The 46,177-nt window shown below is 58.7% G+C and carries 46 protein-coding genes and 2 pseudogenes; 22 read left to right on the plus strand and 26 right to left on the minus strand.

Annotated features, from left to right (window positions below; translation table 11 throughout):
• Positions 1–306: LysE family translocator (locus tag AAFM15_RS11710; protein WP_371833092.1), on the minus strand; the 306-nt coding region annotated here is incomplete at its 3' end.
• On the opposite strand from AAFM15_RS11710, the gene AAFM15_RS06925 reads away from it, so the two are divergent.
• Positions 305–1,735, plus strand: coding sequence for a PLP-dependent aminotransferase family protein (locus AAFM15_RS06925; protein WP_341685975.1), 1,431 nt, complete (start codon positions 305–307; stop codon positions 1,733–1,735). The two genes, AAFM15_RS11710 and AAFM15_RS06925, sit on opposite strands and share 2 nt — an antisense overlap.
• Before the next feature lie 18 nt (positions 1,736–1,753).
• Here AAFM15_RS06925 and AAFM15_RS06930 read toward each other — a convergent pair whose 3' ends face one another.
• Genes AAFM15_RS06930 through AAFM15_RS06950 form a run of 5 tightly spaced genes read right to left on the minus strand, consistent with a single transcriptional unit; the run spans position 1,754 to position 6,155 of the window.
• Positions 1,754–2,554: an SDR family oxidoreductase gene (locus tag AAFM15_RS06930; RefSeq protein ID WP_341685976.1), complete on the minus strand. Its 801-nt coding sequence runs from the start codon at positions 2,552–2,554 to the stop codon at positions 1,754–1,756.
• A gap of 10 nt (positions 2,555–2,564) precedes the next feature.
• Positions 2,565–3,323, minus strand: a complete 759-nt coding sequence (locus AAFM15_RS06935) for a spermidine synthase (RefSeq protein WP_341685977.1) — start codon at positions 3,321–3,323, stop codon at positions 2,565–2,567.
• A gap of 12 nt (positions 3,324–3,335) precedes the next feature.
• A complete protein-coding gene (locus tag AAFM15_RS06940) occupies positions 3,336–4,202 on the minus strand; it encodes a TatD family hydrolase (protein WP_341685978.1) in 867 nt (288 codons plus the stop codon).
• A 29-nt stretch (positions 4,203–4,231) separates the two neighbouring features.
• Positions 4,232–4,906, minus strand: coding sequence for a lipoprotein-releasing ABC transporter ATP-binding protein LolD (gene lolD / locus AAFM15_RS06945; protein ID WP_341685979.1), 675 nt, complete (start codon positions 4,904–4,906; stop codon positions 4,232–4,234).
• The gene (locus AAFM15_RS06950) at positions 4,899–6,155 is read right to left on the minus strand and encodes a lipoprotein-releasing ABC transporter permease subunit (RefSeq protein WP_341685980.1); all 1,257 of its coding nucleotides are present in this window, start codon (positions 6,153–6,155) and stop codon (positions 4,899–4,901) included. The genes lolD and AAFM15_RS06950 overlap by 8 nt, the downstream gene beginning before the upstream one ends.
• Before the next feature lie 88 nt (positions 6,156–6,243).
• On the opposite strand from AAFM15_RS06950, the gene AAFM15_RS06955 reads away from it, so the two are divergent.
• Both AAFM15_RS06955 and recJ read left to right on the plus strand, forming a co-directional pair.
• Entirely contained in the window at positions 6,244–7,164 is a 921-nt protein-coding gene (locus tag AAFM15_RS06955) for a hypothetical protein (protein ID WP_341685981.1), read from the plus strand.
• Positions 7,161–8,873, plus strand: coding sequence for a single-stranded-DNA-specific exonuclease RecJ (gene recJ, locus AAFM15_RS06960; RefSeq protein WP_341685982.1), 1,713 nt, complete (start codon positions 7,161–7,163; stop codon positions 8,871–8,873). Before AAFM15_RS06955 ends, recJ begins: the two co-directional genes overlap by 4 nt.
• 23 nt (positions 8,874–8,896) lie before the next feature.
• On the opposite strand, the gene coaD is transcribed toward recJ, so the two are convergent.
• Together coaD and rsmD are read right to left on the minus strand one after the other, a co-directional pair.
• Positions 8,897–9,382 carry a pantetheine-phosphate adenylyltransferase gene (gene coaD, locus AAFM15_RS06965; RefSeq protein WP_341685983.1) on the minus strand — a complete coding sequence of 162 codons (486 nt, stop codon included), beginning with the start codon at positions 9,380–9,382 and terminating at the stop codon, positions 8,897–8,899.
• A 27-nt stretch (positions 9,383–9,409) separates the two neighbouring features.
• Positions 9,410–10,039 (minus strand): 16S rRNA (guanine(966)-N(2))-methyltransferase RsmD, encoded by a 630-nt coding sequence (rsmD, locus tag AAFM15_RS06970; RefSeq protein ID WP_341685984.1) that lies wholly within the window; start codon positions 10,037–10,039, stop codon positions 9,410–9,412.
• Positions 10,040–10,176: 137 nt separating this feature from the next.
• On the opposite strand from rsmD, the gene AAFM15_RS06975 reads away from it, so the two are divergent.
• From AAFM15_RS06975 to rpoH, 4 genes are all read left to right on the plus strand, one after another.
• Positions 10,177–10,707 (plus strand): hemerythrin domain-containing protein, encoded by a 531-nt coding sequence (locus AAFM15_RS06975; RefSeq protein ID WP_341685985.1) that lies wholly within the window; start codon positions 10,177–10,179, stop codon positions 10,705–10,707.
• Between the two features lie 71 nt (positions 10,708–10,778).
• Entirely contained in the window at positions 10,779–11,783 is a 1,005-nt protein-coding gene (ftsY, locus tag AAFM15_RS06980) for a signal recognition particle-docking protein FtsY (protein WP_341685986.1), read from the plus strand.
• On the plus strand, positions 11,780–12,841 hold the full coding sequence (gene selD / locus AAFM15_RS06985; RefSeq protein ID WP_341685987.1) for a selenide, water dikinase SelD: 1,062 nt from the start codon (positions 11,780–11,782) through the stop codon (positions 12,839–12,841). Before ftsY ends, selD begins: the two co-directional genes overlap by 4 nt.
• 106 nt (positions 12,842–12,947) lie before the next feature.
• Complete coding sequence (gene rpoH / locus AAFM15_RS06990) at positions 12,948–13,880, plus strand: RNA polymerase sigma factor RpoH (RefSeq protein ID WP_341685988.1); 933 nt, start codon at positions 12,948–12,950, stop codon at positions 13,878–13,880.
• Between the two features lie 58 nt (positions 13,881–13,938).
• Here rpoH and AAFM15_RS06995 read toward each other — a convergent pair whose 3' ends face one another.
• The 5 genes from AAFM15_RS06995 to AAFM15_RS07015 are packed head-to-tail and all read right to left on the minus strand — an operon-like array spanning position 13,939 to position 18,033.
• Positions 13,939–14,547, minus strand: coding sequence for an SCO family protein (locus tag AAFM15_RS06995; protein WP_341685989.1), 609 nt, complete (start codon positions 14,545–14,547; stop codon positions 13,939–13,941).
• A 9-nt stretch (positions 14,548–14,556) separates the two neighbouring features.
• Complete coding sequence (gene cyoE, locus AAFM15_RS07000) at positions 14,557–15,453, minus strand: heme o synthase (RefSeq protein ID WP_341685990.1); 897 nt, start codon at positions 15,451–15,453, stop codon at positions 14,557–14,559.
• Positions 15,450–16,604, minus strand: coding sequence for a COX15/CtaA family protein (locus AAFM15_RS07005; protein ID WP_341685991.1), 1,155 nt, complete (start codon positions 16,602–16,604; stop codon positions 15,450–15,452). The genes cyoE and AAFM15_RS07005 overlap by 4 nt, the downstream gene beginning before the upstream one ends.
• Positions 16,605–16,625: 21 nt before the next feature.
• Positions 16,626–17,339 carry a hypothetical protein gene (locus tag AAFM15_RS07010; protein WP_341685992.1) on the minus strand — a complete coding sequence of 238 codons (714 nt, stop codon included), beginning with the start codon at positions 17,337–17,339 and terminating at the stop codon, positions 16,626–16,628.
• On the minus strand, positions 17,290–18,033 hold the full coding sequence (locus tag AAFM15_RS07015; protein ID WP_341685993.1) for an SURF1 family protein: 744 nt from the start codon (positions 18,031–18,033) through the stop codon (positions 17,290–17,292). The genes AAFM15_RS07010 and AAFM15_RS07015 overlap by 50 nt, the downstream gene beginning before the upstream one ends.
• 14 nt (positions 18,034–18,047) lie before the next feature.
• On the opposite strand from AAFM15_RS07015, the gene AAFM15_RS07020 reads away from it, so the two are divergent.
• Positions 18,048–18,281 (plus strand): twin transmembrane helix small protein, encoded by a 234-nt coding sequence (locus tag AAFM15_RS07020; protein ID WP_341685994.1) that lies wholly within the window; start codon positions 18,048–18,050, stop codon positions 18,279–18,281.
• A 63-nt stretch (positions 18,282–18,344) separates the two neighbouring features.
• Here AAFM15_RS07020 and AAFM15_RS07025 read toward each other — a convergent pair whose 3' ends face one another.
• The 8 genes from AAFM15_RS07025 to AAFM15_RS07060 form a co-directional block, all read right to left on the minus strand.
• Positions 18,345–19,226 carry a cytochrome c oxidase subunit 3 gene (locus AAFM15_RS07025; RefSeq protein ID WP_341685995.1) on the minus strand — a complete coding sequence of 294 codons (882 nt, stop codon included), beginning with the start codon at positions 19,224–19,226 and terminating at the stop codon, positions 18,345–18,347.
• 41 nt (positions 19,227–19,267) lie between these two features.
• Entirely contained in the window at positions 19,268–19,480 is a 213-nt protein-coding gene (locus AAFM15_RS07030) for a DUF2970 domain-containing protein (RefSeq protein ID WP_341685996.1), read from the minus strand.
• The gene (locus AAFM15_RS07035) at positions 19,477–20,088 is read right to left on the minus strand and encodes a cytochrome c oxidase assembly protein (RefSeq protein WP_341685997.1); all 612 of its coding nucleotides are present in this window, start codon (positions 20,086–20,088) and stop codon (positions 19,477–19,479) included. Before AAFM15_RS07035 ends, AAFM15_RS07030 begins: the two co-directional genes overlap by 4 nt.
• Positions 20,089–20,097: 9 nt before the next feature.
• Entirely contained in the window at positions 20,098–20,208 is a 111-nt protein-coding gene (locus tag AAFM15_RS07040) for a cytochrome oxidase small assembly protein (RefSeq protein ID WP_341685998.1), read from the minus strand.
• Positions 20,209–20,221: 13 nt separating this feature from the next.
• Positions 20,222–21,838: a cytochrome c oxidase subunit I gene (ctaD, locus tag AAFM15_RS07045; protein ID WP_341685999.1), complete on the minus strand. Its 1,617-nt coding sequence runs from the start codon at positions 21,836–21,838 to the stop codon at positions 20,222–20,224.
• A gap of 34 nt (positions 21,839–21,872) precedes the next feature.
• On the minus strand, positions 21,873–23,045 hold the full coding sequence (gene coxB / locus AAFM15_RS07050; RefSeq protein ID WP_341686000.1) for a cytochrome c oxidase subunit II: 1,173 nt from the start codon (positions 23,043–23,045) through the stop codon (positions 21,873–21,875).
• A 51-nt stretch (positions 23,046–23,096) separates the two neighbouring features.
• Positions 23,097–23,573, minus strand: coding sequence for a DUF2244 domain-containing protein (locus AAFM15_RS07055; RefSeq protein ID WP_341686001.1), 477 nt, complete (start codon positions 23,571–23,573; stop codon positions 23,097–23,099).
• Between the two features lie 96 nt (positions 23,574–23,669).
• Positions 23,670–24,584 (minus strand): biotin synthase, encoded by a 915-nt coding sequence (locus tag AAFM15_RS07060; protein ID WP_341686002.1) that lies wholly within the window; start codon positions 24,582–24,584, stop codon positions 23,670–23,672.
• 84 nt (positions 24,585–24,668) lie between these two features.
• On the opposite strand from AAFM15_RS07060, the gene AAFM15_RS07065 reads away from it, so the two are divergent.
• The 3 genes from AAFM15_RS07065 to AAFM15_RS07075 are packed head-to-tail and all read left to right on the plus strand — an operon-like array spanning position 24,669 to position 27,937.
• Entirely contained in the window at positions 24,669–25,373 is a 705-nt protein-coding gene (locus AAFM15_RS07065; RefSeq protein WP_341686003.1) for a ComF family protein, read from the plus strand.
• Positions 25,374–25,391: 18 nt separating this feature from the next.
• Complete coding sequence (locus AAFM15_RS07070) at positions 25,392–25,862, plus strand: tRNA (cytidine(34)-2'-O)-methyltransferase (protein WP_341686004.1); 471 nt, start codon at positions 25,392–25,394, stop codon at positions 25,860–25,862.
• Between the two features lie 50 nt (positions 25,863–25,912).
• Positions 25,913–27,937 carry a recombinase gene (locus tag AAFM15_RS07075; RefSeq protein ID WP_341686005.1) on the plus strand — a complete coding sequence of 675 codons (2,025 nt, stop codon included), beginning with the start codon at positions 25,913–25,915 and terminating at the stop codon, positions 27,935–27,937.
• Here the strand turns inward: AAFM15_RS07075 and pcaF are convergent.
• Complete coding sequence (gene pcaF, locus AAFM15_RS07080) at positions 27,934–29,136, minus strand: 3-oxoadipyl-CoA thiolase (RefSeq protein ID WP_341686006.1); 1,203 nt, start codon at positions 29,134–29,136, stop codon at positions 27,934–27,936. The genes AAFM15_RS07075 and pcaF overlap by 4 nt on opposite strands.
• Before the next feature lie 113 nt (positions 29,137–29,249).
• Here pcaF and AAFM15_RS07085 point away from each other — a divergent pair, with 113 nt between their 5' ends.
• A complete protein-coding gene (locus AAFM15_RS07085) occupies positions 29,250–29,684 on the plus strand; it encodes a DUF1841 family protein (protein ID WP_341686018.1) in 435 nt (144 codons plus the stop codon).
• A gap of 49 nt (positions 29,685–29,733) precedes the next feature.
• On the opposite strand, the gene AAFM15_RS07090 is transcribed toward AAFM15_RS07085, so the two are convergent.
• Positions 29,734–30,393: a c-type cytochrome gene (locus tag AAFM15_RS07090; RefSeq protein ID WP_341686007.1), complete on the minus strand. Its 660-nt coding sequence runs from the start codon at positions 30,391–30,393 to the stop codon at positions 29,734–29,736.
• Between the two features lie 106 nt (positions 30,394–30,499).
• Here AAFM15_RS07090 and AAFM15_RS07095 point away from each other — a divergent pair, with 106 nt between their 5' ends.
• The 7 genes from AAFM15_RS07095 to AAFM15_RS07125 all read left to right on the plus strand — a co-directional run bounded on the left by AAFM15_RS07095 (position 30,500) and on the right by AAFM15_RS07125 (position 40,529).
• Positions 30,500–31,342, plus strand: a complete 843-nt coding sequence (locus tag AAFM15_RS07095) for a MoxR family ATPase (protein WP_341686008.1) — start codon at positions 30,500–30,502, stop codon at positions 31,340–31,342.
• Entirely contained in the window at positions 31,339–31,932 is a 594-nt protein-coding gene (locus tag AAFM15_RS07100) for a GNAT family protein (RefSeq protein WP_341686009.1), read from the plus strand. The genes AAFM15_RS07095 and AAFM15_RS07100 overlap by 4 nt, the downstream gene beginning before the upstream one ends.
• Before the next feature lie 13 nt (positions 31,933–31,945).
• On the plus strand, positions 31,946–33,130 hold the full coding sequence (locus AAFM15_RS07105) for a hypothetical protein (RefSeq protein ID WP_341686010.1): 1,185 nt from the start codon (positions 31,946–31,948) through the stop codon (positions 33,128–33,130).
• Between the two features lie 17 nt (positions 33,131–33,147).
• A complete protein-coding gene (locus tag AAFM15_RS07110; RefSeq protein ID WP_341686011.1) occupies positions 33,148–34,920 on the plus strand; it encodes a BamA/TamA family outer membrane protein in 1,773 nt (590 codons plus the stop codon).
• The gene (locus AAFM15_RS07115) at positions 34,920–38,222 is read left to right on the plus strand and encodes a translocation/assembly module TamB domain-containing protein (protein WP_341686012.1); all 3,303 of its coding nucleotides are present in this window, start codon (positions 34,920–34,922) and stop codon (positions 38,220–38,222) included. The genes AAFM15_RS07110 and AAFM15_RS07115 overlap by 1 nt, the downstream gene beginning before the upstream one ends.
• Positions 38,222–39,466, plus strand: a complete 1,245-nt coding sequence (locus tag AAFM15_RS07120) for an MFS transporter (protein WP_341686013.1) — start codon at positions 38,222–38,224, stop codon at positions 39,464–39,466. Before AAFM15_RS07115 ends, AAFM15_RS07120 begins: the two co-directional genes overlap by 1 nt.
• Positions 39,467–40,007: 541 nt before the next feature.
• Positions 40,008–40,529 (plus strand): hypothetical protein, encoded by a 522-nt coding sequence (locus AAFM15_RS07125; RefSeq protein ID WP_341686019.1) that lies wholly within the window; start codon positions 40,008–40,010, stop codon positions 40,527–40,529.
• 53 nt (positions 40,530–40,582) lie between these two features.
• On the opposite strand, the pseudogene AAFM15_RS07130 reads toward AAFM15_RS07125, so the two are convergent.
• Both AAFM15_RS07130 and AAFM15_RS07135 read right to left on the minus strand, forming a co-directional pair.
• Positions 40,583–41,015: pseudogene (locus AAFM15_RS07130) on the minus strand (IS3 family transposase); the annotation flags it as partial.
• A gap of 78 nt (positions 41,016–41,093) precedes the next feature.
• Positions 41,094–41,327, minus strand: a pseudogene (locus AAFM15_RS07135) (IS3 family transposase); the annotation flags it as partial.
• 128 nt (positions 41,328–41,455) lie between these two features.
• On the opposite strand from AAFM15_RS07135, the gene AAFM15_RS07140 reads away from it, so the two are divergent.
• From AAFM15_RS07140 to AAFM15_RS07150, 3 genes are all read left to right on the plus strand, one after another.
• Positions 41,456–42,220: a glycosyltransferase family 25 protein gene (locus tag AAFM15_RS07140; RefSeq protein WP_341686014.1), complete on the plus strand. Its 765-nt coding sequence runs from the start codon at positions 41,456–41,458 to the stop codon at positions 42,218–42,220.
• Between the two features lie 1,087 nt (positions 42,221–43,307).
• Positions 43,308–43,700: a plasmid mobilization relaxosome protein MobC gene (mobC, locus tag AAFM15_RS07145; protein WP_341686015.1), complete on the plus strand. Its 393-nt coding sequence runs from the start codon at positions 43,308–43,310 to the stop codon at positions 43,698–43,700.
• Positions 43,697–45,127, plus strand: a complete 1,431-nt coding sequence (locus AAFM15_RS07150; RefSeq protein ID WP_341686016.1) for a hypothetical protein — start codon at positions 43,697–43,699, stop codon at positions 45,125–45,127. The genes mobC and AAFM15_RS07150 overlap by 4 nt, the downstream gene beginning before the upstream one ends.
• A 10-nt stretch (positions 45,128–45,137) precedes the next feature.
• Here the strand turns inward: AAFM15_RS07150 and AAFM15_RS07155 are convergent.
• Positions 45,138–46,177: site-specific integrase (locus AAFM15_RS07155; protein ID WP_341686017.1), on the minus strand; the 1,040-nt coding region annotated here is incomplete at its 5' end.

Raw genomic sequence — 46,177 nt, forward strand, 5'->3', positions numbered from 1 at the left:
GATTCCCAAAGCATGCGGCAAGGTGGCTCGAAAGCCAAAATTCACACCGGATGCCAGGAGCATGGTGTTGTTGGGCCCCGGCGTGATGGAGGTTGCAATCGCAAATCCAGCCATCGATAACCAAAGAGATGTGTCTATGTTCATGTCCACAGTGTGCCCATGTCTGTCTGCAAAACATAGACACAGAACCGCATGAGAAGCGCCATCACACCATCGTTCTGTCCCCTTCTGTACCGACCGAAGACGATCCATCTGTACTGGTTTCGCTTGATCCAAAGCAGTTTTTATGCAGCACAATGCATCCATGCAAACGTCTGCTACATCACGCCAACCTTTGTATGCTCAAGTGGCGCAGCACCTGGCAAAACTGATTGACACCCGCGTCTTTCAGCCAGGACAAAAACTGCCCTCTTTGCGCGAAATTGCACAGACTCATCAGATCTCCATGGCTACAGCCATCGAGGCTATGCAATGGCTTGAAGAGCGGCATTTGGTCAGTGCCAAGCCACGCAGTGGTTACTTTGTGACCCAGCATCCGCAAACACCTGCATTGCCCAGCGTCAGCAATCCTCCCCGGCACAGCCTGGTGGTCCAGCACAGCAGCCGCGTAGACAGGCTCAACACGACATCCCCAGACCCCGTGATCAGCTTTGCAGGAGCTTGTCCGAAAGACCCCGACTTTTTTGATGAAACACGCATCCGAACAGCCATGAACCAGGCCGTTCGCAAGCACCGACTGAGCCTGGTGGAGTACAGCGACCAACCGGGCACTGACGATCTGCGCAAAGCGGCAACACAGAGGGCTTTACACCTGGGCTGCCAGCTGCACCCCCAAGACATCACCATCACGTCCAGTTGCATCCATGCTGTGAGCCTGTGTTTACGGGCCGTGACCTCGCCGGGGGATGTGGTGGCCCTGGAGTCACCCACGCATTTTGGTTTTCTGGACCTGCTGGAATCGCTGAATTTGCGCGCCCTAGAGATTCCCACGCATCCTCAGGACGGCATGTCACTGGAGGCACTGCGCCTGACCCTGGACACTCAACCGATCAAAGCTGTCTTGTCGGTGCCCACTCTGTCAAATCCATTAGGTGCGATCATGCCCAATGCGAACAAGCAGCGCATGGTCGAGATGCTGTCGACGCAAGGCGTTCCATTGATCGAGGATGTGGTTTTCAATGACCTGATGGCTGCGGACGAACGCCGTAGAGCCATCAAGTCTTATGACCTGCAAGGCATCGTCATGATTTGCGGTTCGTTTTCCAAGACACTGGCACCCGGCATTCGACTAGGGTGGACTGAAGCCGGGCGTTGGAAAGAGGCGGTACGCCGCATTAAACGCATAGAGGGTGTTCCAACCAACCAGGTTCTTGAACACGCGTTGGCCGACCTGATCACCCAAACGGGCTACGAAGCTCGTATGCGCAAGTTCAGTGAGTTCATGCAAATCCGTTTGAAAGAAGCTCGCACACTCATTGCACAAGCCTTCCCAACCGGGACTCGAGTCAGTTCCCCGCCCACGGGCTTCACCTTGTGGGTGGAGTTACCGGGCAACATCGACACACAACAGTTGTTTCAGCGCTGCCAGCAAGAAAGCATCGTCTTTGTCCCCGGCAGCCTGTTCACGGCCAGCGAGCGCTTCAAGCACTGCCTGCGCCTGAGCTTTGCGGGCACATGGGGTCCAGCAGAAAAGAAGGCACTGACGCGGATCGGCCAACTGGCCAGAACGTTGTGAATACAGCCTGCGGGGTGTTTAGAACGTCCCCGGATACAAGCCCCCATCGGGCAGGATGTTTTGTCCGTTGATGTAGCCCGCCTGCTGGCTACACAAGAATGCGCAGATAGCCCCAAACTCTTCAGGGTTGCCAAAGCGCTTGGCCGGGATTTGCGCGGTTTGGGCGCTGCGCACTTCGTCCAGGCTCTTGCCAGTTTTTTGCGCTGCGCCTTGCAGCGTGGCGGCCAGGCGGTCGGTGTCAAACTTGCCGGGCAGCAGGTTGTTGATGGTCACGCCTTTGGCAGCCACACCGCTGCGGGCCAAGCCGGCCACAAAACCCGTCAGGCCGCTGCGGGCACCGTTGGACAAACCCAGAATATCAATCGGTGCTTTGACCGCGCTGGAGGTGATGTTGATGATGCGTCCGAACCCGCGTGCGGCCATGCCGTCCACGGTGGCCTTGATCAACTCAATGGGTGTGAGCATGTTGGCGTCCACGGCTTTGATCCAGGCTTCGCGGTCAAAGTCACGAAAGTCACCAGTGGGTGGACCACCTGCGTTGGTGACCACAATGTCAAAGTCTTTGCCTGGCCCGCCTTGCACGCTCCAAATGGCTTCGCGGCCTTCGGCGGTGGTGATGTCACACGCCACGCCCAGCACCTGCACCCGGCCTGCGGTCTGGCTGCGCAAACGTTCAACACTGGCCTCCAAGGCTTCAGCACCACGGGCCACCATGACCACATTCACGCCTTCGTTGGCCAACGCGCTGGCGCAACCCCAGCCCAGCCCTTTGCTGGCGCCACCGACCAGCGCCCATTTGCCTGCAATGCCCAAGTCCATGCTTGTCTCCTTATTTCCTGACGGGTTTGAATACCCGCAACCACTTGGTGGCGGGCAGGCCATATTTGGCCTCGATGCGTTCGGCCGCTTCCATCAGCTGCTCGCGTTTGGGGCGGCTGGGGGTGCGCTGCGCCAGCACGATGGTGTTGCCTTCGCGCGTGGGCTTGAAGGCCCAGACCGCATCTTCGCCAAACGCAGCCATGATTTTTTGCAGGCTCTCGTCGTAACTGGAAGCACGGCCAAACAAATTCACGGTCATGCAGGCATTGGGGCTGAGCAAGGCATGGCAGTCTTTGTAAAAGTCCAGCGTGTCCAGCACCGGGCTGGCAGCCTCGTGGTCGTAAATATCCACCTGCAAGGCATCGACCACCCCGGTCCATTCCGGCGAACGAATTTCTTTCGCAGCATCGGCAATGACCACGCGCAAGCGTTCGTCTTCTTCAGGCAAACGAAACCAGCCCCGGCAGGCGTGCAACACCCCAGGATTGATCTCGATGGCGGTGCAGGTCATCTTGAGTTTCTTGTAGCAAAACTTGGTGATGGTGCCTGCCCCCAGACCCAGCTGCATGGCATGGGCTCCAGCAACCTCCTCGGGCGGCATGAACAGCAACCATGCCATCATGCGCTGCACATACTCGAGCTCGATGTCGTAGGGCTTTTTGATCCACATGGAGCCCTGAATCCAGGGGCTGGAGAGGTGCAGGTAACGGATGTCTCCGTCTTCGGAGAAATGCACCTCGGGCAGGCTTGTTTTTTTCTTGGTACTCATGAATTTTTTGCGTCAGTGCGACATTGTCTGCGAAGCCGTGCTGTTGGCCTGTGCGCAACGTGACAGCCCCAGCAAAACCCGCATGGCATTGCTGGTGCTCAAAGCTTGCAAGGCTTGCACATCGATGCCTCGCACCTGCGCCAGCACCTGTGCAATACGCGGCAACTCGGCGGGTGTGTTGCGCCCCTGTCGGAGGCCAGCAGCCCGCGCCTGAGCGGTTTGGTAGAGCCAATGCGGCGGGATGTCGGGCGCATCGGTCTCCAGAACCAGTACGTGCTCTGGCACGGTGCGGGCCAGCTCGCGAAGTGCGGTGGCGCGCTCGTAGGTCATGGCCCCACCAAAACCCAAGGCAAAGCCCATCGCCATAAAAGCTTGGGCTTGCTGCGCGCTGCCATTGAACGCGTGGGCAATGCCACCTGCCACCTTCACTTGTCGCAGCCCTTTGAGCAGCATGTCCGCCGAGCGGCGCACATGCAAGATAACGGGCAGTCCATATTTTTGTGCCAGCCGCAGCTGGGCCAGATAAAACTGCCATTGCCGCTCACGCATCTCGGACGTGCACAGCTCAGGCACGAAATAATCCAGGCCGATTTCGCCTACGGCGACCAGGCGCGGATCATGGTGTGCCTTGGACAGCGCCTCGTCCAGCGCATCCAGGTCATCGCTTTCCGCTTGCGGCACATACAGGGGATGAATGCCCAAGGCATACGCATCGCCATGCTCGGCGGCCAGGGCCTGTACGCCCGCCCAATCGCTGCGCTGCACAGCAGGCAGGACACACAAACCCACACCCGCATCGCGCGCGGACTGGCGCACCTGCGCACGGTCGGGGGCAAACTCCGGCGCGTCCAGATGGCAGTGGGTGTCGATCCAGAACATGTTCAAACACATGCCCAAGGCCCGGGGCCTCAGGCCAGTTGCCCGCGCACCAGGTGCAGTTGTCGGTCGCAGCGTGCGGCCAAGGCCTGGTCGTGCGTCACCAGCACAAAGGCTGTGCCTTGCTCGCGGGCCAGTTGGAGCATGAGATCGAACACGGCATCTGCAGTGCCCCGGTCCAGGTTGCCGGTGGGCTCATCGGCCAGCACACAGGCGGGCTGCGTGATCAGGGCTCGAGCAAGGGCCACACGTTGACGTTCACCCCCGGAGAGTTCGGCCGGACGGTGCTCACCACGCGCGCCCAAGCCCACGCGCTCCAGCCACTGCGCCGCCTGCGCACGTGCTTGCGTGCGGTCCATGCGACGAATCCACAAAGGCATGGCCACATTGTCCAAGGCCGTGAACTCGGGCAGCAGGTGATGAAACTGGTACACAAAGCCCAGGTACTGGTTGCGCCAGCGCCCTTGCTCAGCCGCAGACAGGGCAGACATGTCCTGCCCTTTGAGCAGCACTTGGCCTGCGCTGGGCGCGTCGAGTGCACCGAGCAAATGCAGCAAAGTGCTCTTACCCGAACCGGATGCGCCCACAATGGCCAGCGTTTCCCCCGCGTGGACCTGCAGGTCCACGCCTTGCAGCACCGTCACATCCAGCGAGCCTTCGGTAAAGCGACGGCTGAGACCGCGTGCACTCAAAATCACATCACTCATAGCGCAACGCCTCCGCCGGGTTGACTCGGCTGGCACGCCAGCTGGGGTAGAGCGTGGCCACAAAGGCCAAGACCAGCGAAATGACCACAATGGGCACGATGTCCGAGGCCTGCGGTTCGCTGGGCATACGGCTGATCAGGTACACATCACGTGGCAAGAACTGCGCGTTGAACAGATGCTCCAGCGCCGGCACGATCACATCGATATTGAAGGCCACCAGCAAGCCCAGCGCAAAACCGCTGAGCGTTCCGATCACGCCTACCGTGGCGCCCTGCACCACAAACACCCCCATGATGCTGCGCGGGCTGGCACCCAGCGTGCGCAAGATGGCAATGTCGGCGCGCTTGTCGGTCACCGTCATCACCAAGGTGCTGACCAGGTTGAAAGCGGCTACGGCCACGATCAGGGTCAGGATGATGAACATCATGCGTTTTTCGACCTGCACGGCGGCAAACCAGGTGCGGTTTTGTTGCGTCCAGTCGCGTACAAGGTAGTTAGTGCCCAAGCGTGCTTGCAGTTCGGCGGCCACCTCGCGGGCCTGGTGCAGGTCGCGCAATTTCACACGCACGCCCGTGGGACCTTCCAGTCGGAAGATGCGGGCAGCGTCTTGCCAATGCATCAACGCCAGCGCTGAGTCGTATTCGTAGTGACCAGAGAAGAACTGCCCAAGCACCTGCATCTGTTTCATGCGCGGCACCACACCCGCAGGCGTCATTTGCCCGGAGGGCGACACCAGGGTCACCGTGTCACTCGCTCGCACGCCCAGGTTCATGGCCAGGTCTGCGCCCAACACCAGGCCAAAACCAGCCGGCTGCAACTGTGCCAACGCAGCCGATTGTTGACCCGCCTGCACATCCGACACTTCGGGCTCCAGTGCCGGGTCGATGCCTCGCAGCATCACGCCCTTCATATCCTCGCCACGCGCCAGCAAAGCCTGCGTGGCAATAAAGGGCGCTGCACCCACCACCTCGGGCTGCTGCCGCACCTGCGCCATCAGTCCGGCCACATCGGGCAAGGCATTGCCGTCTGCAGCGTAAATCTCGATGTGCGAGACCACGCCCAGCATGCGGTCGCGCACCTCTTTCTGGAAGCCGTCCATCACCGACAGCACGATGATGAGCGCAGCCACCCCCAGGGCGATGCCCAGCATGGACACCCCCGAGATGAAGGAGATGAATCCGTTCTTTCGCGAGGCCCGGCCGGCGCGCGTATAGCGCCAGCCCAGCACCCATTCATATGGCCAAACCATAGAGACCCTGTTGTTGTTCTGAATCTGTGAAGCGGTAATTGTGGCATCCCTGACAATAGAGGGTGATTCACCTCTCGCGCCCGAGTCCATGCATTTGATCGTCGCCTACGCTGCCACGCACCGCCACCCCGATGCACTGGCACACCTGCATTTGCCCCAGCTGCAAAAAGCTTTGCACCTGTTGCAGGCGCAAACCACCACCGATTGCGAAGAACACAGCCCCTGGCTGGCCCATGAGGCGGCCTACGCCCGCGCCTTGGGTTGGGCCGAAGAAGGCCCCTGGCCTTGGGCGGCTTTCGCCACGGCCAGCACAGCGCAGACCCATCAAGCCTGGATCAGTCCCTGCCACTGGCAAATCGGCATGGACCAGGTGATGATGCACCCGGCCGAACAGCTCGCTCTGACTGCAGCACAGGCCCAGTCCATCATCGACAGCCTTCAGCCACTGCTGAGCGAAGACGGACTGCAGGTGCAGCAACACACGCCACTGCTGTGGCACGCCCAGGGCGACATGCTGCAAGGCGTCCACAGCGCAAGCCTGGAGCGCATGGCGGGCAGCCACGTCAAACCCTGGCTCACGCCCGAGAGCTTGCCCGCCCCCCTTCGTCGCCTGCAAAGCGAAGCGCAAATGCTGCTCTACCACCACCCCGTCAACGACGAGCGCGCGGCGCGGGGAATGCCGCCCGTCAATGCCCTGTGGTTCCATGGCACAGGCTTACCTCAAGCGGCCCCAGGACAAGCACAGACCCGGTTTGAGGATACGTTACACCTGGCCGCCCTGGACGTTCATCCGAAAACCTGGACGCAAGCATGGCAAGCCCTGGACCAGAGCGCTATAGGGGCATTTGTGACTCACCTGGAAAGCGGCGGCAACGGCCAGCTGAGCCTGTGCAGCGAAACCCGCTGCCAGACCTGGCAACGCGCCCAGCCCCGACCCTGGTGGCAGCGCCTGCGCCGCTCCGCTGTACCCACGCCTGCCCAGGCGTTGAAAGACTTGTTGACCGCATGAAGCTGATTGACCGAGACATTCCCCCCCGTGCCGTGTGGGCGCTGGAGCAAGCGGGCACCCACCCCTTGCTGGCTCGCCTGCTGGCCGCACGCGGCATCGACAACGCCCAGGACCTGCAAGACGACCTGGCTTTGCTGATCCCGCCCGACCAACTCAAGGGAACACGCGAAGCCGCCGAACTGCTGGCCCAAGCCATGCAGGATGGCAAACGCCTGTGCATCGTGGCCGACTACGACTGCGATGGCGCCACCGCCTGCGCCGTCGGCCTGCGGGGGCTGCGCATGCTGGGCGCACAACATGTGGACTACCTGGTGCCCGACCGCGTGGTCGATGGCTACGGCCTGACGCCGACCATTGCAGAACGCGTCAAGCAAAGCGGCGCTGATGTGCTGATCACCGTGGACAACGGCATTGCCAGCGTCGAAGGTGTGGACGCAGCCCACCAGCTGGGCATGCAGGTGCTGGTGACTGACCATCATTTGCCCGGCGAGCAACTGCCCACGGCGGATGTGACCGTCAACCCCAACCAGCCCGGCTGCAGCTTTCCCAGCAAATCCATGGCCGGGGTAGGCGTGATGTTTTATGTGCTGTTGGCCCTGCGCACCTTGCTGCGTGAGCGTGGCGTTTTTGATGCCCGCACCCAACCCCGCCTGGACAGCCTGCTGCCCCTGGTGGCTTTGGGCACGGTGGCCGACGTGGTGCGCCTGGATGCTAACAACCGCCGCTTGGTGGCACAAGGCCTCAAGCGCATTCGTGCGGGACACATGCCACCGGGCATGAGTGCCTTGTTTCAGGCTGCAGCCCGCAAAGTGCAACAAGCCAGCACCTTCGATTTGGGCTTTGCGCTGGGCCCGCGCATCAACGCAGCTGGCCGCTTGTCGGACATGCGCCTGGGCATTGAGTGCCTGCAAACCGACGATGCCGCCTTGGCCACCCAGCTGGCCACCCAGCTGGACCAGATCAACCGCGAGCGCCGTGTGATCGAAGGCGATATGCGCGACATGGCGCTGGAAATTGCGCAGTCCTTGTTTGAAGACGATGCGCCTGCGCCGCCCGCCGTGTGTGTGTTTGACCCGGAGTTCCACGAAGGCGTGGTGGGCATTGTGGCCTCTCGCCTGAAAGAACAATTCCATCGCCCCGTGTTTGTCTTCGCCCCCAGCACCGCACCGGGCAAGGAGCACGAAATCAAGGGTTCGGGTCGTTCGATTCCAGGGTTTCATTTGCGCGACGCACTGGATTTGCTGGCCAAGCGTGCGCCGGGAGTGCTGCTGCGTTTTGGTGGGCACGCGATGGCTGCGGGCTGCACCATCGCCGAAGAACACTTTGAGCTCTTCGAGCACCACCTGGCACAGATCGCGCAAGAGGGACTGGATGCCGCTACCCTGCAGCGCCGTCTGGACACCGATGGCCCCTTGCCCGCCGAGTTCCGGCGAGCCGATGTGGCGCAACTGCTGCAAGCTCAAGTCTGGGGCCAGGGCTTTGCCGCGCCGGTGTTCAGCGAAAAGCTGGAAGTGATCTCACAGCGCCTGGTGGGCGAAAAGCATTTGTCGATCAAGCTGCGCCATCAGGGACAGCTGGTCGATGGCATCTGGTTTGGACGCAACGAACCCCTGCCTGCACAAGCCCACTTGGCCTACCGGCTCGACACCGACGAATGGCAAGGCCAGCAACGTGTGCGATTTGTGATCGAGGCTGCGCAAGACCTTTAAGCAATGCAGGCCCTGCAGGTGCCTCAGGCCAATCGCGCCTTGAGCGCCTGCGCCACCGGCGCCGACACCAGAGCCGACACATCGCCACCGAGCTTTGAGATCTCGCGCACCAAGGTGCTGCTGATGTGCTGCACACTGGCGCTGGTGTGCAAAAACACCGTGTCCACCTGCGGGGCCAGGTGGCGGTTCATGCCCGCCATCTGGGTTTCATAGTCGTAATCGGTCAAGGAACGCAGGCCGCGCACAATGACTTGCCCACCCTGTTCGCGCACAAAGTCCACAATCAGCCCTTCAAACGGCAGCACCCGCACATTGGGGCAATCTACCAAGGCGGCACGCGCCTGTTCCAGGCGCTGGTCCAAGGTGAACAGGGTATTTTTGTGGTGTGCAGCGGCCACAGCAACCACCACCTGATCAAACATCAGCGCGGCACGGCGCACCACATCTTCGTGACCCAAGGTGAGGGGGTCAAAGGTTCCTGAGTAAACGGCGGTCACAGAGCGGGCCATGCGGTGTTCTCCTGCGGGATGAAACGATTATGCAATGCGCTGCAGCAGGTGCGCATGCACCGCGCCCGCCTTCAGGTGCTTGTGCACCGACAGGCCCAGGGTTCGCAGGCCTTCGTCCGTCCAGGCCTCTGGCGCCTCCAGGTACAGCCAGCCGCCTATCGGCACGCAGCGCACAGCTTGTTGCAAGGCGTGTTTGAACATCACCTCGCCCCCGGAAAACGGCGGGTCCAGAAACACCAAATCCGCGCTTTGGGCTGGCCAGCTGGCCAAAGCCGTCAACGCATCGGTGCGCTGCACCTTGACCTGTGTGGCCTTGAGTTGCTCCACATGGGCGTGCAGTTGTTGCACCAGTTGGGCGTCCTGCTCGATGAGCACCACTTGCTGCGCACCGCGCGAAGCCGCTTCCAGCCCCAGCGCGCCGGTGCCTGCAAACGCATCCAGACAAACCCAGCCCGTCAAATCCTGACCCAGCCAGTTGAACAGCGTCTCGCGCACGCGATCGGGCGTCGGACGCAGACCAGGTTTGTCGAGCACGCGCAAACGTGTGCGGCGCCACACGCCGCCCACAATGCGCACCTCATGGGTGCCGCCGCCCGTGCGTGGCGCTTTGGCAGTGGGGCGGGCTTGTGCAGCGGATGATGATCGGGATCGAACCATGGCCGCAAGTGTACGGGCTGCAGCGCAAGGCTGGCCACAAACATGACTTGCGTCAAACTTTGCCCAAATCCAGCTTGGCGTCTGCCGCCGTCACCGCTAGATTGGAGGCATCGCTTTTCGATAAGAACGGACAAACCATGAGCACCCCACAAGACGACGCCCCCATCCCCCACTTTGAACAATGCCATGTGGGGATACTGACCCAACTCGAACGCATGGGTCAGCTGCCCGCCCTGTTGGCGCCTGCCCAGCTGGCACGCCACATTGCCCAGCAGTCATTGGCGTTTTTTGACAGCGGCATGTACACCCACCACAGCGAGGAAGAGGAAGAGCTGTTCCCGGCTGTCCGCGCCAGCGCCCAGGCAGGCCCTGAACGCCTGCGCGTAGAGGAACTGATCAGCCAGCTCACCCACGAACACCGTGGTCTGGAAAAAACCTGGAAACAACTCGAGCCCGCCTTGCGCAAAGTGGCCAAAGGCCAGGACACCGAGCTGGACACCGCCTTGTTGCAAGACCTGGTGGCCCGCTACCAAGCCCATGCGCAATTGGAAGAACAGCAATTCCTGCCACTGGCCGAAACCATTTTGGGCCGCAGCGACCACCGCATGGCCGCACTTGGCATGTCGCTGCACATGCGTCATGTGCCCCGCTTTGTGATGCACATCTGAGCACCATGCCGGGGTGATCCCGCGGCCCTCACGGGCATTTCATAAAATGCCTGATCTGCGGATCACCCACCATGTTCAGTTTCTTCAAGAAAAAATCCCCCCCTTCTGTCGCGCCAGCCGCTGTGGATACCGTTGCGCCAGCGCCCGCTGAGGCTGCTGTGCCCACAGCCGAAGCGCCGCGCAGCAGCTGGCTGCAGCGCCTGAAAAGCGGTCTGCGCAAAACCGGTTCGTCCATCACCACCGTCTTCACTGGCACCCAGATCGACGACAACCTCTACGAGGAACTGGAAACCGCCCTCCTGATGGCGGACACCGGCGTCAAGGCCACCGAACACTTGCTGGCCGATCTCAAGCGCCGCGTCAAGGACGCCAAGGCCACTGATCCGGCCCAGGTCAAAGGCTTGCTGATGGACGCCATTGCCGACATGCTGGCACCGCTGCAAAAGCCTCTGGAAATCGGCGCTCAACAGCCCACCGTCATCATGGTGGCCGGGGTCAACGGCGCAGGCAAAACCACCTCGATTGGCAAATTGACCAAGCACCTGGCCGACAGCGGCGAAAGCGTGTTGCTGGCTGCAGCCGACACCTTCCGTGCCGCCGCCAAGGAACAGCTGGCCGTCTGGGCTGACCGCAACACCGTCGAAATCGTCAGCCAGCAAGGCGGCGACCCGGCTGCCGTGAGTTTTGACGCCGTCACCGCAGGCCGTGCCCGTGGCAAGGGCGTGGTGCTGGTCGACACTGCAGGCCGCCTGCCCACCCAGCTGCACCTGATGGAAGAGCTGAAAAAGATCAAGCGCGTGGTGCAAAAAGCCGACGAAACAGCACCACACGAAGTGCTGCTAGTCATTGATGGCAACACCGGGCAGAACGCGCTCGCTCAGGTGAAAGCCTTTGACGAGGCGTTGCAACTGACGGGCTTGATCGTCACCAAGCTCGATGGCACCGCCAAGGGCGGCGTGCTGTGCGCGATTGCCCGCGAAAAACCGATCCCGGTGTACTTCATCGGCGTCGGCGAAAAACTCGAAGACCTGGAAACCTTTGACGCACGCGAATTTGCGCAGGCACTTTTGTCATGACCAACACCACCCCAACAACCGAGCCACGCCTGACCTCCCTCTCCCACGGCGGCGGCTGCGGCTGCAAGATCGCACCGGGCGTGCTGGCCAACATCCTGCGTGGTACCTCGGGTCTGCCTGTCCCGCCCGAGCTGCTGGTCGGCATTGAAACTGCGGACGACGCCGCCGTCTACAAGCTCAACGACGAGCAGGCGTTGATCGCCACCACCGACTTTTTCATGCCCATCGTTGACGACGCGTTCGACTTTGGCCGCATTGCCGCCACCAACGCCATCAGCGACGTGTACGCCATGGGTGGCACGCCCATCATGGCGCTGGCCCTGGTGGGCATGCCCATCAATGTGCTCTCGCACGAGACCATTGGTCGCATTCTTGAGGGCGGCGCCAGCGTGTGCAAAGCGGCAGGCATTCCCATCGCTGGCGGCCACACCATCGACTCGGTCGAACCGATTTATGGCCTGGTGGCCATCGGTCTGGTGCATCCCAGCCGCGTCAAACGCAATGCTGACGCCCGTGCGGGCGATGTGCTGGTACTGGGCAAGCCGCTGGGCGTGGGCATCCAGTCTGCCGCGCTCAAAAAGAACACCCTGCCGCCCGAGGGCTACGGGCAAATGATTGCCACGACCACCCGCCTGAACACCCCCGGCCCGGATCTGGCCCGCATCGACGGCGTGCACGCCATCACCGATGTAACCGGCTTTGGCCTGGCCGGCCACGCGCTGGAAATGGCACGCGGCAGCAGCTGCACTGTGCGCATCGACTGGAACAAAGTGCCCCTGCTCAGTGGCGTGCGCGAACTGGCGGCCCAAGGCATGGTCACCGGCGCCTCTGGCCGCAACTGGGCGGGCTACGGCCAGGACGTGCAGCTGCCACCTGGCTTCATGCCGCAGGACCAGGCCTTGCTCAGCGACCCGCAAACCAGCGGCGGCCTGCTGGTGGCTTGCAGCCCGGACAGCGTGGAGCAGGTGCTGTCCACCTTTGTGGCCCACGGTTTTGACCGGGCCAGCGTGATTGGCAACATCGTTTCAGGCCCGGCGCAGCTCCACGTCGCAAGCTGAATAGGCCCGCCCGGTCAGCCGTAACCCCTTGTCACGACAAGGGTTTCCGAAATTAGCACTCTTCATTGATGAGTGCTAAAATAGAGGCATTGAAAGGAGTTCTGGAATGACACATCAATCTGGTTCCCTGTCCACCGCGATGACTCTGCGCAGCCCTTGGGCTGTGGTGCCCTCTTTGGGTCACCTTGACGCCTACATCACGGCCGTCAACCGCATGCCGATGCTCACCCTTGAGGAAGAGCAGGAGGCTGCCCGCCAACTCAAAAACAACGACGACCTTGAAGCCGCCCGCAAGCTGGTGCTCTCGCACCTGCGTCTGGTGGTGTCTGTGTCGCGCCAGTACTTGGGCTATGGCTTGCCCCACAGCGACCTCATCCAGGAAGGCAACGTTGGCCTGATGAAGGCCGTCAAGCGTTTCGACCCCGACCAGGGCGTGCGCTTGGTGAGCTATGCGCTGCACTGGATCAAGGCCGAGATTCACGAGTACATCCTCAAGAACTGGCGCATGGTCAAGGTCGCTACGACCAAGGCCCAGCGCAAACTGTTCTTCAACCTGCGTTCGATGAAGCAGGGCTTCAAGGCCGATCTGGAAGACGGAACCCACCGCGACACGCTGTCCTCTGCCGAGGTGGACAGCGTGGCCAGCCAGCTCAATGTGAAGCGCGAGGAAGTGCTGGAAATGGAAACCCGCATATCCGGTGGCGATGTGCTGCTGGACCCGGCGCCCAGCGACGATGGTGAGCAGGCTTTTGGCCCGATTGCCTATTTGTCCCGCGCCAGCGACGAACCCACTGCCATGCTTGAGGCGCGTCAACGTGACAGCCTGGCCAGCGAGGGCTTGGTCGCGGCCCTGGAAAGCCTGGACGAACGCAGCCGTCGCATCGTGCAAGAGCGCTGGCTCAGCGTCAACGACGATGGCTCGGGTGGCATGACCCTGCACGAACTGGCAGACGAGTACGGCGTCAGTGCCGAGCGCATTCGCCAGATCGAAGTGGCTGCGATGAAGAAGATGAAAAAGGCGCTGGCCGAATACGCCTGAGCCCACTCAAGCAATGGACCAAGCCCGCTGTGTGAGCGGGCTTGTTTTTTGTGTTGCTTTATTTGCCTTGCAGCAACAGACGCACATCGTCCGCCAAGGCTGAGGCACCGCTGGCATAGCGGTTGTACAAACGCACATGTCCGCTGGCGTCATACATATAACTGCCGGCAGAGTGGTCCATGGTGTAGCTGGTGGGCGTTTGCCCTGGAACCATCTTGTAGTAAATCTTGAAGGCTTTGGTCACCTCGGGCAGTTGCTCGGGTGTGGGGCGTAGCGCTACAAAGCTGGGGTCGAAGTTGGTCATGTAAGCGGCCAGCAGTTCGGCCGTGTCACGCTCGGGGTCCACCGTCACGAACACGCCTTGCAGCTTGTCTCCATCGGCGCCCAGCAAACGCTTGGTTTCAGCCAGCTCCTGCAAGGACGTAGGGCATACATCCGGGCACTGGGTGTAGCCAAAAAACACAATCACCACCTTGCCCGCAAAGTCCTTGATCGTGCGAACCTTGCCATGCGCATCGGTCAATGCAAAATCCTTGGCATAGTCGGCACCGGTAATGTCCACACCGCGAAACGCAGGTTTATCACTGCTGCAAGCTGTCAGCAGGCCGCCCGTCAGAGCCAAGGTCGCCGTGCCTGCCAGAGTCTTGAGCCAGAGTCGTTTATTCATGGTGCGCTCTCAAAACAAATAGTGGTCCACCAGCAGGGCCGCAAACAGCACACTCAGGTGAATCAGGGAAAAACGGAAGGTCTTGCGTGCCAGCGCGTCCGAATAGTTGCGCCACAGGGCCCAGCCATAACCCATGAAGCCCAAGCTGAGCACCACCGCAAAAAACAGGTACAGCCAAGAGCTCATGCCATAGACAAAGGGCATCAAGCAGGCAGCGAGCAAGACCACGGTGTACAGCAGAATCTGCAGGCGGGTGAACTCATTGCCGTGCGTCACAGGCAGCATGGGCAGACCGGACTTGCGGTAGTCCTCCACACGGTACAGCGCCAAGGCCCAGAAGTGCGGCGGCGTCCAAAGGAAAATGATGAGGAACAAGATCAGCGCTTCGGGGCCGACGTCGCCCGTCATGGTGGACCAGCCCAATACGGGCGGCATGGCGCCACTGGCACCGCCAATGACAATGTTCTGTGGCGTCAAAGGTTTGAGGATGACGGTGTAGATGATGGCGTAGCCCACGAAGGTGGCAAAGGTCAGCCACATGGTGATGGGGTTGACCAGCACATACAAAATGGCCGAGCCGAAGATGCACAGCACCGCAGAAAACACCAGCGCCTGGCGGTCGCTGAGCACACCACGCGCCGTGGGACGCCAAGCGGTTCGCTTCATTTTGGCGTCAATGCTTTTTTCGACCAGGCAGTTAAAAGCCGCAGCGGCCCCGGCCACCAGCCAGATCCCCACACAACCCCAGAACCCCAGCATCAGCTGGGAGCCATCGGGCAGACCTGGCACAGCCAGTACCATCCCGATCAGGGCACAAAAGACAATGAGCTGGACCACGCGAGGCTTGGTCAGGGCGTAGTACTGTTGCCAGAGGCTGCCCATGGGAAATGCAGTTGCGGAGGTCATTCGACGGACTTTGCAGAAGCCGCAGGCGTGGTGCCCGCAGCAGGAGATGAAGAAGCAGCCTGTGGGCGGGTGCGTGCCCACATCCAGACCAGCGTGAGTAAAAGCGCCGAGGCGCCACCGGTGTGCAACAGTGCTGCCAACAAGGGCCAATCCAGCACCACGTTGGACATGCCGGTGAGCAGTTGCAACAACGTCAGGCCGAGCAACAGGCGCGCCGCCTTGTTCAAAGGCTGCACGCGCAGCAATTGCCATCCCAGCAGCAACAAGGCCGCGAGAACCAGCCAGGCCATGGTGCGGTGAACCACATGGATGCTCACCAGCGCAGAAAACGCCAGCAGCTCACCACCAGCGGTATGGCCCAGTTCCCGCCAGAGCGCAAAGCCCCGCCAGTCCATCTGGGGCCACCAGCTGCCTTGGCAAAGCGGAAAGTCCTGGCAAGCCATCACCGCGTAGTTGGTGCTGACCCAACCACCCAATGCAATTTGCACCAGCAGCAAGGCGACCACAACTTTCAAGCCCAAGCGCAAACCACCACTCATGGCAATTTCGCGCCAGCCGCTGTAGCGAATGGCTTGTGCCATCAACAGCACCAGAAGGCCGAGTGCCAACAACAGGTGCAGGGTCACGATCGCCGGGAAGAGTTTCATGGTGACCGTGAGGGCACCAAACGCGCCTTGCAGACACACCCATACAAGGGTGATCGTTGGCCAGACGGGATGCACCGCCAGCTGGCGCTCACGTCGCCACACGCGCCACGTCCAGACGGTGAGCACAATGATCAAAACACCGACACTGGTCGCCAGATAGCGGTGAATCATTTCGATCCAGGCCTTGCTGTGGGTCACAGGGCCGGTGGGCATGGCCTGCTGAGCGGCAGAAATTTCGGAATGTGCCCCCAAGGGGCTGGCCTGGCCATAACAGCCAGGCCAGTCAGGGCAGCCAAGACCGGAGTCGGTCAGGCGGGTAAATGCGCCTACCAGGACCAACTCAAAGGTCAGGGTCAGAATCAGCAGCGTGAGCGCCTTCAAGCGCTGTGGCGACGATGCATGCCGCTGGCGCCGCCAAAACAGCACCAAGGGCAGCCCGGCTAGCAACAGGCCCAGGCCCATCACTTCCAGCAGGGGTTCCAGGTTGTACAGCGGCACTTGCATGGCAACAGCTCAAACGGTCGGTCAGCGACCGGCTTCGTCCCAGGATGCGGATGCACGCATGAGGCGCTCCAGATCGCGACGCGCCTTGCTGGCCATGTGCACATCCATGCCCGCCGGGAAGCGCATCATCCAGTTGCCCATCGGGTCCACCACATACAAATGGTCAGCCAATTCCTGACCAGCAGCCGGCTTGAGCCAGGCAGACAAAGCCTGTGGGTCCACACGCAGCACCTGCGCACCTTGCAAGCCTGCTTGCAGGGCTGCAGCCACCGGGGCATCGTCTACCACCAACCAGACGCGGTCAATGCGGTCCTTCTCCTTGCCCTGCGTTTCACGCAACTGGCGCTGGAAGTACAGATTGTTTTCGCAAACCTTGTCGCAGCCCCCTCCTGCCACAGTCACCAGCAACCACTGACCTCGCAAACTTTGCAGGGGTACGGTTTGACCATCGAGCTGCGCAGCTTGTACGGCGGGCAACGGGACGGCCGGCTGGATCAACTCACCGAAATTGCGCCCCCCGGCTGGTCGCACGACGTAGTAGGTGAAATACGAAGCAATGACAGGGGCCGCACACAACAACAGCACCATCAACATAAAGACACGTCCACGACGGGTACGACGTGCATCCGCATAAGCCACCTGTGCTGGAGCGGGCAGGCTGTGCACAGTCATGCCCAAAGGGGCATCAATCAGCGAATTGTTTTCTGCGGGGTTTGACAATTTGGAACCAGACATAAAGAAACGCGATCAAGGCCGTCAGGCCAAACCACTGAAAAGCATAGCCATAGTGTTTTTCAACACCGCTGGCAGGTTGCGGCCATTCGCGCAGCAAAGCGTCGTCAGGCGGAGCGGATTGCTGCACGCTGATCTCCAGCAAGGGCAACCCTGTCTCCAGCCGGTATGCGGCCAAGTCCAGATTTTGCCGTATTTGGCCACTGCCACTGCCGTCGAGCTCGAACATCCTTGAGGGCCAAGGGGCCAACACCCCCTCGATACGAAGCGCTTGCATTGGTGTCTGGATTTCAGGCACCCGGTCATGCTTGTGCGCATCCAGCGCCACCCAGCCGCGCTGTACCAAGACCACAGCGGAACTGTCGGCCAACTTGAAAGGTGTGACCACGTAAAAGCCGGGGCGTCCACGCATCTGGCGGTTGTCCAGATACACCGTGTACTGGTTCAGCCACTGGCCCTGGAGCGTGACTTTTCTGTAAATCATGCCCTGACGATTGGCTTCGCTGTCAGAGGGGCCGCCCATCGCACTCAGGTCCAAAGGCGCCATCGCCTGCATGGCTTGGCGGGCTGTGATCACGGCCTCTTTGTCTGCAGCACGCCGCAGCTGCCACATGCCCATCGAGGTCGTGACGACGCCAGCGAGCACGGCAGCAAACAAAACCAGCCATTTGCGTGTTGTCGAGGATGAGAAACTCACCGGATAATCACTCCATGAAAATTCTTGTCGCACTGGCTTTTGCAGCCATCCTGATCAGTTTAGCGTCTGCCCTTGTCTACATGATGAAGGGCTCGCCCAACACCACCGATCAATCCGCCGCCCCCAAGGGCAATATGGTCCGGGCCCTGGCTTTTCGGGTCGGTTTTTCCATCGTGCTGTTTTTGTGCATCCTGTTGGCCTGGAAAATGGGCTGGGTACAACCTACCGGCATTCCCTCGGGCGCATAACAAGCCTGAACGCACCAACAAAAAAGCGCCCGAGGGCGCTTTTTTATTGCGGGCCGCAAGACCTTACATCCAGTACACCAGGATATACAGACCCAGCCACACCACGTCCACAAAGTGCCAGTACCAGGCAGCGCCTTCAAAACCGAAATGGCGCTCGGTGGTGAAGTGCCCTTTTTGCAGGCGCAGGGTGATGAACAACAGCATCAGCATGCCCACGAACACGTGGAAACCGTGGAAACCGGTCAGCATGTAAAAGGTGGAGCCATAAACGCCAGAAGACAATTTCAGGTTCATGCCCGTCCAGGCATGGTAGTACTCGTAGCCCTGAACAAACAGGAACACGATGCCCAAAGCGACCGTCATCCACATGAAACGGATGGTCTTGGCACGGTCACCGTGCTGCAATGCGTGGTGCGCCACCGTCAGCGTTGCGCCCGAGGTCAGCAGCAAGGCTGTGTTGATCGTGGGCAACCAGAAAGGGCCCATGGTCTGGAAGGGCTCCACAATGCCAGCAGGCGAAGCGGTCACACCAGCAGCAAGCGTCGGCCACACAGCCTTGAAGTCGGGCCACAGAAGAGCATTGTCAAGCGAGCCAAGAGCGGGGACGGAGTGCGTCCGAGCCCACCAAAGTGCCGTAAAAAACGCACCAAAGAACATCACCTCAGAGAAGATGAACCAGGTCATGCTCCAACGGTAAGACAGATCAATCTTGCGGCTGTACTGTCCACCCTCGCTCTCTGCGATTGAGTCTTTGAACCATTGATACAAAACAGTCAACCACCAGATCAGTCCGAAGAAAAGGGCGTACATGCCCCAGCCTGAACCATTGATCCACTGCCCAGCGCCGAGAATCACAAAGAACAAACCAATGGCCGCCATCACAGGATGACGAGACTCATGTGGAACAAAATAATAAGGCGTTGTGCCGTGTGCTGAAGAACTCATTCTGACTCCTGCTCTCTTTTCTTTCGAAATCGAATCTTGGGTTAAAGACCCGCGGGGGAAACCACGACCCAATTGACCAAGGCAATTAAGCCCAGTACAAACAAAAATACTGCTGCAAGACCAACGCCAAGAATATGAAACGGGTTCAGCTTCTCGATGTCTTGCTGGTAGTCCGTATTCTTACGAACACCAAAAAAAGACCACAACACCGCCTTCACAGTACGAATCACAGAACCTTTACGAGCTGCGCTCATGAGCCCGACTCCGCTGATGTCAGCCCACGCGAGGCGACCGGAGCGGGAGGCGTCTTGCCACCCACTTCAAAAAAAGTGTAGGACAGAGTGATCGTCGCTACATCTTTGGAGATTTTGGGGTCGATCACAAATGTGACTGGCCAGCGCCTTTTTTCACCCGGCTCCAGAACGTACTGGTTGAAGCAAAAACACTCAAGCTTGTTGAAGTGACTGGCAGCCTGATGCGGTGCATAACTTGGAATAGCTTGCGCTGCCATTCTGCGATTTTGCACATTTTGGAACTCATACAAAACTGTATTGAGCTCACCGGGATGCACCTGGATGGAGCGCTGCTCTGGCTTGAAATCCCAGGGCCCACGGGCATTGGCGTCAAACTCAACAGTGATGGTCCGACTGCGATCAACTTGGGTATTTGAAGGCTGCTTGGCCGCCGCAGCCGTAGCACCATTACCTGGCACCATGCGCTCGGAAAGCGACAAAATGTTAATACCCGTCACATCACAAATGTGCTTGTAAATGGGGATAAGCGCATACCCAAAGCCGAACATACCGGCAGTAATAACCACCAGTTTGCCCACCATCTTCAGGTTTTCACTGCGCAAATTCATTTGTCAGACTCAAGGCTGTAACAAGACCAGCTTGGCCACGAAACCGACCAGTATGGCCACGGCAACCGACACCAGGATCAAAGCCAGGCGAAGGTTGCTTTTCTTTTGTTGTGGAGTCATGGCCATGCCTGAATCAACCGATCACGCGGGTTGCAGTGGCATCCAGCTTGGGCGGATTTTCAAAGGTGTGGAAAGGTGCGGGAGAGGGAACTTCCCACTCCAGACCTTCTGCTGCTTCCCAGGGCTTCTGTGGAGCCTTTTCACCTTTGCCACGCATTGCAGGCAAGACGATGAACAGGAAGAAATACACCTGTGCAAAACCGAAGAAGAACGCACCCACAGAAGCAATCATGTTGAAGTCTGTGAACTGCATGGGGTAATCGGCATAGCGACGGGGCATACCGGCCAGACCCAGGAAGTGCATCGGGAAGAAGGTGATGTTGAAGGAAATCAAAGACCACCAGAAATGGATCTTGCCGCGGGTTTCGCTGTACATCACACCGGTCCATTTAGGAGCCCAGTAGTAAAAGCCAGCAAACAGAGCAAACAAGGAGCCAGCCACCAACACATAGTGGAAGTGAGCAACCACGTAGTAGGTGTCTTGCATCTGGATGTCAATGGGGGCCATCGACAGGATCAGGCCAGTGAAACCACCCATGGTGAAAACAAAGATGAAACCCACAGCAAACAACATGGGGGTTTCAAATGTCATGGAACCGCGCCACATAGTGGCGATCCAGTTGAAAATCTTCACAGCAGTGGGCACAGCGATAAGCATCGTGGCGTACATGAAGAACAGCTGGCCAGTCACCGGCATACCGGTGGTGAACATGTGGTGAGCCCAGACAATGAAAGACAAAAGGGCAATCGACGAAGTGGCATACACCATGGATGCATAACCAAACAGCTTCTTGCGTGAGAAGGCGGGCACGATCTGGCTGATGATGCCGAAGGCCGGCAAGATCATGATGTACACCTCGGGGTGACCGAAGAACCAGAAGATGTGCTGGTACATGACCGGGTCACCACCGCCAGCGGGGTTGAAGAAGCTGGTGCCGAAGTGACGGTCGGTCAGGGTCATGGTGATCGCGCCAGCCAACACGGGCATCACGGCGATCAACAGATACGCAGTGATCAGCCAGGTCCATGCGAACATCGGCATTTTCATCAGCGTCATGCCAGGAGCGCGCATGTTCAAAATGGTCACGATGATGTTGATCGAGCCCATGATGGACGAAGCACCCAGGATGTGCATGGCAAAAATACCAGCGTCCATGGAGGGGCCCATCTGCAGCGTCAGCGGCGCATACAGCGTCCAGCCGGCAGCTGGAGCACCGCCCGGCATGAAGAAGGACAGAACCAGCATCAAGGCAGCAGGAATCATCAACCAGAAGCTGAAGTTATTCATGCGGGCGAATGCCATGTCGGAGGCGCCCACTTGAAGAGGCAACATCCAGTTGGCGAATCCAACGAAGGCCGGCATGATCGCGCCAAACACCATGATGATGCCGTGCATGGTGGTGAATTGGTTGAACAACTCAGGATTGACCACCTGCAAGCCCGGCTGGAACAGTTCTGCACGGATCAGCAGAGCCAGCACGCCCCCGATCATCAACATCGCAAAACTGAAAAGCAGGTAAAGCGTACCGATGTCTTTGTGATTGGTCGCGTAAACCCAACGGCGCCAGCCGGCAGGTGCATGCCCATGATCGTCGTGGGCGTGATCGTGATGGTCGAGAACGGCACTCATCTTGATTTCCTCTTTAAATTAATGCGGTACTGACTTACTTGCGGGCGGCAAGCACTTCGGCCGGCTGCACGATCTGCCCGGTCTTGTTGGACCAGTTGTTTTTGGTGTAGGTGATCACAGCTGCAATATCGGTGTCCGACAACTGCTTCCATGCGGGCATGGCGCCATTGTTCTGACCGTTGAGCAGCACAGCAATTTGCTTGCTCTTGTCGGCATCCAGAACCACTGGGGAACCGTCAACTGCCTTGATCGGGCCAGCGCCCTTGCCGTTGGCCTGGTGGCAGGCGGCACAGTTGGCTGCATAGACCTTCTCACCACGCTTGACCAGGTCATCCAGATTCCAGACACGGCCGGGGTCGTCCATCTTGGCAGCGAGCTTTTTCTTCTCGGCAGCCACCCATGCGGTGTAGTCCTGAGCAGAAAGCACCTTCACGTGGATCGGCATGTAAGCATGCTCTTTACCGCAGAGCTCGGCACACTGGCCGTAGAAATCACCGGTTTTTTCCGCACGGAACCAGGTGTCACGAACAAAGCCCGGAATCGCGTCTTGCTTGATACCAAAAGCAGGCACCATGAAGGCGTGAATCACGTCATTGGCGGTCGTGATGACACGGATTTTCTGCCCAACGGGAACCACCAAGGGGTTGTCTACTTTCAACAGGTAATTGTCGCCAGCAGGCTTGCCCGCATCCGACATCGCGCGATGCGAAGAGTCCAGCGTTGAGATGTAACTCAAGCCCTCACCCTCGCCTTTGATGTAGTCATATCCCCACTTCCACTGATAACCCGTTGCTTTGACTGTCAGATCAGCATTGGTGGTATCTTTTTGAGCGACCAGAACCTTGGTAGCGGGCAAGGCCATCAGGATCACGATCAGAAAAGGGACGGCAGTCCACAAAACTTCCACGGTCATGGACTCACTGAAGCTGGCAGGCTTGTGACCCACTGATTTGCGGTGCTTCCAGATGGAATAAAACATCACCGAGAACACGGCAATAAAAACCACGGTGCAGATGATCAGCATCATCCAGTGCAACCAATGCTGCTCTTCGGCGATTTTGGTCGCAGGGGCTGCGAAATTGAGCTGATTGACTGCGGGACCACCCGGCAAGTCATTGACAGCATGGGCCGCAGTGGCCAGCAGCGTGGCAGACAGAACGCCCACGCGGGACAGCTGCGAAGCCAATTTACTGGAAATGATTTTCATGTTTTCTTACTTCCAAGTCTCGGTTGAACCCACACACTACGAACAGAGCAATCACGCCACGCGCAATGCCTGCCTGATCTCTCCAGCCAGAGCCCGACGCATCTCGGGGCGCACAAAGCGCCCTACTTCGACTGTCTGCCCCCGACTCGAAACCGCAATCAGTCCATGACGGCCGGCCACGGATTCGATGCGAACCCACTGCCGGTCAAACTCCGTGCGTTCACGGTGTCCTGCGGTCTCTCGCTCCACCACCAGGCTTGCACCCTGCAGCGAAATCCACTCACCATCTGTTGCGTGCCGTGCATACATCAGAAAAGCCGCGCCCACCGCCAGCAAATCCAGCCCGGCAAAGCCCAACACGATGGGCGCACCGTAAGACCAGAAAAACAGGCCAATGCCCAAGGAAACCACGCACAGCAGTCCATAGACCGACGCCAGCTGGGCTGGCGTCACGGAACAATTGCGCCGCAAGCGCCAATCAATGCTGGGCCCCGACACCTGCGCAAACTGGAATCCCGAACTTGACATGCGTCAACTTTTCTGAATTTCATGCACGTTTCACGTGCACAGAATGGTCGAAATTGTGCGGAATTTTACCCGAGTTGGGCAAGGTTTTGATATTTCTCAACTTGAAGATCGATCTTTGGCAGATTGACGCAACATTTGACGCATCTCAACCAGATCAATACCGGTCTCCTGCGCCACCCGCGCCCGGGGCGTCGGCTTGAAGGCGTGGCCGTACACCAGCTCGAAGGTCAAGCCCAATTTCCCGTCATGCCTGGGCTGCGCCAGCTGGCTCAAAGCTTTCAGCCACTGCCTGTGCCATACGCGACCACGCACTATCGATCCACGGCCCAGCGCCAGATTGCGCCCCAATTCGCGAAGCTCCTGCACAAGGCGCTCGGGCGTCTCAAACGTCAGGGTGATGCGCTCCATGTCCATCACTGGCTCTGCAAAGCCGGCCTGCACCAGCATATCGCCCCAGTCATGCATATCGGTCAATTCGTGCATCGGCGTGGGCCAGCCCTGCGCACTGTAGAGCTCGCGCAGCTCGCGCAAGGTGTCCGGGCCCAGACAGGAAAACATCAAAAAGCCATCCACCGCCAGCGCTTTGTGCCACTGCGCCAGCATCTCCTGCGGTCTGGACTGCTGGTGCAAGACCATATTGGCCCACACCATTTGCACCGAACCCGCTGGGGGCATGCCGACACATTCGCTCTCCTTGCGCCACACGGCCCACCAAGGCCGCTGAACGCTTTTTTGCAAAACAGCCTCCTCAGCGCCGGAGCCGGGCACCAGCCAGGCCCGTGCTTGCGGATAGCGCGCTTTGAGCGCCTGATGCGCCTGCCAACCGCCACGCACCGGCTGCCAGTGCGACCACTGCTCAGGCTGCACGGTGATGATGTCCAGACGCTCCATCATGCGACGCGCCACCTCTTCGTGCAGCCAAGGCGAAGCTGGCGGCACCTGTGCAGGCAGCTGCGCCAGCCACCGCTGGGCGGCAACAGCATCCATAGAAGGGGGAGTCACATCGGTCATGGCCAATCCAGCGTCGGGCAAACGCGAACAGTTTGTGGGCAACCGGCTTGTAGGCAAACCGGCCCCGAAGTATATTGAGTCCGCATGAAATGGCCCTGGACCCCGCTGCAAAACCTCTGGCAGGCACGTCGCTGGCCCACCCATTGCGCCATTTGCAACACTTGGGGTCCCGATGTTTTATGTGAGAGCTGCGTAGGTGCTTTTGCCCAGCCACGCCTGCGCTGCAAACACTGCGCCCTGCCTATTCAGGCAGGCCAGCGCATCTGCGCAGACTGCCAGCGTCAGCCTGCTGCACTGGACTTTTGCATTGCCAGCGTCAGCTACGACTGGCCCTGGCCCAAAGTGATGGTGGATTTCAAATTCAGCGCCCAGCCCGCCTGGGCCCAAAGCCTGGCCTTGCTGATGCGCCACACCCCCGGCGCAGAGTTACTGCTGGAATCCTGCGATGCTGTGGTGCCCATTCCGGTGTCGGCAGAGCGACTGGCCGAGCGCGGGTTTAACCAGTCGGTCTTGTTGGCGCGCCACTTGGCCAACGCCAAAATGCAGACGCAGTGGCTGCACCGTTTGCGGCACACCGAAGCCCAAAGCCACCTGCCCCGCAGCGAGCGCCTGCACAACCTGGACCAAGCCTTTGCGCTCGAGCCCACAGCACGCGCCAGCATCCAGGGGCAAAGCATCGTGCTGATCGATGACGTCATGACGACCGGCACAACCTTGCGCCAGGCCGCACGCCTGCTGCGCCAGGCTGGCGCGCGATCGGTCGGTGCACTGGTGTTTGCACGCGCCTGATTCGTCACAATACGTGCCATGTTCAATATTGTTTTAGTCGAGCCCGAAATTCCGCCCAACACGGGCAACATCATTCGCCTGGCGGCGAACACGGGCTGCCATTTGCACCTGATTGAGCCCCTGGGCTTTTCGATGGAAGACAAACTCATGCGCCGCGCCGGACTGGATTACCACGAGTACGCCAGCGTGCAACGCCATGCGTCGTGGGCCGACTGGCTGGCACAGGCTCAGCACCATAGCGCCCGCATCTTTGTCATGACCACCAAGGCCAGCACCCCTTTGCACCAAACGAAATTCAAGCCTGGCGACTGGTTTGTGTTTGGTCCCGAAAGCCGCGGCCTGAGCGAAGCACAGCGTGAAAACTTTCCCGCGCAGCAGCGCATCCGTTTGCCCATGCTGCCCACGCAACGCAGCCTGAACCTGTCCAACGCGGTGGCTGTGACGGTGTTTGAAGCCTGGCGTCAAAACGGCTTTGCCGGAGCCGCCTGAACCCTGCATGGCCTGCGCGCTGGCGGGCCATGTGAAATCGGTTAAGGTCCATGACTTGTGCAACACGCCTCGAAGATCATCAACCGGACATGCCCAAGGATCGACTGCCCTCACTGCTGCAACGCCTTCAAGAACCGCAAAGCCTCGCCGAGCGTCACTTGTGGCTGCACGAGGTATGGCACTGGATCAGCGCTAGTGAACAACAAGTCCACACCAGCCTGCAAAGACTGGCAAGACTGACCTTGGCCATCAGCGACGATCCGCAACTGAAGCAGGCTTGGCAACACTGGTGGCACAGCTTTGTCACCAGCACCGACGCTACCGCCCTTCTGGCCGATCTTGGGCTGGCCTTGCGGCAAGCATTTTGGAGCGAACTGATCCGCCGTCTACGCGGCCAATGGTTTCCCGCCACACCTGACACTCGGGAACTCGATGCCCTGTTCGATTTCCTGCGTCCTCGTCCGCACGATGCACGCTGGCTCACACAAATCCCTGAAGACACGCAGGCCCGTCTTGGCGCGCTGCTGGAGCTCCCCGCGGACCTGGAGCCAGAGCCCGCGAGCCTGGAGTCACTTTTGCTGGACGCTCTGACCTATTGCATCAGCCAGATCAATGCAGCAGGGTTTGCTGCCGAAGTGCGCTCACGCATGTCTGAAGACGCACAGTCCCGCCGAGCCTTTCATGAGCTCAACCCGGTGCTGCAGCAGTTGCGCGGCGCCATTGCTGAGCACGGCGTGGGCTCTGCTGTAAGCGCCTTGGCAGCCGACAGCCTTCGCCAGCAGCTGGACGCGTGCCGCAATGCGGCCTACACAGTCTATGCGCACCTGCAAGAAAACGGCATTTCTGTGGGCATCGTGTTTCAGTTGCGGCAGATGCGCAGGCGCATCATCCGCAGCAAACAATTGATCGATGTGCTCATGAGCCCACAGCGCATGCCCGCCATGCTCGAGCTCTTGGCGCAACTGGTACAGCAAAGCCATGAGGCGCGCAGCGTGCGCAACCTGTGGCGCTCCAACAGCCACATGCTGGCCGAAAAAATGGTTGAACGCAGCGCCGAAAGCGGCGAACACTACATCACCCGCAACCTGCGCGAATACCTGGGCATGTTGGGTGCTGCCATGGGCGGTGGCGCTGTACTGGGTCTGGCAACCTGGAGCAAATTTGGCTTGTATGCCCTGACCTTGTCGCCCTTCTGGCTGGGCCTGAGCACCGGTCTGAACTACGCGCTGTGGTTTGTCGTCATCATGGCCCTGCACTGGACTGTGGCCACCAAGCAGCCTGCAGTGACGGCGCCCGCCATGGCCCACAAGCTCAAGCACATTGAAGAGCAAGGCGGCGTGCAAGGCTTTGTGGACGAGATCTCGCATCTGATCCGCTCACAAGCCGCCGCCATTACCGGCAACGTGCTGGCTGTGATTCCAGTGGTGGCTTGCCTGAGTGCCCTGCTGGGCGCATTTGGCACGCCGGCCATGATCGACACAACCACCGCAGAGCATGTGTTGCATGACCTGCACCTGCTGGGCCCCACCGCCTTCTTTGCTGCCTTCACAGGGGTGCTGCTGTTCGCCTCCAGCATGATTGCGGGCTGGGTGGAAAACGCTTTTGTGCTCAACAAACTGCACTCGGCCATCCGCTACCACCCTCGTCTGCGCAACGTGCTGGGCACACGCCGCGCAGAGCGTTTGGGCAACTACCTCATGACCCATGTTTCCAGTTTGGCCGCTAACATTTCGCTGGGCCTGTTGCTGGGCCTGACGCCTGCTTTCATGGACTTTTTTGGCGTCGGCATGCAGGTGCGCCACGTCACCCTGTCCGCCGGACAGCTGACCGCAGCCGCATGGACTTTGGGTTGGCCCGTGTTTCACTCTGCCGATTTTTGGTGGGCGCTTGCAGGTCTGGCGGTGGTGGGGCCGCTCAACCTGAGCGTGAGCTTTTACCTCGCCTTTCGCATCGCTTTGGCGGCACAAAGCATCAGCACACGCGACCGCACACGCATCCGGCAGGCCCTATGGATCAGGGTGCGCGAACGCCCACTGACTTTCCTGTGGCCCATCCGGTCAAAAGCCGAGACTTAAACGCGCTCCAGAATCAGGGCAATGCCCTGCCCCACGCCAATGCACATGGTGCACAGCGCATAGCGACCACCGGTGGTGTGCAAGCGATTGATCGCCGTGGTGGCCAAACGCGCACCCGAGGCGCCCAAGGGGTGCCCCAAAGCAATCGCGCCGCCCCAAGCGTTGACGCGTGCATCATCGTCTTTCAGGCCCAACATGCGCAGCACCGCCAAGCCTTGCGCGGCAAAGGCTTCGTTGAGTTCGATGACGTCCATTTGCTCTAGCGTCAGGCCAGTTTGCGCCAGCACTTTTTGCGTGGCTGGCGCCGGGCCAATGCCCATGATGCGCGGTGCCACACCAGCCGTGGCCATACCGATCACGCGTGCACGTGGGGTCAAGCCGTATTTGGCTGCGCTGGCTTCGTCGGCCAGCAGCAAGGCGCAAGCGCCATCGTTCACGCCAGAGGCGTTACCCGCCGTCACGCTGCCGTCCGGGCGTACCACGCCTTTGAGTTTGCCCAGCGCTTCCAAGGTGGTGGCACGCGGATGTTCATCCGTGTCCACCACGAGGGCGTCGCCTTTTTTCTGCGGGATGCTCACAGGGCAGATTTCGCGGGCCAAGTGTCCATCGCGAATGGCTGCAGCAGCACGCAGCTGACTGTTGTAGGCCATCAGGTCTTGCGCTTCGCGTTCGATCTTGAAGTCCACCGCCACGTTCTCAGCGGTCTCGGGCATGGAATCCACACCATATTGGGCCTTCATCAGTTTGTTGATGAAGCGCCAGCCAATGGTGGTGTCGTACACCGCATTGCTGCGCGAGAAGGCACTATCGGCCTTGGGCATCACAAAGGGTGCGCGACTCATGCTCTCCACACCACCGGCAATCATCAAACCAGCTTCACCGGCCTTGATGGCGCGGGCTGCCGAACCCACAGCGTCCAACCCTGAGCCGCACAAACGGTTGAGGGTGCCGCCAGGCACTTCTTGTGGCAACCCCGCCAGCAGTGCGCTCATGCGCGCGACGTTGCGGTTGTCTTCGCCAGCTTGGTTGGCGCAGCCGTACAGCACGTCGGTGACCGCTGCCCAATCGACCTGCGGATTGCGCGCCATCAGGGCTGCAATCGGCACTGCGCCCAGATCGTCAGCACGCACGCCAGACAGCGCACCGCCGTAGCGACCGAAGGGGGTACGGATGGCGTCGCAAATCAAGGCTTGGTTCATGTTTGTCTCTCGTTATTCAAAGGGTTGAAGCAATAATATGCATTATGTTGCATATTTCGGATTTTAGACCATTAACCGACCAATTGGTCGGGAATTATGATCCCAACATCATGCTGATCCAACCCTCTCAATCCGATGTGCGCCGTTTTTTTTGCGGCGTGTATGCCAAAGCCCGTACCTCCACCCCCCTGGAACCCATGGAAATGCTGGTGAGCCAGTGGATCGACGAGCACCCGGAATTTCACGCCGAGCTTGCGGATGTGGACGCGGCATTGGCGCGGATGCACGAAGTGGACAGCACGCGCGAGAACCCTTTTCTGCACTTGTCCATGCACCTGTCCATCAGCGAGCAGTGCAGCATCGACCAGCCGCGCGGCATACGCCAGGCCGTTGAACTGCTCCGCCACAAACTCAATTCGCTGCACGAAGCGCACCACCGCACGATGGAGTGTTTGGGACGCATGGTGTTTGAAAGCCAGCGCTCTGGGCGCATGCCCGATGGCGGGGTGTACATCGACTGCGTGCAGCGCCACGCCACCCAAGACTGAAATGCAAAAGGCCCGCTACAGCGGGCCTTTTGGCTGAAGATCCGAGCGATCAGCGGAACTTGGACTGGGGAATGGTCTTGAGTTCGCCTTGCTGGTCTGCAATGTATTCTGCCAGTGCCTTCAGTTCAGCATTGGAGTATTGCTTGGCAATACCACCCATGATGCCATTGCTGCGGCCCCACGTGGACTGGTTCTCAACCTTGTAGCTCTTCAGGGCCACATACAAGTAATCCTTGTGCTGGCCTGCAATCTTGGGGTAGCTGGGGTCCAGCGGCTGGGTGAAGTTGGCGCCGTGGCAAGACACGCAAGCGCCTTTTTGCAACAAAGCGGTCACCTTCTCGTTGGCAGCCTTGGGCGCAGCGGTGACGGCCTCGGTCTTGCCGTGTTGCTCGTAATAAGCGGCCAGATCAGCGATGTCCTGGTCGTTCAGGGTGTCAGCAATGCCACGCATGGTCTGGTGTTTGCGCTCGCCCTTTTTGTAGGCGGTCAGGGCAGCAGCAATGTACTTGGCGTTCTGGCCCGAAATCTTGGGCACGCGGTACACCTCGGGAAAGCTGGACTGGTAACCAGGAATGCCGTGACAGCCGATGCACATGGCGATCTTGGCTTCAGCAGCCTTGGCATCACCCTTGACTTCCTGGGCTTGGGCAGAAACAGCCATCACGCTAGTGATGACCAGGGACAACAGCGAGGGCAGCAGCTTGTTCATTGCTTGGACAATCCTGATTGATTGATAAAAATCAACTGTGGATTATATAGACCCGGGCCTCATAATCCTGACAGGCTGTTCCCCCATGTATTGAAAAGTCCACACCATGAAGTTTCAAGGATCAGAAAACTACGTTGCCACCCAGGACCTGATGCTGGCCGTCAACGCCGCCATCACCCTCAAACGTCCCCTGCTCGTCAAGGGCGAACCTGGTACCGGCAAGACCATGCTGGCCGAAGAAGTGGCGCAGGCCCTGAACCTGCCCCTGCTGCAGTGGCACATCAAGTCCACCACCAAGGCACAGCAAGGTCTGTACGAATACGACGCCGTGAGCCGCTTGCGCGACAGCCAGCTGGGTGACGAACGCGTCAAGGACATCGAGAACTACATCGTCAAGGGCGTGCTCTGGCAAGCCTTCACCTCTGACACGCCAGTGGCCATCCTGATCGACGAAATCGACAAGGCCGACATCGAGTTCCCCAACGACCTGCTGCGCGAACTCGACCGCATGGAGTTTTATTGCTACGAGACGCGTCAGCTGATCAAGGCCAAGACGCGCCCACTGGTGTTCATCACCTCCAACAACGAAAAAGAATTGCCCGACGCTTTCCTGCGCCGCTGCTTCTTCCACTACATCAAGTTCCCCGAAGCCGACACCATGCGGCAGATCGTGGATGTGCACTTTCCCAGCCTCAAGCAGGATTTGCTGGCCGTGGCGCTCAAGACCTTTTATGACGTGCGCAACCTGCCTGGTCTGAAAAAGAAACCCTCGACCAGCGAACTGATCGACTGGCTCAAGTTACTGGTGGCCGAAGACATCCCGCTCGAAGCTCTGCAAAGCGCCGACCAGAAAGTGGCAGTGCCGCCCCTGGTGGGCGCCCTGCTCAAAAACGAGCAGGACGTAACCCTGTTTGAAAAGCTGGTGTTCATGAACCAGCGCAACCGATGAAGATGGTCGAGTCCATCGTTTTGCGTGAACGCGGCGTGCGACTGGAGCCCTTGGGCCTGGAGCACGAAGCAGGCTTGCGCGAGGCTGCCTGTGATGGCGAACTCTGGAAGCTACGCATCACCTCGGTGCCCGAGCCTGAAAACACCCGCGCTTACATTGAATCTGCCCTGCAAATGCGTCAGGAAGGCCATCGCTTTGCGTTTGCCGTGATTGAGGAGGCCAGTGGACGCGTGCTGGGCACCACCAGTTACCACGACATCGTGCCTGCGGTTTCCCGGGTTGAAATTGGCTGGACCTGGTACGCCCAAAGCATGCAACGTACCCATGTGAACACGAGTTGCAAGCTCATGCTGCTGACCCATGCTTTTGAAACCCTGGGCTGCCGCGTGGTGGGTTGGCGCACCGACAACTTCAACTTTGCATCGCAACGCGCCATTGAGCGTCTGGGCGCCAAGAAAGATGGCGTGCTGCGGTGCCATGCCTTGCGACGTGATGGAACGATTCGGGACACCGTGATGTACAGCATGACCGCTGGCGAATGGCCCGAAGCCAAAGCACAATTGCTGTACTTGTTGAACAAACACGTTTGAACGGCACGGCACCATGCTGATCGACTTCTTCTACACCCTGCGCGCGGCCAAAGTGCCGGTCTCGGTGCGCGAGTACCTGACGCTGCTCGAAGCCCTGCAGGCCAACGTGGTGGGCCCGGCGTCCGACGCCTGCAGCATGGACGACTTCTACCATTTGAGCCGCACCGTGCTGGTCAAGGACGAAAAGCACTTTGACAAGTTCGACAAGGCTTTCGGCGCCTACTTCAAGGGCGTGGAAATGCTGACTGACTTCACGAAAGAAGTGCCGCTGGACTGGCTCGAACAGATCCTGAAAAAGGAACTCACACCCGAGCAAAAAGCCGCCATCGAGAAGATGGGCTGGGACGAGCTGATGGAGACGCTCAAAAAGCGCCTCGAAGAACAAAAGGAACGCCACGAGGGCGGCAACAAGTGGATCGGCACCGGCGGCACCTCGCCTTTTGGCAACGGCGGCTACAACCCGCAGGGCATCCGTATCGGCGGCAAGGGCGGCAACAAGAGCGCCGTCAAGGTCTGGGACCAGCGCGCCTACCGCGACTACGACGACAGCCAGGAGCTGGGCACGCGCAACATCAAGGTGGCACTGCGCCGCCTGCGCCGCTTTGCGCGCGAAGGCTCCCACGACGAGCTGGACCTGGACGGCACGATTGCCAAAACGGCGGCCAACGCGGGTTACCTGGACATCCTGATGCGTCCCGAGCGGCACAACAACGTCAAGGTGCTGCTGCTGATGGACGTGGGCGGCACCATGGACGACCACATTGCCCGCGTGGAAGAAATGTTCTCGGCTGTCAAGGCCGAGTTCAAGCACCTCGAGTACTACTACTTCCACAACTGCGTGTATGACTTCATGTGGAAGAACAACAAGCGCCGCTTTGCCGAAAAGTTTCCGACGCTCGACATCCTGCGCAAGTACAACAAGGACTACAAGCTCATCTTCATCGGGGACGCGACCATGAGCCCCTACGAAATCCTGCAACCTGGCGGCAGCGTGGAATACAACAATGCCGAAGCCGGCGCCGAATGGCTGCAGCGTTTGACGCACGCATTCCCCAAATTCGCCTGGATCAACCCCGAGCCGCAAGGCATGTGGCAATACCGCCAAAGCATCGCGATCGTGCAGCAGCTCATGAACAACCGCATGTACCCGCTCACCCTGCAAGGGCTGGAGCAGGCCATGCGCATGCTCAGCAAATGAGTGTTGTTGTGCGGTGCTTGGCACACATCGTTTTTTGTGCAGCTGCGCTGTCAGCTGTTCCCGCATGGGCTCAGACGCAAGCCAACACGCCCGCCACCGCTGCGGCCTTGTCCCTGAACATCGACGCCCCCACAGAAGTTCAGGACTACCTTTCACGGCATCTGGAACTCTTGCGCTACAACGCACTCGATGATCTGGACACCACCGAAGTCGACAAGCTGGTCCAGTCTGCCGACATGCAGGCACGCGAACTGCTGGGCACCTTGGGGTACTTCTCCCCCCAGCTGCAATGGCAACGCGAAAACGCCAACGCCCAAGCCCGGCACCCCGTGCGCCTGACGGTGGTGCCCGGCGAGCAAACCCGCATCAGCCAGGTACAGCTTTCGTTTGTGGGCGATCTGGCAGGTGCAGCCTTTGAGTCCGTACGCGACAAGCTGCGCAAAAGCTGGTGGCTGCCTGCTGGGCTGCCCTTCACGCAGGAAGCCTGGAACCAAGCCAAAAACCAGTTGCTGCGTACGGTCAGTACCCAGGACTTCGCGCAAGCCCGATGGCAAGAAACCCGAGCAGACATTGACCCCGAGCGCCACAGCGCCACCTTGGTGCTGGTACTGGACTCCGGACCACAAATTTTTCTGGGCGCATTGGACATCGAAGGCACCGAGCATTACGACGCCCAAATGGTGCAACGCCTGGCTCGCCTGCGCGCGGGCCAGGCCTACAAGCAAAGCGACTTGCTCGAAGCCCAGCAACGCCTGATCAGCAGTGGCTACTACGACTCGGTGCTGATCGCCCTGGCTGAAACAGGCAGCCCTGAGGCCTGGCCAGTCAAGGTGCAATTGCGCGAAGCCGCACGTCAGAAATTCGTCATCGGCGTTGGCGTCAAAAGCGACAGTGGCATGCACCTCAGCGCCGAACATGTGCACCACCGCGTGCCCGGCCTGAACTGGCGAGCCAGCACCAAGCTGGAGCTGGACCAAAAACTGCAAAGCCTGGGTGCCGAATTGCTGGCCCCGCCCAATGCCAATCTCTGGCGCTGGAACCTCTCTGCGAAAGCCACCCACGAAGTGCTCAGCACTTACGAAACCCACAGCCAACGCTGGCGTGCAGGCCAGGCCAAACTGGGCGACACCATTGACCGCAACATCTATGCCCAGTACGACAGCGCCAGCTCCACGCTGGTGGGCGACGACCTCAAGGAGTCAGCCAGCGCGAACTTTGCCTGGACCTGGCGCGGCTTTGACAGCCTGCCCTTTCCATCACGCGGGTGGGGCTTTGGCGTGGAGCTTGGCGCTGGCATGACGCTGGGCTCCACCCAGGTCCCTTATGCACGCTGGCTGGGCAAAACGCTGTTCATGGTGCCCTTGTCCAGCACATGGGGGCGCATAGCTCTGCGCGGTCAGGCGGGCGGCATTGGCACGCAAGACGCCAGCGCCATTCCCAACACCCAGTTGTTCATCGCGGGCGGACAAAACAGTGTGCGCGGCTATGCGCCAGGCAGCATCGGCGTGGCCAATGCCAATGGCACCATCAGCCCCGGACGCTACATGGCGGTGGGCAGCGCAGAGTGGCAGGTCCCCATTCGTATGAACAAGCGCATGACCGATTGGGAAGGTACTGTGTTTTTGGATGCCGGCGCAGTGGCCAACGACCCACGGGACCTGCAGCCCCAGGTAGGCCTGGGCATGGGTGCGCGTTGGCGCAGTCCTGTCGGCCCTTTGCAGATTGACCTGGCTTATGGCGAGGCCACCCGTGCCTGGCGCCTGCACCTGAACGTGGGGTTCGTGTTTTGATGCGTACCCTGCTTCGCCTGCTGCTGTGGTCCGCGTTGTGCGTGCTGGTGCTGGTAGCCGCTTTGGTGGCATGGGCGAGCAGTGACGGCTCTTTGGCGCAAGCCCTCCGAGTGGGCGCGGCTTGGTTGCCACAAGGTCAGCAGCTGAGCTACCAGAACGCGACCGGCAGTCTCATCCAGGGAAAGGTGGAAAAGTGGCACTGGCAACAGGAGCAGCTCGACATCGAAGGCCAGCACCTGCAATGGCGCATCAACACCCAAGCCTTGTGGTCAGCGCAGCTGGATTTGCCCGAGCTGTCCTTGCACACCCTGACCCTGCAGGATGAGCGCCCCTCTCAGCCCCTCAATGCCCCCCTCCACTTGCAGCTGCCTGTGCGCATCAAGGCACAACTGAGCCTGACCCGCGTCGCATCCACCGGCGCAGTGAAGTGGCAAGCGCAAGACATCAAAGCCCACTACAGCTACGACAAACAAATCCACCAGCTCCAGCTGCAACAGCTTCAGTGGGCACAAGGCCGATACAGCGGTCAGCTGCGATTGCAGGACACAGCGCCTTTGGCCCTTCAGACACAGCTCCAGGCCTCGCTCACGGGGCCCGGAAATACGCCCTTGAAACTGGAGGCCAGCGCACAAGGACAGCTTGCAAGCGCTCAAGCACGCATTAACGTACACGCCCAACTGCAAGCACAAGCCCAAGGCAACTCCACACCACAGCTGACACTCGACGCGCAGCTGTACCCCTGGCAGGGCTTGAGCCAACAAAGCGCACAAGCCCAATGGCGCTCGCTCGATGCCGCATTGCTGTGGCCACAGGCACCACACACTGTGCTGGACGGCACGCTGGACATGCGCGCCCTTGATAAAGACCAAAGCCAGGAAAGCACCTGGCAACTGGACCTCAACAGCCGTGTTGGCCAAGGCAGCGTCCAGGCGCAAGCCACACAAACTGCGCAGGGCTGGCAAGGTCAGCTCAAGCTCAACCAGATCCGCAGCGCGGATGTGTACAGCGCCATCCCCGACACCGTATGGACTGGCGAGACCCGCTTCGACACCACCAACCACATCGTTCGCTTTCTGGCAGACCTGAAAGGTCAGGAGCGTGCTGGTGTAGCTGCTCATGTCCGCAGCCAAGGGCAATGGAGCGACAAACGCTTGCAACTGCATTCGCTCGATGTGCGTTGGGCAGGTCTGGTGGCACAAGGCCAATTGCAGGTGCACATGGATCCGCGACGCTTGCAGGGCGATTTGCAATGGCAATGGCCGGGCATGAAAGGCCAATGGCAAGGCGACTTGCAAGCCGAACAGGGCCAAGGCAAGCTGTCGCTGACCATCACGCAAGCTTTGCAAAATGCCCGCTGGCTGGCTCAGTGGCCGCAGCTTCCAGCCCTGCCCTGGCAGGCCCTGAGCCATGCGCACGCACAGCTGCAATGGACACAAGGCTGGAACCATCCACAAGCCAACCTGCAGGCGCAGTGGCTGCAAAACCGCTGGGCAGGCCAGTTGGCTCTGTCCGCGCAAGCCGATGTATCCCCGCAAAAAGCACAAACGCGGCTGACCCTGGAGCAGCTGCGCATCGTCAGCCCCTCAGGGCAGACTTGGTCTGCACAACTCGCCGCGCCTTTGCTGGCTGAGCATCAGCAGATGCGCGGGCAATGGCAAACCCGCTGGACGGCCAACACACTGCACACCCAAGGCCCGAACAAGGAAACCGCGCAACTGCTGCTGGCCGAAGGTCAATGGGGTGCAGGCACGCACCAGCTGCAACTCAAAGCGCAGAACTGGCCCTTGGCCTGGGCACAAGCGGTGCTGGGCATTGACGCTTTAAGTGACACCCTCATCCATACGCAAGCCGAGTTGTCGGTACAAGAGCAACTCATTCGCGCGCAGCTGCACTGGGACTCGCCCGTGGCGGGGTCTTTGCATGCCCACCTTCAAAGCTCTGCCAGTGTGCAGGGCGGGCAATGGCGCTGGTCTGCTCAGGCACCATGGCAAGGCGAGATTCAAACCGAATTGCCCGAGATGGGCGCTTGGTCCCGACTCGCACCACCGGGCTGGCGCGTTCGGGGTCACTTGAGCAGTCGCATCACCATCAGCGGTAGCCTGGCGCGTCCACAATGGCATGGCCAAGCCAAGGGCGACAACATGTCGATTCGCTCAGCGGTGGATGGCGTGGAATTCCATGACGGCCGTTTCACGGCACAGTTGCAAGGCCAGGAAATCATCTTGCAGGACTTCTCGATGGCTGGTGCCGGCGAGCAAGGCGGCCTCTTGCGTGGACAAGGCCGCATCGTCTGGCCTGCAGGAGACGACAGCAAACCCTGGGACGCAGCAGATGCACGCGTACAACTCAAGCTGGTGGCCCAGCAGCTTCGCATCACCAACCGGGCTGACCGTCGCTTGGTCATCTCCGGCGAAGTGGATACCCATATCGCTCAACGCCAGCTGCAACTGCGCGGTCAGGTTCGCGCAGACCAGGCCTTGTTCGTCTTGCCCGAGGACACCACACCCACCTTGGGCAAGGACGTGCGCGTGCGCGGGCGAGACATCCTCCCCGCTGCAACGCCGGGTTCAAGCGGCAACTGGCTTTTGGTTCCTGACGTTCAGGTCGCTCTGGATTTGGGCGAAGACTTTTATGTCATGGGCCAAGGCCTGACCACACGTTTGACCGGACAGCTGAAAGTGCACAGCAACGCTCTCACCCAGGGCCAACCTCGCCTGCAAGGCCAGCTGCAAACCGTAGGCGGACTGTACAAGGCCTACGGGCAAAACCTGGCCATTGAGCAAGGCGCGCTGAGTTTCAGCGGCGCCTACGACAACCCCCAGCTGCTCATCGTGGCCCTGCGTGCCAACATTTCCGAACGCGTAGGTGTACGCGTCACCGGCACCGCATTGAGCCCAGCCATTCGTCTTTATGCTGACCCGGACATGCCCGATGCGGACAAACTGGCCTGGTTGATGCTCGGGCGCTCAGCAGCCAATGGTGGTGCCGAATCGGTGGTGCTGCAGCAAGCGGCTTTGAGCTTGCTGGGTGGCAAGAACACACTGGGCAGCGAAGTGGCTCAAGCCCTGGGGCTGGACGAGGTCTCCCTGGCGCAAGGCAGCCGCGCCGACACCAGCGCTACAGGCGCCGCGCTGACGCTGGGCAAGCGACTGTCCAAGGACTTTTACATGGCTTATGAAAGCAGCCTCAATGGCACCTTTGGCAGCCTGTTCATTTTTTACGACCTCTCGCGTCGCTGGACCTTGCGCGCTCAGGCCGGCGACCAAAACACGCTGGACCTGATCTACACCATCCGCAAGTAATGAACGCCTCCAGCAAAACTCCACTGCGCCTGGTGATGCTGCTGTGCACCGCCGAGGCCCTCGCCATGGCCGGCTTTGGAAGCTACCCCGCCCTGTTGCCGACACTGCAGCTGGAGTGGACCATGAACGGCCGCGAGGCAGGCTTGGTCAGCGGCGCCTTTTTCCTGGGCTACATGCTGAGCGTGCCGTTTCTGTCCGGCTGGACTGACCGCATGGATGCTCGCCTGGTGTTTGCGGTTTCGTCCTTGCTGGCGGCTGCAGCCTCGGTGAGCTTTGGGTTCTTGGCCACAGGCCTTTACAGCGGCATGGCATTTCAGGCCATCGCTGGTGCGGGCCTGGCGGGTACTTATATGCCTGGCCTCAAAGCCCTGACCGATCGGGTACACGGACCGCAACAACCACGCTATATCTCGTTTTACACCGCCACCTTTGGCATTGGGGCCAGTGGTTCGCTTTTGCTGGCCGGCTGGCTTGCAAATGCATTCAACTGGCAAACCGCTTTTGTACTGCTTGGCGTCTTTCCGGTGCTCGCATGCGTGCTGGTGCTCAAAGGACTGCAGCCCTGCCCGGTGGCCAAACCCATCGCCCACCAGGGGTGGGGCTGGGGGCGGGTCTGGTCGCAGCCGGTCATGCGGCAATACATCATTGGCTATGCCGTGCATTGCTGGGAGCTGTTTGGCATGCGTTCGTGGCAAGTGGCCTTTTTCAGTTTCGCGTTTGCGGCCAGTGCCAGCCAGGCCTGGCTCAACCCGACGGAAGCTGCCGCCTTGCTCAACCTGCTGGGTTTGCCCGCCAGCATTCTGGGCAACGAAGTCGCGATGCGCTGGGGCCGTCAACGCTGGATTGCAGTGGTCATGCTGGCCTCGGGCCTGCTGGCCTGGCTGGCTGGCGCCAGTGTCATGTGGCCCTGGTTCATCACTTTGGGGCTGACCTGCCTGTACAACGTGGTGATCATGGCCGACTCGGCCAGCCTGACCGCTGGCCTGGTGGCCCACAGCGACAGCCAGCAACGCGGCACCGCCATGGCCCTGTACTCCATGGCGGGCTTTGGAGCGGGCTTTGTCGCACCGGTGGTGTTTGGTGCTGTGCTGGACCTGAGCGGCGGTCAGCAGCAAGCCACCAGCTGGATGCTGGCCACCGGCTCACTCAGTCTGGGCTGTCTGTTCTGGGGGGTGCGACTGGTGCGCACCTTACAATCCGAGGCACGCCGCCGTAGTTCAATGGATAGAACGAGCGCCTCCTAAGCGGTCATAGGACTTTGTATATTTTTTTAAGTTATTGATTTACTTGACTTTTTATCCTTTATTTTCCCTGTTTTTCTGTATATTTTTCCATCTTCCGTGTCTCAAATTTGTCCCATGACTCGTCAGGCTATGCATGAGCAAGCTGGGACTCAAGCTGCGCAGGCGCTGTCTCATAGAGGGGCTGGAGGTCCTCAAAAAGATGACCTGTTAAGATTTACTCCCATAGCTCCTTGTAGTTCAATGGATAGAACGGAAACCTCCTTTCAATGGGCAGTCATAGGCGAAAGCAATGACTGAATGGGGTCAAATTCGGTGAACCCTCTGGTCCTAGTGACCGTGGCAACGCCGAGCCAAGCCAAGAGCAATCTTGGAAGGTGTAGAGACTAGACGGCCCCTGCCTAAAGGCGCGCCAGCCCAAGGCAAAGGCATAGTCCAGACCACAAACGATAAGTCGGTGGCGAAAGCCATAGTGGTACGAAGTTTCAGATACAGGTTCGATTCCTGTCGAGGAGACCAACTCAAATTGGTGGAGACAGCGCCCATGGAGCAAACGAGCAACTTGGTTGCCTACCTACGGACACGCTCTGGTGGCCGAGAAGTCTTGACGCCCAAGCAACTTGAGCCCATCCTGGGGATAAGCGCCAAACACCAAAGCCTCTTGCGCAAAGAGAACAAACTAAAAATCCCCTACCTCGTAGTTGGCGGGAAAATTCTCTACAGTATTCATGCCGTTGCAGAAATGCTGACGAGGCCGACTGAAAACAATCCAGAGCCAGCAAAGCCCACCAAGCACGAGAAACCCACCTCCAGCAAAACAAAGGCTGAGGACAAATGGCGTACGAACTTGAAAGTTCCCTCCTCCCAACCAATCAATATGAGCCAAGCCTTGCTCAGGGCCTTCGTCCTGAACAACATACAAGCTGAAATCTCGTCATTGACGGCCCTGACGAAAGAACTTCAAGCCTTACAGCTGGCCCAAGAGCTACGCGACGATTTGAATAAAAAACCCGATAGCAGTGGAACTGACAGCAAGCACAAACCCACGTCGAGAGTGAAAATTTGACCCTGCGCTAGAGCCTGAAAATCCCGACCAAGCCTGCAACAATGAGAGGCATTGCGCTTCATGAGTCGCTCTACCGTACAACGCGCCACCTTGGTTCCTTCACGATTCATCTGGTGCCAGACCTTGTCGGCCCCATAGACCTGCATGTTGGCCTGCCAAACAGCTTGGATTGAGGCATCAACGTTTCATCGCGTTTAGCTCGGACGCAACGCAATTCGGGATTTCGTTGGCTTTGCGCAGCTCCTTGACTTCGCGTTCCAGTTCTTTGTTGCGGGCTCGCTCGTCAGAGCTGATGCCATCGCGCATGCCTTCGTCAACTTCTTGCTGTCGAACCCAGTCGTTGAGGGTTTGCGGCACACAGCCGATCTTGGGGACAATGGACTCAATGGTGGCCCACAGGGATGGGTACTCGCCATGGTGATCGAGCACCATGCGGACAGCGCGTTGGCGCACCTCGGGTGAAAAACGGTTTGATTTCTTGCTCATGGCTCCATCTTCTCAAAGTGTGGAGCCTCCTCAAAACTGAACTAACCCCCAAGAGTTGGACGGTTGCGCTTCCGCCAACTAAGCGGTCCTTCTCAGCCGGTACTCCACCGGGCTGAGTCCTTTCAATCTGAGCTTGATGCGCTCATGGTTGTAGTAGCGGACGTAATCATGCACGCCTGCTTCAAGTTCATCAACGCTATGTGGTGGTGCAAGATGAATATACTCGGCTTTTAGGGTGCCAAAGAAGCTTTCAATTACCGCGTTGTCAAAGCAGTTCCCCTTGCGGCTCATACTTTGCTTGACTCCACGCTGCGCAAACTCGGGCCTCAAACCACAAGAATACTCTGGCCCGGCTTTGCTGCATAAAACCCCTAGTGGCCAGTGGTAGGCTCGGCACATGAATGAAAAGTTGTGCAACAACGCCTTTATGGATCAAACCTGTGAAAAATAACGATTTCAAAATAGCCACGTATGTGATCAACATGGACGGTGCGCAAGAACGCATGGCGCACATGAAAGCGGAGCTGGACCGCTTGAACATCCCATTCATCCGGCAAGCGGGCGTCGTGGGGGCTGAACTTAAGCAACCGCATCCCGACTTTTCTGCTTGGTCATACAAATACCTCCACGGCAGAGGGTGGGCGCCCAGAGAGTTGGGTTGTTATCTGAGTCACATCGAGTGCCTGAAAAAGTTCATCGCTTCGGACGCAGATTATGCGTTGATCCTTGAGGACGATGTCACTTTGAGCGACGATTTGGAGCCCCTGGTCACGGCTGCACTGCGCTATCGCTCAAAATGGAACATGCTCCGACTCAGCACGGTGAGCCATGGCAAGTGGTGGCCAGTGAGGCGTTTGAGTGAAAAATTCAACTTGGCCATTTGTTTGACCCGGGAAAAAGGGGCCGGGGGCTATCTGGTGGATCGCTTGGCGGCGGCCCAGATGATTAAGCATTTGATGCCGATGCGGCTGGCCTGGGACATCGCTTTTGATCTGGAGTGGTTTTTGGGATTCAAGACTTTGGGCATGTCCCCCATGCCCATCAGTCAGGAGAACGATTTTGAAACGCAAATCCAGCAGGATTTGTACCTGATCAAAATCAAAGGCCAAGCCAAATACCTCACGGTCTTGCCGTTCCGCTCGGTCCTCGAGGTTTCCCGCTTGCTCTACCGCTCACTCAGGTTGCTGACATTGAAACTGTTCTGAGCGAAACAACTGTCAATGCGCTCTTTGCGTAAATTATTGACACCAGTTCACGAATTCGTACGGAGCATGTTGGCCAGCAGGGATGGGCTTGCAAGGCATGGCCAGAAAGTCTTTCAAGTCATCGGGAGAATCTTTTCCAATGAAGAAAATTCGATCAGGGTGGTACAACGGGAACAAGATCCACTGCAATACCTTGAATCTGTCGTTCTAGCTAGGACATTGCAGTCATTGCTTCCAGCCAGAACTAACGGCTCAGAACCAAAGCGAAAAGCACTGAAAATTTAATTTTTAATAAGTACTTGACATTTATTATTAATTCCGATTAATTATAAATGACGGTGTTATGCGTCAGCTGACACGGTATGGCGACCTTCTCTGGACTTGACCCCTCATACCGTTCTTTTCACGATTCGCACTGTCTACGGTGTTCCCTGTTGAACAGATTGCTGGTGCAGAAAGAATGGCACAGACAAACTTAAACTGAATGCTCACATGAGCAGCCAACCAGCAACGCGACAGGTCAAAAACCACCCAATTCGTAAGAATGGGCTCCAGGCACAACGAAAGCGAGAGGCTTATTGTTCGGACCGCGCCTGGGAGTGGACAAGCACTTGAACCGAACTTGTTTAGTCCTTGTAGTGACTAGACCCGAATAGATGTGGGACCCACACGATTTCAGGAAAGCCCGAACCAACCAAATCAGGTTGGTAAGGGTAAAACTTTACCTCTTTCGTGTGGGGCAAGTCCTAGCCGTTTTCTGTACCCACACATCTTTTCAGGGGTTCATCTCCCTAGCGAAGCAGAGATAGTTCCCACGCGAAGCAAATGTAGAAATCATGCGAAGCAAAGACTGCGAAAGCAGTGTGGAACGATAGTGAAACAAAAAAGGACGCCGCGCGGAAATTGCGTTTTCACAGAACTACCCCTCAAACTTGACTTCCGATTTTTTTCGGCTTTCATGAGTAGAGGTACCCACAGCAAGGTAACCCCATCAGTGCGCTGAAATCGCTAGATGGCTACTTGCTGGGACACCCAGACCCGAACAGCACATTGGCAATGTGCGAAGCATAAGAAGAAAGGAGTGGGCATGATTATTCCAAGGCGCAAACAGAAATCAGGGCAAGCAGGCAACTGGGACACGCATCCGTTTTTGCGCAGTGAGCGTGTGGTGCTGAGAGTCAGTCCCGAAGAGCTTCTGACGCTTGAAAAGCATCGTAAAACACATCGCTTTGACAATCTCGCGCAATACCTGCGAGCACAGGGGCTCAGGCCCACCCCCTCCTCTACCGAACGCAAGACGTACACAGCACTGGTGGACTGCACCTACCAGCTCAACAAGATTGGGGTGAATGTCAATCAAATCGCGCGCCACTTGAACCAAGGCTCACCGCTTGATGATGAAGTGCGATTGGTTCTGGCGCAAATTCAGGAAGTCGCACACGAGCTTCTCGCGCAGGCGAAAACGGGAGGTGCGAAGTGATTGTGAGGTTCTTCAACACCGGCACAGGCAACGGCGAAGCCCCTGTGAAATACCTTTTGAGCACCCATAGTCATGATGGGCAAGAGCGTGCCCACAAACCGGAACTGCTGGAGGGTTCACCAGCACTGACGATTGAACTCATCAACGGAATACAGCGCAAATATAAATATGCCAGTGGGTGCCTTGCTTTCAGGAGCACAGAACAGCCCACAAGGACTGAGCTTCTTCGCATACTGGACCAGTTCAAGAAGGTTGTGGCACCGGGTCTTGAGGCAGACCAATTCAATGCCCTGTTTGTTTTGCACAGGGAGCAACCAGACAAGGCTACTGTGCTTGAGGGATTTCATGTCCACTTCGTGTTGCCGATGACCTTGCTAGGTGGTCAAAACAGCAAAGGCAAAAGCTTGGCTGGCAGGCGCTGGAATCCACATCCCCCTGGTGACCAGACCATTGAAGTGATGTCTCTTTTCACATCCATCGTGAACCACGAAAACGACTGGAAGCAGGTTCATGAAAAGCCCACAAGACTGGGAATGGACAGTTTCTGGAGGAAAGCCAAGCACTACACCCAGAAGCAAAAATCCGAGCTTCTGCACGCGGAGGTTTTGAAGGCAGTCAAGTCCGGCACTGTCAACGACAGGCGAGAACTGATGGTGTTCATGGAAGACACGCTCGGTCTCACAGTCACCAGAGCCAGCGACAAAACTGTCTCTGTCAAGTTTCCAGGCACACCCAAAGCAATCAAGCTCAAGGGCGCGATATACGAACATGACAGCAACTACGCTGAAATCAAAGCCAAACACCTGCGCGCCAGTTTCGGTGAGGAGGAATTTTCAGAAGCAAAGAAAAGGCTGGAGCAACTGCTGGCCATAAGAGCAGTGCACATCACAGATACACCCAAGACAACAACAAGAAAGGAGCACGTGTATGGAAAACAAGCAAACAACAGGAGGTCCACAGCCGGACCAAAAAAGGCTGCTGAGCGAGTTGGTATTCCTTCAAACGGAACGACTCAACATCCTCACCGCGCAAATCAACACACTCATGTCACAAGTGGCTTGGAGCGAAACCTGCTTCAAACGCGTGGAGGACAGTGGAGTAATTCACATGGCTGGAATCATCCGAAAGATGGCCAAGGACTTGGAGATGCTTCAGATCAATCACAACAAGTTGTCTCACTTCGTCAGGACCCATGTCAAAACGGAGCAGGACGAGGGGGGCAATGGAGGGGGGGACGAGCAATCACCGCTTTCAACCCACTTGCAGAAATCGCTGAGCAAATTAGGACGCTGAGCATTCAGCTCAATGACTGTGAAGTCGGGTCACTTGAAGCAAAAGCCATCTCGGACCAGTTGAACGTCCTTCAGGGCATCAAGCAATCTCAGTATGGCGCACCATCACCAACGAAGAAAATAAAACCGCGATGACAGGTTCGTTTTATGCGGTGGTCTGTGCCCACAATCTCTCGCCAATGCTGCTGGGGCGTAATTTGGCGTACCGCTTTAGGGTGTCCAATTCAAGATGCCCCGTCATCTTTGAGATTTGGATGTCAGTGAGGTTAGTGTTCTCAAATAGCCAGGAAATACCCTCGTGGCGCAGGTCGTGAATTTTCAAATCGACCGACTTGGCGTTCTTACAGATGACCTTGAATCTGTGGCCCAACACATTTGAGTCAGACCAGAACGGGAACACCCTGTCTTCTGGCTCAGCTTTTCGAGGCAGTAACCTGTCTTTAACTAGCGCGAACAATTCGCGTCGCATTGAAACCTCGCGATCTTCTGCACCTCGTTTGTTACGGATCTTTTGATGCTCTTTCGGCACGTATATGTAAGAGCTGGTCGGTTTTTTTTCGTCAAAAATCAGGTCTTGCCAGCGCATCATCAAGGTCTCACCTGCACGCATGCAGGAATAGATTTGGAACTCAATGATGTCTTTGAGGTGTTGCTGGTTGACATACATCTTGTCACACGCCTTTAGCAATCGCTCAAGCTCACCGTCCTCCAAGCGCCTTTCTCTTGGCTCTTTCCATGCGGGGGGTGGTGGGTTGTCTCTGAAAGGTTTATCGTTGAAGTGGTAATCGTTGACCTTAGCGTGCCACAGCAAAGCAGTTCTCAACGCGTAATAGTAATGACGGATTGAAGCTGGTTTGTAGGTCTTGGCAACCACCTCACCGCCGACAATTTTTTTTCCGCCCTCATACAGGGGGTGGTCCACTTTTTTCCTCGCTTGCACAGGAATTGCTTGCTCGGACTTCAACTGAAGATAAAGCGCAAGACGCTTGGTATTGAGATCTTCAAGTTTCAGCGCACCAATTTCAACCGCAAGACGCCGGAGGAGCCTCTCCTTTTTGTCTGTGACTAGACCGTTGTCAAGGTACTCGTCAAAAATGTCCGAGAGGGTCTTCTGCAACTGCTTGCGCTGCTGAACCGGCTTACCCTCATTGATGGTGTTTTCAATCGAAGTGGCCCACGCAACGG

Source organism: Limnohabitans sp. (genome assembly GCF_038134685.1).
GTDB lineage: Bacteria > Pseudomonadota > Gammaproteobacteria > Burkholderiales > Burkholderiaceae_C > Limnohabitans_A.

Bases quoted from the DNA above. Each gene is read 5' to 3' on its own strand.
- AAFM15_RS06925 (WP_341685975.1), top strand. From the start codon at position 305: ATGCAAACGTCTGCTACATCACGCCAACCTTTGTATGCTCAAGTGGCG.
- AAFM15_RS06930 (WP_341685976.1), bottom strand. From the start codon at position 2,554: ATGGACTTGGGCATTGCAGGCAAATGGGCGCTGGTCGGTGGCGCCAGC.
- AAFM15_RS06935 (WP_341685977.1), bottom strand. From the start codon at position 3,323: ATGAGTACCAAGAAAAAAACAAGCCTGCCCGAGGTGCATTTCTCCGAA.
- AAFM15_RS06940 (WP_341685978.1), bottom strand. From the start codon at position 4,202: ATGTTCTGGATCGACACCCACTGCCATCTGGACGCGCCGGAGTTTGCC.
- lolD (WP_341685979.1), bottom strand. From the start codon at position 4,906: ATGAGTGATGTGATTTTGAGTGCACGCGGTCTCAGCCGTCGCTTTACC.
- AAFM15_RS06950 (WP_341685980.1), bottom strand. From the start codon at position 6,155: ATGGTTTGGCCATATGAATGGGTGCTGGGCTGGCGCTATACGCGCGCC.
- AAFM15_RS06955 (WP_341685981.1), top strand. From the start codon at position 6,244: ATGCATTTGATCGTCGCCTACGCTGCCACGCACCGCCACCCCGATGCA.
- recJ (WP_341685982.1), top strand. From the start codon at position 7,161: ATGAAGCTGATTGACCGAGACATTCCCCCCCGTGCCGTGTGGGCGCTG.
- coaD (WP_341685983.1), bottom strand. From the start codon at position 9,382: ATGGCCCGCTCTGTGACCGCCGTTTACTCAGGAACCTTTGACCCCCTC.
- rsmD (WP_341685984.1), bottom strand. From the start codon at position 10,039: ATGGTTCGATCCCGATCATCATCCGCTGCACAAGCCCGCCCCACTGCC.
- AAFM15_RS06975 (WP_341685985.1), top strand. From the start codon at position 10,177: ATGAGCACCCCACAAGACGACGCCCCCATCCCCCACTTTGAACAATGC.
- ftsY (WP_341685986.1), top strand. From the start codon at position 10,779: ATGTTCAGTTTCTTCAAGAAAAAATCCCCCCCTTCTGTCGCGCCAGCC.
- selD (WP_341685987.1), top strand. From the start codon at position 11,780: ATGACCAACACCACCCCAACAACCGAGCCACGCCTGACCTCCCTCTCC.
- rpoH (WP_341685988.1), top strand. From the start codon at position 12,948: ATGACACATCAATCTGGTTCCCTGTCCACCGCGATGACTCTGCGCAGC.
- AAFM15_RS06995 (WP_341685989.1), bottom strand. From the start codon at position 14,547: ATGAATAAACGACTCTGGCTCAAGACTCTGGCAGGCACGGCGACCTTG.
- cyoE (WP_341685990.1), bottom strand. From the start codon at position 15,453: ATGACCTCCGCAACTGCATTTCCCATGGGCAGCCTCTGGCAACAGTAC.
- AAFM15_RS07005 (WP_341685991.1), bottom strand. From the start codon at position 16,604: ATGCAAGTGCCGCTGTACAACCTGGAACCCCTGCTGGAAGTGATGGGC.
- AAFM15_RS07010 (WP_341685992.1), bottom strand. From the start codon at position 17,339: ATGTCTGGTTCCAAATTGTCAAACCCCGCAGAAAACAATTCGCTGATT.
- AAFM15_RS07020 (WP_341685994.1), top strand. From the start codon at position 18,048: ATGAAAATTCTTGTCGCACTGGCTTTTGCAGCCATCCTGATCAGTTTA.
- AAFM15_RS07025 (WP_341685995.1), bottom strand. From the start codon at position 19,226: ATGAGTTCTTCAGCACACGGCACAACGCCTTATTATTTTGTTCCACAT.
- AAFM15_RS07030 (WP_341685996.1), bottom strand. From the start codon at position 19,480: ATGAGCGCAGCTCGTAAAGGTTCTGTGATTCGTACTGTGAAGGCGGTG.
- AAFM15_RS07035 (WP_341685997.1), bottom strand. From the start codon at position 20,088: ATGAATTTGCGCAGTGAAAACCTGAAGATGGTGGGCAAACTGGTGGTT.
- AAFM15_RS07040 (WP_341685998.1), bottom strand. From the start codon at position 20,208: ATGACTCCACAACAAAAGAAAAGCAACCTTCGCCTGGCTTTGATCCTG.
- ctaD (WP_341685999.1), bottom strand. From the start codon at position 21,838: ATGAGTGCCGTTCTCGACCATCACGATCACGCCCACGACGATCATGGG.
- coxB (WP_341686000.1), bottom strand. From the start codon at position 23,045: ATGAAAATCATTTCCAGTAAATTGGCTTCGCAGCTGTCCCGCGTGGGC.
- AAFM15_RS07055 (WP_341686001.1), bottom strand. From the start codon at position 23,573: ATGTCAAGTTCGGGATTCCAGTTTGCGCAGGTGTCGGGGCCCAGCATT.
- AAFM15_RS07060 (WP_341686002.1), bottom strand. From the start codon at position 24,584: ATGACCGATGTGACTCCCCCTTCTATGGATGCTGTTGCCGCCCAGCGG.
- AAFM15_RS07065 (WP_341686003.1), top strand. From the start codon at position 24,669: ATGAAATGGCCCTGGACCCCGCTGCAAAACCTCTGGCAGGCACGTCGC.
- AAFM15_RS07070 (WP_341686004.1), top strand. From the start codon at position 25,392: ATGTTCAATATTGTTTTAGTCGAGCCCGAAATTCCGCCCAACACGGGC.
- AAFM15_RS07075 (WP_341686005.1), top strand. From the start codon at position 25,913: ATGACTTGTGCAACACGCCTCGAAGATCATCAACCGGACATGCCCAAG.
- pcaF (WP_341686006.1), bottom strand. From the start codon at position 29,136: ATGAACCAAGCCTTGATTTGCGACGCCATCCGTACCCCCTTCGGTCGC.
- AAFM15_RS07090 (WP_341686007.1), bottom strand. From the start codon at position 30,393: ATGAACAAGCTGCTGCCCTCGCTGTTGTCCCTGGTCATCACTAGCGTG.
- AAFM15_RS07095 (WP_341686008.1), top strand. From the start codon at position 30,500: ATGAAGTTTCAAGGATCAGAAAACTACGTTGCCACCCAGGACCTGATG.
- AAFM15_RS07100 (WP_341686009.1), top strand. From the start codon at position 31,339: ATGAAGATGGTCGAGTCCATCGTTTTGCGTGAACGCGGCGTGCGACTG.
- AAFM15_RS07105 (WP_341686010.1), top strand. From the start codon at position 31,946: ATGCTGATCGACTTCTTCTACACCCTGCGCGCGGCCAAAGTGCCGGTC.
- AAFM15_RS07115 (WP_341686012.1), top strand. From the start codon at position 34,920: ATGCGTACCCTGCTTCGCCTGCTGCTGTGGTCCGCGTTGTGCGTGCTG.
- AAFM15_RS07120 (WP_341686013.1), top strand. From the start codon at position 38,222: ATGAACGCCTCCAGCAAAACTCCACTGCGCCTGGTGATGCTGCTGTGC.
- AAFM15_RS07125 (WP_341686019.1), top strand. From the start codon at position 40,008: ATGGAGCAAACGAGCAACTTGGTTGCCTACCTACGGACACGCTCTGGT.
- mobC (WP_341686015.1), top strand. From the start codon at position 43,308: ATGATTATTCCAAGGCGCAAACAGAAATCAGGGCAAGCAGGCAACTGG.